This is a genomic window from Micromonospora sp. NPDC050784 (genome assembly GCF_044456765.1).
Taxonomy (GTDB): domain Bacteria; phylum Actinomycetota; class Actinomycetes; order Mycobacteriales; family Micromonosporaceae; genus Micromonospora; species Micromonospora foliorum.
Genome location: NZ_JBITGG010000001.1, coordinates 58,126 through 114,021, shown reverse-complemented (window position 1 = coordinate 114,021; position 55,896 = coordinate 58,126). Strand labels below are relative to the sequence as shown.

The 55,896-nt window shown below is 70.0% G+C and carries 53 protein-coding genes (1 of these 53 only partly in view); 19 read left to right on the top strand and 34 right to left on the bottom strand.

What is annotated here, in order from left to right; translation table 11 throughout:
- From ACIBD9_RS00535 to ACIBD9_RS00525, 3 genes are all read right to left on the bottom strand, one after another.
- On the bottom strand, positions 1-2,466 hold the 5' portion of the coding sequence (locus tag ACIBD9_RS00535; protein WP_396713257.1) for a lamin tail domain-containing protein. It extends 813 nt beyond the left edge of the window; the window shows 2,466 of its 3,279 coding nt (coding positions 1-2,466); the start codon lies at positions 2,464-2,466; the stop codon falls past the left edge of the window.
- A gap of 92 nt (positions 2,467-2,558) precedes the next feature.
- A complete protein-coding gene (locus ACIBD9_RS00530; RefSeq protein ID WP_387174445.1) occupies positions 2,559-3,575 on the bottom strand; it encodes a GNAT family N-acetyltransferase in 1,017 nt (338 codons plus the stop codon).
- A 72-nt stretch (positions 3,576-3,647) separates the two neighbouring features.
- Entirely contained in the window at positions 3,648-5,288 is a 1,641-nt protein-coding gene (locus tag ACIBD9_RS00525) for a lytic murein transglycosylase (RefSeq protein ID WP_396713800.1), read from the bottom strand.
- 55 nt (positions 5,289-5,343) lie between these two features.
- Between ACIBD9_RS00525 and ACIBD9_RS00520 the strand changes: the two genes are divergently transcribed.
- Positions 5,344-5,559, top strand: a complete 216-nt coding sequence (locus tag ACIBD9_RS00520; protein ID WP_396713255.1) for a zinc ribbon domain-containing protein — start codon at positions 5,344-5,346, stop codon at positions 5,557-5,559.
- Between the two features lie 152 nt (positions 5,560-5,711).
- Positions 5,712-8,552, top strand: coding sequence for an ATP-binding protein (locus tag ACIBD9_RS00515; protein ID WP_396713253.1), 2,841 nt, complete (start codon positions 5,712-5,714; stop codon positions 8,550-8,552).
- A 130-nt stretch (positions 8,553-8,682) separates the two neighbouring features.
- Here ACIBD9_RS00515 and ACIBD9_RS00510 read toward each other — a convergent pair whose 3' ends face one another.
- Positions 8,683-9,219: a phospholipase gene (locus ACIBD9_RS00510; RefSeq protein ID WP_396713251.1), complete on the bottom strand. Its 537-nt coding sequence runs from the start codon at positions 9,217-9,219 to the stop codon at positions 8,683-8,685.
- Positions 9,220-9,398: 179 nt separating this feature from the next.
- A complete protein-coding gene (locus tag ACIBD9_RS00505) occupies positions 9,399-11,060 on the bottom strand; it encodes a family 10 glycosylhydrolase (protein ID WP_396713249.1) in 1,662 nt (553 codons plus the stop codon).
- A gap of 202 nt (positions 11,061-11,262) precedes the next feature.
- On the opposite strand from ACIBD9_RS00505, the gene ACIBD9_RS00500 reads away from it, so the two are divergent.
- The gene (locus ACIBD9_RS00500; protein WP_396713247.1) at positions 11,263-12,759 is read left to right on the top strand and encodes an amino acid permease; all 1,497 of its coding nucleotides are present in this window, start codon (positions 11,263-11,265) and stop codon (positions 12,757-12,759) included.
- A gap of 51 nt (positions 12,760-12,810) precedes the next feature.
- On the opposite strand, the gene ACIBD9_RS00495 is transcribed toward ACIBD9_RS00500, so the two are convergent.
- From ACIBD9_RS00495 to ACIBD9_RS00475, 5 genes are read right to left on the bottom strand one after another with little or no spacing between them, the layout of a single operon-like run.
- Positions 12,811-13,839: a glycoside hydrolase family 43 protein gene (locus tag ACIBD9_RS00495; RefSeq protein ID WP_396713245.1), complete on the bottom strand. Its 1,029-nt coding sequence runs from the start codon at positions 13,837-13,839 to the stop codon at positions 12,811-12,813.
- Positions 13,836-14,693, bottom strand: a complete 858-nt coding sequence (locus ACIBD9_RS00490) for a carbohydrate ABC transporter permease (RefSeq protein WP_396713243.1) — start codon at positions 14,691-14,693, stop codon at positions 13,836-13,838. The genes ACIBD9_RS00495 and ACIBD9_RS00490 overlap by 4 nt, the downstream gene beginning before the upstream one ends.
- Before the next feature lie 10 nt (positions 14,694-14,703).
- Positions 14,704-15,666 carry a carbohydrate ABC transporter permease gene (locus tag ACIBD9_RS00485; RefSeq protein ID WP_396713241.1) on the bottom strand — a complete coding sequence of 321 codons (963 nt, stop codon included), beginning with the start codon at positions 15,664-15,666 and terminating at the stop codon, positions 14,704-14,706.
- 6 nt (positions 15,667-15,672) lie between these two features.
- Positions 15,673-17,004, bottom strand: coding sequence for an ABC transporter substrate-binding protein (locus ACIBD9_RS00480; RefSeq protein ID WP_396713239.1), 1,332 nt, complete (start codon positions 17,002-17,004; stop codon positions 15,673-15,675).
- A 60-nt stretch (positions 17,005-17,064) separates the two neighbouring features.
- Entirely contained in the window at positions 17,065-18,579 is a 1,515-nt protein-coding gene (locus ACIBD9_RS00475; RefSeq protein ID WP_396713237.1) for an alpha-N-arabinofuranosidase, read from the bottom strand.
- A gap of 146 nt (positions 18,580-18,725) precedes the next feature.
- Here ACIBD9_RS00475 and ACIBD9_RS00470 point away from each other — a divergent pair, with 146 nt between their 5' ends.
- Positions 18,726-19,757: a LacI family DNA-binding transcriptional regulator gene (locus ACIBD9_RS00470; protein ID WP_396713235.1), complete on the top strand. Its 1,032-nt coding sequence runs from the start codon at positions 18,726-18,728 to the stop codon at positions 19,755-19,757.
- 14 nt (positions 19,758-19,771) lie between these two features.
- Here the strand turns inward: ACIBD9_RS00470 and ACIBD9_RS00465 are convergent, their stop codons facing one another.
- The 3 genes from ACIBD9_RS00465 to ACIBD9_RS00455 all read right to left on the bottom strand — a co-directional run bounded on the left by ACIBD9_RS00465 (position 19,772) and on the right by ACIBD9_RS00455 (position 22,693).
- The gene (locus ACIBD9_RS00465) at positions 19,772-20,497 is read right to left on the bottom strand and encodes a methyltransferase domain-containing protein (RefSeq protein ID WP_396713233.1); all 726 of its coding nucleotides are present in this window, start codon (positions 20,495-20,497) and stop codon (positions 19,772-19,774) included.
- A 211-nt stretch (positions 20,498-20,708) separates the two neighbouring features.
- Positions 20,709-21,017, bottom strand: a complete 309-nt coding sequence (locus ACIBD9_RS00460; protein ID WP_124822832.1) for a hypothetical protein — start codon at positions 21,015-21,017, stop codon at positions 20,709-20,711.
- A gap of 38 nt (positions 21,018-21,055) precedes the next feature.
- Positions 21,056-22,693, bottom strand: a complete 1,638-nt coding sequence (locus ACIBD9_RS00455) for an ABC-F family ATP-binding cassette domain-containing protein (protein ID WP_238657212.1) — start codon at positions 22,691-22,693, stop codon at positions 21,056-21,058.
- A 62-nt stretch (positions 22,694-22,755) separates the two neighbouring features.
- On the opposite strand from ACIBD9_RS00455, the gene ACIBD9_RS00450 reads away from it, so the two are divergent.
- From ACIBD9_RS00450 to ACIBD9_RS00440, 3 genes are all read left to right on the top strand, one after another.
- A complete protein-coding gene (locus tag ACIBD9_RS00450) occupies positions 22,756-23,526 on the top strand; it encodes an ROK family protein (protein WP_396713230.1) in 771 nt (256 codons plus the stop codon).
- A 119-nt stretch (positions 23,527-23,645) separates the two neighbouring features.
- On the top strand, positions 23,646-24,014 hold the full coding sequence (locus ACIBD9_RS00445; protein ID WP_396713228.1) for a tetratricopeptide repeat protein: 369 nt from the start codon (positions 23,646-23,648) through the stop codon (positions 24,012-24,014).
- Positions 24,015-24,135: 121 nt separating this feature from the next.
- Positions 24,136-24,390: a Smr/MutS family protein gene (locus tag ACIBD9_RS00440; RefSeq protein WP_007465523.1), complete on the top strand. Its 255-nt coding sequence runs from the start codon at positions 24,136-24,138 to the stop codon at positions 24,388-24,390.
- Positions 24,391-24,447: 57 nt separating this feature from the next.
- Here ACIBD9_RS00440 and ACIBD9_RS00435 read toward each other — a convergent pair whose 3' ends face one another.
- The 16 genes from ACIBD9_RS00435 to ACIBD9_RS00360 form a co-directional block, all read right to left on the bottom strand.
- On the bottom strand, positions 24,448-25,689 hold the full coding sequence (locus ACIBD9_RS00435; protein WP_396713226.1) for a tyrosine-type recombinase/integrase: 1,242 nt from the start codon (positions 25,687-25,689) through the stop codon (positions 24,448-24,450).
- Position 25,690: 1 nt separating this feature from the next.
- Positions 25,691-25,885 carry a helix-turn-helix domain-containing protein gene (locus ACIBD9_RS00430; protein WP_396713224.1) on the bottom strand — a complete coding sequence of 65 codons (195 nt, stop codon included), beginning with the start codon at positions 25,883-25,885 and terminating at the stop codon, positions 25,691-25,693.
- Positions 25,882-26,085: a hypothetical protein gene (locus tag ACIBD9_RS00425; protein ID WP_396713222.1), complete on the bottom strand. Its 204-nt coding sequence runs from the start codon at positions 26,083-26,085 to the stop codon at positions 25,882-25,884. Before ACIBD9_RS00425 ends, ACIBD9_RS00430 begins: the two co-directional genes overlap by 4 nt.
- A gap of 89 nt (positions 26,086-26,174) precedes the next feature.
- Positions 26,175-27,764 (bottom strand): replication initiator, encoded by a 1,590-nt coding sequence (locus ACIBD9_RS00420; RefSeq protein WP_396713220.1) that lies wholly within the window; start codon positions 27,762-27,764, stop codon positions 26,175-26,177.
- Positions 27,761-28,702: a DUF2637 domain-containing protein gene (locus ACIBD9_RS00415; protein ID WP_396713218.1), complete on the bottom strand. Its 942-nt coding sequence runs from the start codon at positions 28,700-28,702 to the stop codon at positions 27,761-27,763. Before ACIBD9_RS00415 ends, ACIBD9_RS00420 begins: the two co-directional genes overlap by 4 nt.
- Positions 28,702-29,046 carry an RRQRL motif-containing zinc-binding protein gene (locus ACIBD9_RS00410; protein ID WP_396713798.1) on the bottom strand — a complete coding sequence of 115 codons (345 nt, stop codon included), beginning with the start codon at positions 29,044-29,046 and terminating at the stop codon, positions 28,702-28,704. Before ACIBD9_RS00410 ends, ACIBD9_RS00415 begins: the two co-directional genes overlap by 1 nt.
- Positions 29,047-29,816: 770 nt before the next feature.
- On the bottom strand, positions 29,817-30,542 hold the full coding sequence (locus tag ACIBD9_RS00405; protein ID WP_396713216.1) for a GGDEF domain-containing protein: 726 nt from the start codon (positions 30,540-30,542) through the stop codon (positions 29,817-29,819).
- Complete coding sequence (locus tag ACIBD9_RS00400) at positions 30,539-30,811, bottom strand: hypothetical protein (RefSeq protein ID WP_396713214.1); 273 nt, start codon at positions 30,809-30,811, stop codon at positions 30,539-30,541. The genes ACIBD9_RS00405 and ACIBD9_RS00400 overlap by 4 nt, the downstream gene beginning before the upstream one ends.
- A gap of 23 nt (positions 30,812-30,834) precedes the next feature.
- A complete protein-coding gene (locus tag ACIBD9_RS00395) occupies positions 30,835-31,371 on the bottom strand; it encodes a hypothetical protein (protein WP_396713212.1) in 537 nt (178 codons plus the stop codon).
- 84 nt (positions 31,372-31,455) lie between these two features.
- Complete coding sequence (locus ACIBD9_RS00390; protein WP_396713210.1) at positions 31,456-31,641, bottom strand: hypothetical protein; 186 nt, start codon at positions 31,639-31,641, stop codon at positions 31,456-31,458.
- Positions 31,638-32,522 carry an FtsK/SpoIIIE domain-containing protein gene (locus ACIBD9_RS00385; protein ID WP_396713208.1) on the bottom strand — a complete coding sequence of 295 codons (885 nt, stop codon included), beginning with the start codon at positions 32,520-32,522 and terminating at the stop codon, positions 31,638-31,640. The genes ACIBD9_RS00390 and ACIBD9_RS00385 overlap by 4 nt, the downstream gene beginning before the upstream one ends.
- 109 nt (positions 32,523-32,631) lie before the next feature.
- Positions 32,632-33,567 carry a hypothetical protein gene (locus ACIBD9_RS00380; protein WP_396713206.1) on the bottom strand — a complete coding sequence of 312 codons (936 nt, stop codon included), beginning with the start codon at positions 33,565-33,567 and terminating at the stop codon, positions 32,632-32,634.
- A 120-nt stretch (positions 33,568-33,687) separates the two neighbouring features.
- On the bottom strand, positions 33,688-34,020 hold the full coding sequence (locus tag ACIBD9_RS00375) for a hypothetical protein (RefSeq protein ID WP_130406273.1): 333 nt from the start codon (positions 34,018-34,020) through the stop codon (positions 33,688-33,690).
- 186 nt (positions 34,021-34,206) lie between these two features.
- Positions 34,207-35,403 carry a helix-turn-helix domain-containing protein gene (locus ACIBD9_RS00370; RefSeq protein ID WP_396713204.1) on the bottom strand — a complete coding sequence of 399 codons (1,197 nt, stop codon included), beginning with the start codon at positions 35,401-35,403 and terminating at the stop codon, positions 34,207-34,209.
- Complete coding sequence (locus ACIBD9_RS00365; protein ID WP_396713203.1) at positions 35,396-35,713, bottom strand: putative quinol monooxygenase; 318 nt, start codon at positions 35,711-35,713, stop codon at positions 35,396-35,398. The genes ACIBD9_RS00370 and ACIBD9_RS00365 overlap by 8 nt, the downstream gene beginning before the upstream one ends.
- 660 nt (positions 35,714-36,373) lie before the next feature.
- Positions 36,374-37,234, bottom strand: coding sequence for a hypothetical protein (locus tag ACIBD9_RS00360; protein ID WP_396713201.1), 861 nt, complete (start codon positions 37,232-37,234; stop codon positions 36,374-36,376).
- A 99-nt stretch (positions 37,235-37,333) separates the two neighbouring features.
- On the opposite strand from ACIBD9_RS00360, the gene ACIBD9_RS00355 reads away from it, so the two are divergent.
- Positions 37,334-37,729 (top strand): hypothetical protein, encoded by a 396-nt coding sequence (locus ACIBD9_RS00355; protein WP_396688820.1) that lies wholly within the window; start codon positions 37,334-37,336, stop codon positions 37,727-37,729.
- A gap of 494 nt (positions 37,730-38,223) precedes the next feature.
- Positions 38,224-38,829 (top strand): uridine kinase, encoded by a 606-nt coding sequence (locus ACIBD9_RS00350; RefSeq protein WP_396713200.1) that lies wholly within the window; start codon positions 38,224-38,226, stop codon positions 38,827-38,829.
- 9 nt (positions 38,830-38,838) lie between these two features.
- On the opposite strand, the gene ACIBD9_RS00345 is transcribed toward ACIBD9_RS00350, so the two are convergent.
- Entirely contained in the window at positions 38,839-39,420 is a 582-nt protein-coding gene (locus ACIBD9_RS00345; protein ID WP_396713198.1) for a DinB family protein, read from the bottom strand.
- A gap of 110 nt (positions 39,421-39,530) precedes the next feature.
- Here ACIBD9_RS00345 and ACIBD9_RS00340 point away from each other — a divergent pair, with 110 nt between their 5' ends.
- Positions 39,531-40,028 (top strand): NUDIX hydrolase, encoded by a 498-nt coding sequence (locus ACIBD9_RS00340; protein ID WP_396713196.1) that lies wholly within the window; start codon positions 39,531-39,533, stop codon positions 40,026-40,028.
- Between the two features lie 200 nt (positions 40,029-40,228).
- On the opposite strand, the gene ACIBD9_RS00335 is transcribed toward ACIBD9_RS00340, so the two are convergent.
- The gene (locus ACIBD9_RS00335; protein ID WP_396713194.1) at positions 40,229-40,744 is read right to left on the bottom strand and encodes a hypothetical protein; all 516 of its coding nucleotides are present in this window, start codon (positions 40,742-40,744) and stop codon (positions 40,229-40,231) included.
- A gap of 251 nt (positions 40,745-40,995) precedes the next feature.
- The gene (locus ACIBD9_RS00330) at positions 40,996-41,244 is read right to left on the bottom strand and encodes a hypothetical protein (protein WP_396713192.1); all 249 of its coding nucleotides are present in this window, start codon (positions 41,242-41,244) and stop codon (positions 40,996-40,998) included.
- A 194-nt stretch (positions 41,245-41,438) separates the two neighbouring features.
- Between ACIBD9_RS00330 and ACIBD9_RS00325 the strand changes: the two genes are divergently transcribed.
- Positions 41,439-42,239, top strand: a complete 801-nt coding sequence (locus tag ACIBD9_RS00325; protein WP_396713191.1) for a proline hydroxylase — start codon at positions 41,439-41,441, stop codon at positions 42,237-42,239.
- Between the two features lie 16 nt (positions 42,240-42,255).
- Positions 42,256-43,197, top strand: a complete 942-nt coding sequence (locus ACIBD9_RS00320) for a threonine/serine dehydratase (protein ID WP_396713189.1) — start codon at positions 42,256-42,258, stop codon at positions 43,195-43,197.
- 4 nt (positions 43,198-43,201) lie between these two features.
- Here the strand turns inward: ACIBD9_RS00320 and ACIBD9_RS00315 are convergent, their stop codons facing one another.
- Positions 43,202-45,352: a tetratricopeptide repeat protein gene (locus ACIBD9_RS00315; protein WP_396713187.1), complete on the bottom strand. Its 2,151-nt coding sequence runs from the start codon at positions 45,350-45,352 to the stop codon at positions 43,202-43,204.
- Positions 45,353-45,633: 281 nt separating this feature from the next.
- Between ACIBD9_RS00315 and ACIBD9_RS00310 the strand changes: the two genes are divergently transcribed.
- A complete protein-coding gene (locus ACIBD9_RS00310; protein WP_396713185.1) occupies positions 45,634-46,122 on the top strand; it encodes a hypothetical protein in 489 nt (162 codons plus the stop codon).
- Between the two features lie 62 nt (positions 46,123-46,184).
- Here the strand turns inward: ACIBD9_RS00310 and ACIBD9_RS00305 are convergent, their stop codons facing one another.
- Complete coding sequence (locus tag ACIBD9_RS00305; RefSeq protein ID WP_396713183.1) at positions 46,185-48,605, bottom strand: M28 family peptidase; 2,421 nt, start codon at positions 48,603-48,605, stop codon at positions 46,185-46,187.
- A gap of 290 nt (positions 48,606-48,895) precedes the next feature.
- On the opposite strand from ACIBD9_RS00305, the gene ACIBD9_RS00300 reads away from it, so the two are divergent.
- From ACIBD9_RS00300 to ACIBD9_RS00275, 6 genes are all read left to right on the top strand, one after another.
- Positions 48,896-50,095, top strand: a complete 1,200-nt coding sequence (locus tag ACIBD9_RS00300) for a PP2C family protein-serine/threonine phosphatase (protein WP_396713181.1) — start codon at positions 48,896-48,898, stop codon at positions 50,093-50,095.
- Positions 50,092-51,825 carry an ATP-binding protein gene (locus ACIBD9_RS00295; protein ID WP_396713179.1) on the top strand — a complete coding sequence of 578 codons (1,734 nt, stop codon included), beginning with the start codon at positions 50,092-50,094 and terminating at the stop codon, positions 51,823-51,825. Before ACIBD9_RS00300 ends, ACIBD9_RS00295 begins: the two co-directional genes overlap by 4 nt.
- The gene (locus ACIBD9_RS00290) at positions 51,822-52,274 is read left to right on the top strand and encodes a response regulator (protein ID WP_396713177.1); all 453 of its coding nucleotides are present in this window, start codon (positions 51,822-51,824) and stop codon (positions 52,272-52,274) included. Before ACIBD9_RS00295 ends, ACIBD9_RS00290 begins: the two co-directional genes overlap by 4 nt.
- On the top strand, positions 52,267-53,076 hold the full coding sequence (locus ACIBD9_RS00285) for an inositol monophosphatase family protein (protein WP_396713175.1): 810 nt from the start codon (positions 52,267-52,269) through the stop codon (positions 53,074-53,076). Before ACIBD9_RS00290 ends, ACIBD9_RS00285 begins: the two co-directional genes overlap by 8 nt.
- A 182-nt stretch (positions 53,077-53,258) precedes the next feature.
- On the top strand, positions 53,259-54,275 hold the full coding sequence (locus ACIBD9_RS00280) for a coiled-coil domain-containing protein (RefSeq protein ID WP_396713174.1): 1,017 nt from the start codon (positions 53,259-53,261) through the stop codon (positions 54,273-54,275).
- A gap of 36 nt (positions 54,276-54,311) precedes the next feature.
- Entirely contained in the window at positions 54,312-55,874 is a 1,563-nt protein-coding gene (locus ACIBD9_RS00275; RefSeq protein WP_396713172.1) for a fused MFS/spermidine synthase, read from the top strand.
- Positions 55,875-55,896: the final 22 nt, after the last annotated feature.

The following is a 55,896-nucleotide window of genomic DNA, read 5'->3' as shown; positions in this document are numbered from 1 at the left end:
CGAGCCGGGTGCCGCGGCCACGCTGAACTTGCCCAACTGCGGCGCACGGGTGAAGACGTTGTTCCCGTCCCGACCGGTCGAGGTGTCCACATCCGCCGGCAACACCGCGTTGAGGGCCTTCGGGTTCTGCACGTCGGCGTTGGCCGGCAGCCCCGGAGCCCGGTACTCGACAGTCGGTGCCGAGCCCAGCAGGGGGTCGTTCGCCGTCGCGGCGGCCAGCGACACCCGGTCCGTGCGGTACAGGAACGCGGCGGTGATACCGCGGGCGTCCGCGCCGGTCCGGTCATAGGCGGCGGCGTACGCCGGCCCACCGGCCGCCGCCACCGTGAGCGCCAACTCCTGGATGCTGTCCGGAGCGCCATCGGCGTTGTTGGTGTCGCCGCAGCTCAGGGCCGCCCCGGAGACCGTGCAGATGTCCTGGTCCTCGGCCTCCTGCACCAGGATCAGATCCGGTGCGTGCAGGTCCTTGACGATCTGGTCGGCGAGCGCGGCCAGTTGCTCGCGGTATTCCGCCTCGCTGCCCGGAACGTAGTCGAACGGCGGGTCGACGCCCACGCAGCCGGCGTTACCGGCGAAGTCGCAGCCGTCGAACGGGTCGTCGCGGTAGTCGTACAGGTTCTCCACGTTGTAGGTGGCAACGGCCACCTCCTGCGACCGGTCGGCCGGCTTGGGCGGGTTGTTCTTCGACGGGTCGGCCCCGGCGGCGAACTCCGCCCCCTCGACCTGGACGCCGTACTTCTCGAACGAGTAGTAGACCCCGCCCACCGCGTCCGTCCGCAGCGTGTCGAAGGTGTGCGCCGGCGGGAGCAGCGCGGCGCTGTCCCCGGCGGTGGCCTTCACGCCCATGCTGCCGAGCAGCGTCCGCTGGCCGTTGCCGTCGTCGAAGCGGCGGGTCGGGTCGTTGTCCAACGGGTGCGAGTCACGGAAGACCCGCCGGGAGTACGGGTCGGCGCGGTCCAGCAGAGGGTCGTCGCGGTCGACCACCCATAGCTCCGCGTCGGCGGTGGAGGCGAAGACGTCCCGGCCGCTCACCGCGCCGCTTCCCGCGCGTACCCGCATGCGGGCGCCCTCGTTCCGCTCCCAGAAACGCTCCGCGTCGGTCAGCACGGCCGGCGGCACCGCGTCGGTCACCGCCACCGCGGTGTCCACCGCCAGGCCGCCACCGATCCGGCGGACCAGGGACGCGCCGGAGAGCTGGGTGAAGTTGTAGTACTCCGACACCCGGGCCCGCAGCACCACCTCGTCGCCGACCGTCGGCACATAACCGCCGATCAGCGAGGTGAACGTGCCCATGAACACGAAGATGCCGTCGGAGCTGGTCGGGTCGCCGTCGGTGTCACCAACGCGGCTCTGCAGGAAGAACCCGTGCTGCTCCGCCCCGGCCGAGGTGCGGGCCAGGGTCAACTGGGTGATCACGCCGCGTACGTCGTACAGAGTGCTGCTCGTGCCGTTGCCGCTCGCCGGTGCGAGCGGCGACCTGTCGGTCGGACCCGACTCGGCGTCGGTGGTCGGACCCTGCACCTCGCCGACGGTCAGCTCCCGGGTCACCTGCACGACCAGGGCGCAGCTCGCGGTGCCACCGCCGGCGTCGGTCGCGGTGAGGGTGACGGTGTACGCCCCGGCGGCGAGGTCGGCGCTCACGCCGACCGTGGCGCGGGCGGTGCCGCCCACCCCGTCGGCGGGGGTGAAGGCGGTACGGGTGATCGAGCCGGTGGTCGGGCTCGGGCTGATCGCGGTCACCGCCAGGTCGACGATCGTGTCGTCGGGGTCGGCGGCGGTCACCTCGCGGCTCGCGGCCGTGCCCGCGGCGGTGACCAGCGGCCCGCCACAGGTCAACGTGGCCGGTACATCTACCGGGCCACCGCCGTCCACGGTGTGCGTACCCAGCCCGTCGAACGTGTCGACGGGGAAGCCTGCCCACTGCGTGGCGGGGTCGAAGGCGTCCGACGGGTCAGTGTCACCGGCGGCCACGCTCGGCAAGCGGCGCAGGGTGTTGTCAGCGGTGCTGGTGACGCCGGCACCCCACTCGGTGCCCGGGTCGACACCCACCTGGCCGATCGAGTCGAGCACGGTGGTGCCCCGGCGCAGCACGATCGCGTCGTCACCGTTGAAGAGGCTCGCCCCGGTGGTCTGGTCGGCCTGGGCGAGGATGGCGGCCCCGGCCGAGGCGCTGGCGAACACGAACGCGTCGCCGGCGGCGACGCTGCCGGTCAGGGCGATCGTGGTGGCCGTGGTGGAACCGTTGAAGTAGAGCTGCAGCTGGTAGCCACCGGCCGCCAGGTCGACGGCGGCGCCGGTGCCGTTGAACAACTCGATCGCCTTGTTGTTCGACGAACCCTCGACGTACTCCGAGATGAACAGATCGGTGGGCGCGGCGCTGGCCGCGGTGGGTGCGACGCCGAGCGCCGTGATGGTCACGGCGGCGGTGGCGGTCGCGAGCGCGGCGATTGAGCGGCGCGGGCGCATAGGGCCTCCACGATGGGTGGATGGGGGTCAACGCACGTTAAGGTGCGCGACTGTCCACCGTCCATCCCCTAATGGACAGTTTCGTGAATTCCTCAGCGCGGCGGGTCGAGGCGGTGCACCAGCTCAGCGACGTCGACGCTGTATTCGCACCAGTCCCGGTCGGGGCGGTAGCCCAGCTCCGCGTTGACCTTGAGCATCGCCTCGTTGGCCTGCGCGTTCCAGGTCTGCACCTCGATCAGCTCCGGCTCGGCGGAGCGTAGCTCCAGCAGCATCCGGGCCTTGATCGCCCGATCGATGCCGTAGCCCCGGTGATCCTGCGCGACGATCGTGTCGTACTGGTCGGCACGGGTCGGGTGCTGCGCCGGCACCACCACCTCGGTCAGGCCGGCCACCTCGCCGCTCTGCTCGTGCCGGGCGAGCACGATGTACGGCTTCATGCCCCGCCGGTGCAGCGTGTCGAGGCTGTCGCGCAGCCGCTCCGGGTCGTAGGAGCTGGGCCGCAGCTCACCGTCGTCGACGTCGCGCACCTCGGCCTTGGCCCGCGCGTACGCCTCGATCAGGTCGTCCGGCGGCCCGCCCGGGAAGAACTCCAGCTGGTAGCCCGCGCCGATGCCGGTGGCCATCTCGGCCAGCTCGGCCCAGTCCACCGCGGTCAGGTCGAGGACGCTGCGCGTCTCCACGTACTCCCGGGTGAAGCCGAGCGACTCGTAGAACCCGATCGCGGGTGTGTCGCCGACGACCTCGACCCCGATCGACCGGAAGCCCTCCTGGTAGACCCGGCGGGCGGCACGCAACACCAGGTCACGACCGAGGCCGGTGCGCCGCGCGGACGGGTGCACCAGCACCTCGAGCACGCCGATGTCACCCAGAAGGAGTACGTGCACCTGGCCGAGCACCGCGCCCGTGTCGCCCGGGGTGGTCGGCTCGGCCTGGGCGATCCAGGAGATCCGCCGTTCGCCGGGCATCACCTCGGCGAGGTATTCCCGCAGCGAAGTCTCCCGCCAGGGCGGGTCCTGCGGCAGATCGGCCGCCAAGACCGCGTTCAGCGTGGCCAACAGCGACGCGATCTCGGCGGACGACGCGGTCCTGGGGTCCCACTCGCGCACCATCACCCGTCTAGCTTGCCGCTAACAGAGGCCCGGGGGAAGTGTCCAGTTCTCCAACGTATCGAGACGATCACTTCACGACCGACTGGCCCGTCCGTACCGGTTCGCGGTGTCGTAGACGTCCTGGGCGTAGCGCCGTACATCGTTGTAGGAGAGGATCGCGTTCCACCAGTCGCCCGGAATGCTCAGGTTTCGCCCGCCCTTGCAAAGGTAGTTTCCCGCTGCCAGGGCGGCGTCGTCCAGGTCGTGCGGGTCCTTGAGCCCGTCGTTGTCGGCGTCCGCGCCGATCTCCTGCCAGGTGGTCGGGATGAACTGCATCGGTCCGATCGCGCGGTCGAGGGTCGAGTCTCCGTCGAGCGCCCCACGGTCGGTGTCGATGATCCGCATCCGGCCGCCGTTGCCGTCCAACGGCAGCCCAATGATCTTCGGTATTGCCTTGCCGTCCTGCCCCAGTCGCGCGCCGTTGGCCGAGCCGTGCCCCGATTCGACCTGACCGATCGCGGCCAGCGTGGTCCAGCTCAGCGCACAGCTGCGGTTGGTCTGGGCGAGCACCAGCTCGGCGTAGCCGTACGCCTGCATGGCGACCGGGGGGACACCGACCTTGGCGCCGACCTGCTGCGCCCAGCCGGCCAGGGCGTCCGACGGTCGGCCACCGATCACCGACCCGGTCGGCAGCCCGTTGCCGGGCAAACCGCCGCTGGGCAGCGGAAGGGTCGGCAGCGGCCCGGTGGGCAGCGGGCCGGTGGGCAGGCCGGACGGCCCCCCCGGCGGTGCGACCCCGGTCGGCGCGGCCGAGGCGTCGACCGCGACCGGACGCGGTGCGCGGATCGCGGCCGGCACGAGCAGCGCTCCCGCCGCGGCGGTCACCGCCACCAGCGCCAACAGGAAGACGCCAGGCAGGGTCAGCCGACCACTCGGCCGGCGAGCCCAGGCACGCGTCGCCCGAGCCGCGGAGGCCGCTGCCTGGCGTGGCGGCAGCCGTACCGCGTGCGCGAACTGCACCCGCCGCCGACGGGCCGGGTCGGACGCCGGCACGACCGGCATCTCATCCACAGTGGTCTTCGCCGGATCCGCTGCACCGGCGGCGGTCTTCGCGTCGTCTGCCGGCGTGTCGGCGCTCGACCCGCCGGCCGGCTTCGGCGCGGCCGGGTCGCTAGCCTTGCCGTCCGCCTCCGGGCCTTCGCCTTTCGTGACGTCGGTCCTGGGGGTGTCGGCCTGGTCCTCGGTCTTCGGGGCGTCGGTCTTGACGGCCTCGGTCTTCGGGGCGCCGGTCTTGACGGCCTCGGTCTTCGGGGCGTCGGTCTTGACGGCCTCGGTTTTCGGGGCGCCGGTCTTGACGGCCTCGGTCTTCGGGGCGTCGGTCTTGACGGCCTCGGCCGGCGGGGCGGCGGCCGGGGTGGGCTCGGCCGGGGCCTTCGTGCCGGTGGCGCTCGCGTCCGGGTCGGACCCGGCGAGGTCGGTCGCGGTGGGCTCACCCGCTGGCGCGGCCGGCGCGGTGGCCGGTGGTGTGGTCGGCGCGGTGGCCGGTGGTGTGGTCGGCGCGGTGGCCGGTGGTGTGGTCGGTGCGTCCGTCGAACGCCAGCTCAGCCAGGGGCGGCGGGGGCGGGGCACCTTGCCCACCGGATCGGGCGCGGCCCCCGAGCCTGCGAGCGGCCCGTCCAGCGGCGCGGCCGGTCGTAACGGTTGCACACGCGTGTCGTCCTCGCCGTCCACCACCTGTCGAGTATCACCCATGCTTCGCCAAGCGTCAGATCCACGTACCCTGGGTGGCATGCCCCGGTACGAGTTCCGCTGCCGCGCCTGCGGCGACACCTTCGAGGTCAACCGTTCGATGGCGGCGGCCGGTGAGCCGGCCAGCTGCCCACAGGGACACGCCGACACGGTCAAGCTTCTTTCCGCGGTCGCGGTCACCGGCCGGGGTAATGCCGCCGGTGGCGCCCCGGCACCCGCCGCTGGTGGCTGCTGCGGCGGTGCCTGCGGCTGCTGATCGGGCCAATTCGCCGCCGCCTGGTGGGCCAGCCTTGCCGGGAGCGGGTCCGAGTGGCACGTTGAGGCGGCACTTGCCCAACCGTTCTCACGATGTGTGATCGTCCGGACTCAGGCAGCATGAACCCGACGTCACGGGCGGAGGTTCCTCGCATGTCGCCACGGATCCAGCTCCCGAGCGGTTGGGTGACCTTCGTATTCACCGATATCGAGGGCTCAACCCGGCTGTCCCAGCTACTCGGCCCGGACTACCGCCCGGTGCTCGCCGAGCATCGACGGCTGCTGCGTCGCACGCTGGCCAGCACGGGTGGCGCGGAGCTGCTGACTGAGGGCGACTCGTTCTTCCTGGCCTTCGAGGAAGCGACCGCGGCGATGACCGCGTGCCTGACCGCCCAGCGCGCACTGTCCAGCCACGACTGGCCCACCTCCGAAGCCGCGCCCCGCGTGCGAATGGGCCTGCACACCGGCTACGCCGAGCCACGCGACGGCGAGTACGCCAGCCCCGAGGTGCACCGGGCCGCCCGGGTGGCCGCCGCCGCGCACGGCGGGCAGGTGCTCTGCACGGCGTCCACCGCACGTCGGGCCGAGCCGTTGCCGCCGGGTGCGACCCTGCTCGACCTGGGCCTGCACCGACTGCGCGGCTTCGACGACCGGGAACGACTGTTCCAACTGATCGCACCGGGTCTGGAGCGGCAGTTCCCCCGGCCCCGCACCGCCGACGCGGTGGCGCACAACCTGCCCACCCAGGTGACCTCGTTCGTCGGCCGGCAGGCCGAGCGCATCGAGTTGGGCCTACTGGTGCGACAACACCGCCTGGTCACCGTGCTGGGCGCGGGCGGGGCGGGTAAGACGCGGCTCGCGGTGGAGCTGGCCAGCGGAGTCGTCGAGGCGTACCCGGATGGGGTCTGGTTCGTCGACATCGCCTCGGTGACCGACCCGGGGTTGGTGGCGTTCGCCATCGCCGCCGTGCTCGGCCTGCGACCCGAGCCCGGCCGGCCGATGCTGGACACCCTCGTCGAGTACGCGGCCGGCCGCCGGATGCTTGTCGTACTGGACACTTGCGACACCCAACCGGCCGCCTGCGCGGAGGTGATCGCGCGTCTGCTGTCCGGCGGGGCCGGCGTACGGGTGCTGGCCACCAGTCGTGAGTCGTTCAGCCTGCCCGGCGAGGTGGTGTGGCGGATTCCGCCGCTCTCGGTCGACCCGCGCGCGGACGGTGCGGAGAGCGACGCGGTGGCGCTGCTGCTGGACCGTACGGCTGCGGCGCGTGGTGGTCGACAGCCGGACCCGGCCGAGTCCGCCGACCTGCGCCGGGTCGTGCAACGGCTGGACGGTCTGCCGCTCGCCATCGAGTTGGCCGCCGCCCGGCTGCGGGTGCTCTCCGTCGGCCAGCTCGCCGAGCGGCTGGACGATGTCCTCGGCACCCTGGACGCCGGCCGGGAGGACCCGGATCCGCCGCCGGTGGAGCGGGGCTGGTCCGGCAACCAGCAGGACACCGTGGACCTGGTCGCGGCGGCGGCCGGTGCGTCGCCGCCCACCCCGGCGAGCCGGGCGGTGCAGCGCTCGGCCACCGAACGCCACCTGACCATGCAGGCCACCGTCACGTGGTCGTACCGGACGCTTGGGCCCCGGGCCGCCCGCCTGCTGCGGTGGCTGGCGGTCTTCGCCGGCCCGGTGGATCTGGCGACGGTGGAGTGGCTGCTGGGTGACGATCCGCTGGACCCGCTCTCGGTCCTGGTGGACAAGTCGATGGTGTTGGCCGAGCCGCGCGCCGCCGGCAGCACCTACCGGATGCTCGACCCCATCCGGGCGTACGCGGCGCGGCGGCTGGCCGAGGCGGGTGAGGAGCAGGCCGCTCGGGACCGGCACGTGGCCTGGTCGGCGCACGCGTTGGACCGGGCCCACCTGGGCCAGGACGGCCGGCCGGTGACGCTGTCGTTGTATGCCCTCGATCCACTGGCCGGGGAGTTGCGCGCCGCGCTGCGGTGGTGCGCCACCGGCGGCAGCGCCCGCGCCGGTCTCGGTCTGGCGGGCGGGCTGGACCAGTGGTGGCTGGAGCGGGGCCTGGCGCGCGAGGGGCGGCTGTGGCTGTTCCGGCTGTACGGGCGGATCGCCGAGACGGGGGAGCGGATCCCGGAGGCGGAGCTGGCGGCGGCGTACCACATGCACTCGCTGCATGCCGGCGCCGACGGCGAGTTCGCCGAGGAGCTGCGCTACTCCCAGCGGGCCGAGGCAGCGGCCCGGCAGGCCGGCGACGCCGGCCTGCTGGCCCGGGTGCTCGCCGGCCGGGCCGCGCCGCTGGTGGACATGGGGCAGTTCGTCGAGGCCGAGCGGGTGTGCCGGGAGGTCATCGACTGGGCGCACGGGCAGGACGTGGTCGGCGAGGCGCTGTTCGCGGTGTTCAGCCTGGCCGAGCTGCTCTGGCGGCGGGGCGCCCTGGAGGAGGCCGCGGAGCTGCTGGGCGCGGTGCGTCCGGTGGAGGCGGCCCGACCCGTGGAGCGGGGCCGGCGTTCGGTGGACATGCTGCTCGGCATGGTCGCGCTGGCCCGCGGCGACGTGATCGCCGCCCACGAGCATCTGCTGGTGGCGCTGCGCTCCCGGATGGGGCACGGCTACCACGGCCGGGCGTGCGACACCTTGAACGCGGTCGCGGTGCGTTGCGCGATCGGCGGGCAGCGGTTGACCGCAGCCCGCCTGTTCGGGGCCGCGCAGGCCACCCGGGCGAGCATGCGTGCCACCCCCGGCATCTACGGCGGTTACTGGGCCGAACAGCAGGCGGAGTTGCGCGCGGTGTTGGGCGACGCGGCCTTCGACGACGCGTACGGCGAGGGTGCCGAGTTGGGGTTGGACGAGGCCGCGGCGCTGGCACTCGACGTGGAACACCCGGACCTGGCGGCGGACTCGACCCGCTTCAGCACCGGCCTGTCCCAACCGATACCCCGCCGTCCCACCGACTCCGACCGCCACCCAGCCACCCGAACCGAACGCGCCTAACCCCCTACCCCACCCCCCACCCACCCCGCTCCGCCCTTGTTGATCAAGAGATTTGCGTCAGGAAACGCGCTTCCGATGACCGAAACCTCTTGATCAACGCGGCGAAGGGGGGCGGGTTGGGGGCGCGGGGTTAGTGGGTGGCGGCGTTGGCTTCGGCTTGGGCCTTCATTCGGGCGGCGCGGTCGATGTCGGCCTGCTGGACGGCCGCTACCGAACCGAAGATGCTGACCGCCTGGTAGTACGTCCAGGTCAGGCTGTAGCAGGCCGGCCGGACGACCGAGTTGTACGTGGCGCAGACGCGCTTGAGGTCCTCGTAGAAGGCGCTGTCGAGGCGGGACTTGTTGGCGGAGAACTGGCCGACCGCCTTGTAGTTGCGGTAGCCGAAGTCGTGCCGGTAGCAGCCCAGGTTGAAGGTGAAGCCGAGCGGGTTGTCCGGGCTGGACGAGCAGTAGTCGGTGGACCAGTTGAAGTTGTACTCGGCCCAGGGGGCCCGGTTGACCCGGGCGCTGTTCCACGAGTTGTAGCTGGACGCGCTGGTCTGGGTCCAGCTGGACAGCACCGAGAGCCGTTGGGCGGGGGTGACGGCGGCGGCGGGGGAGGCGATGGTGAGGGTGGCGAGCAGCGCTAACGCGCCCGAGGCGAGCAGGGTGGCGAGACGTCGGGGCACGGGTTACCTCCGCGGGGTGAGCGGGTGGGACGGAAGTTACCGGCGGGTTACCGGATGTCGATGAGTGTCGATCAGCTGATCAACTAGGCGGTATGCGCGTCGCCAACTATTGGTGACATACGTTGAAACAGACGAATGCCCCGGACGCGCGAGGCGTCCGGGGCATTCAGAGAAGTGGGTCAGTGCCTGACGAATGCCGGCGGGCTCGCGGGGCTCTCGTTGGCCGACCGGTCCAGCGCGGTCAGCTGGTAGGTGTAGCGCTGACCGGGCTCGGCCGAGGTGTCCACCCAGGACTGGGTGCCGCCGGGCGTGGCCCGGACGGTGTCGACCAGGTGCGCGGCGTCGGCCGTGGCGCACCGGCCGGGCAGCGTGGTGCCGTCGAAGCGGTAGATCGCGTACGAGGTGGCGGTGCCGAGCGGGCCGACGCCGTCGGCGGGCTGCCGCCAGGTGAGTCGGACCCCGTCGGCCTGCCGGGTCGCCTTGGTGACCACCGGGAAGAGCAGCGGCCGGGCCGGCAGGTGGGGCATGGCCGGCACCAGCGCCGGGCGGGAGTAGTGCTCGCCCGCGTAGATGTCGGTGGCGCCGAGCCGGTTGGCCCGCACCTGCACCGCGGAGAAGTGCACGTTGCCCTGCACCTCCGGGTACGACCGATTGAGCGTCAGGTGGTCGGACAGCTCACGCGGGTTCTGCCAGTACGGCCCGTACGCCGGGTCGCCGCTCTTGTAGTCGGCCTGGCCGATGTAGAGCTGCACGCGGGTGCCGCGCACCGTCTCGGCCCACCACGGCACGAGGCGCGCGTAGTCGGCGGCCGGGTACTGGCCGATGTACCAGTAGAGCTGCGGCACCACGTAGTCGATCCACTCCTGCTTGATCCACTTGCGGGTGTCGGCGGAGATGATGTCGTACGACTGGCTGCCGGTGGTGTCGGAGCCGAGCGGGTCGGCGGTCTTGTTGCGCCAGATGCCGAACGGGCTGACGCCGAACTTCACCCACGGCTTCGCCGCCTTGATCTTGCCGTTCATCTCCTGGACCAGCAGGTTGATGTTGTCCCGCCGCCAGTCGGCCCGGTCGGTGAAGCCCCGGTTGTGGGCCGCGAAGGTCGCGTCGTCCGGCACCTGGTAGGTGCCACTGGGGTAGGGGTAGAAGTAGTCGTCGAAGTGGACGCCGTCGATGTCGTACCGCTTGACGGCGTCCATCATTGCGGTCTGGACGAACTCGCGGACCTCGGGTATCCCGGGGTTGTAGTAGAGCCGGCTGCCGGCCACGCCGGCCGGTGGGTAGGCGAAGGTCCAGTCGGGGTGCTGCTGGGCCGGGTGGCCGGGGGCGAGTTGGGCGAGGTCGGCGCCGGCGCCACCGGGGGCCGGCATGGACACGCGGTACGGGTTGAACCAGGCGTGGAACTCCAGGTTCCGCTTGTGCGACTCGTCGACCAGGAAGGCCAGGGGGTCCCAGCCCGGGTCCTGGCCGCGTACCCCGGTCAGGTACTCCGACCAGGGCTCGTACGGCGAGGGCCAGAGCGCGTCGGCGGTGGGTCGGACCTGCACCACGACGGCGTTGTGGTGCAGTCGCCCGGCCAGGTCGAGCAGCTCGCGGTACTCGGCCTGTTGGGCCGCGATCCGGTCCGGGTTGGTCTGGGACGCCTTGCTGGGCCAGTCGATGTTTACCACCGACGAGATCCACATGGCCCGGAACTGCCGCTTCGGGGTGGCCGGGTCGGTGGCGCAGGTAGCGGTGCTGGTGGTGTCGGCCGCGCCGGGTGCGGCGGTCCCGGGGGTGGCGGTGACGAACGTGCCGAGCAGGGCTGCGACCAGCCCGGCGACTCCGAGTCGGGTGGCTTTCATGCGGTGTGTCCCTTCGTTGGGGCTCCCGGATGTTTCGCGCGGTGCGCGGCAAGATTCGCCGCTGATGTCCGCGTTGCTGGTAGGAAATTTTCACAGTCTGGCCATCGCCGCAAGAGTTCGTGGTTGACCAATCGCGCCGCTGGGTAGCAACGGCGGTCACCGGCCGCCGCGGAGGTGGTCGCACGGTGGGAGGGGTGACCGGGTGTCCGTGCTGCGCACAAAACCAATCAAGGACGTGATAGCCCAAGGTGAGGCCGACGGCAGCGACGGCCAGCTGGGGCTGAAGAGGCGGCTCGGCGCGATCGACCTCACCGGCTTCGGCATCGGCATCGTGATCGGCACCGGCATCTTCACGCTCACCGGGATCGAGGCCCGGGACAGCGCCGGGCCGGGCGTGGTGATCTCCTTCGCCATCGCCGGCGTGGTGGCCCTGCTCGCCGCCCTCTGCTACGCCGAGCTGGCCTCCAGCGTGCCGACCGCCGGCAGCGCCTACACCTACGCGTACGCCACGATGGGCGAGATCGTGGCCTGGATCATCGGCTGGGACCTGCTGCTGGAGTTCGCCCTCGGCGCCGCCGTGGTGGCCCGAGGTTGGTCCGGCTACCTCGCCGAGCTGCTCGACCTGCCGACCCGGTGGTTCGGCGAGGAGGGCAGCACGGTCAACGTGGGCGCCATCGCCATCGTGTTGATCCTCGGCATCGTGGCGATCGTCGGCATCCGGGAGTCCGCCCGGATCACCAACCTGCTGGTGCTGGTCAAGGTGGCCATCTGCGTCTTCGTGGTGGTCGCCGGGCTGTTCTTCGTCAAGGCCGCCAACCTCACCCCGTTCATCCCGCCGGCCGAGCCCGCCGGGAGCGGCGACGACGGCATCAAGCAACCGGTCACGCAGGCGCTCTTCGGGCTGGAGCCCTCGGTCTTCGGCTTCGTCGGGGTGCTCAGCGCCGCCGCCGTGGTCTTCTTCGCGTACACCGGCTTCGAGGCCGTGGCCAACCTGGGCGAGGAGACGAGGAAGCCCAAGCGGGACCTCACCCTGGGTCTGCTCGGCACGCTGCTGATCTCCACGGTGCTCTACATCGGCGTCTCGCTGGTGGTGGTCGGGATGGTGCCGTACACCGAGATCGACCGGGGCGCCCCGATCGCGTCGGCCTTCGAGTCGGTCGGCGCGGGCTGGGCGGCCGTGCTGGTCTCCATCGCCGCCGTCGCGGGCCTGACCAGCGTCATCCTGGTCGATCTGGTGGCAATGGGCCGGATCGGCTTCGCCATCGCCCGGGATGGGTTGATCCCGCCCTCGATCGCGAAGGTGCACCCGCGCTGGGGCACCCCGTACCGGATCTCGGCGATCATGACGGTCGCGGTCGCGCTGCTGGCCGGCTTCCTGCCGCTCTCGGCGCTGGCCGACCTGGTCAGCATCGGCGCGCTCTGCGCGTTCGTCCTCGTGTCGATCGCGGTGCCGATCCTGCGCCGCAAGCGTCCGGACCTGGAGCGGCCGTTCCGAGTGCCGTTCTCGCCGGTGCTGCCGATCGTCTCGGCGCTGGCCTGCTTCTACCTGATGCTCAACCTGTCGGTGGAGACCTGGCTGCGGTTCCTGGCCTGGATGCTGCTCGGCGCGCTGATCTACTTCGGCTACGGCTACCGCCGCAACCGGCTGGCCCGACACGAACCGGCGGTCGCCCCGGCCCCGCGCGAGGCGACCGACTGACCTGCCAGGTGCGGGAGGGCCCCGTTTCCGGGGCCCTCCCGCACGATCAGCTCAGGGGCGCGGCTGGGGCCCGGGCGTGGGCCCCTTGACGACCGGTTTGCCGTCGACCCAGGTGACCTCGTCCAGCCAGGTCTGACGACCCGGGTCGGTGCTGCCCTCCTGGCCGGGCGGCCAGGCGTGGTACAGCAGCCAGGTCCGGCCGTCCTTGACCACCATCGACGCGTGGCCGGGGCCCGAGGCGGCCTCGTTGCTCTTCAGGATCGGGTTCTCGGCGGCCTTCACACACGGGCCGGTCGGGCTCTCGCAGACCGCGTAGCCCTCGGCGTACTCCGCACGGTCATAGGCGTTGGCGGCGAAGAAGAGCAGCAGCCGACCGTCCTGGCGGTGGAAGAACGGCCCCTCGATCAGAGTGCCCTCCCACGGCTCGGTCTGCTTGAGCAGCTTCGTCGGCTCGCCGACGAGGGTCAGGCCGTCGTCGGCGAGGCGCTGCGACCAGAGCCAGGTGTCCACTCCTATCGCGTTGCCGTCGTTCTTCCACAGCAGCCAGAGGCTGCCGTCGGCGTCCCGGAACGGGCTGGCGTCGATCGCCCCGCCCAGGTCGGCCTGGCAGATCAGCGGACCGGCAGCGTCGTCCCGGTACGGCCCCTGCGGGGCGCTCGCCACCGCCCGCCCGACGCACTGCCGCCCCGACTCCCGGCCGGCGACGGTGTAGTAGAGCAGGAAGCGGTCCGGCGCGAGCTGGATCGCCTCCGGCGCCCAGGTCTTACCAGCGTCCGCCCAGTCCGGCAGCGCCGGCAGGGCGTCCCCGGCCTCGGTCCAGTCGACCAGATCCGTCGAGGTGAGCACGGGGACGTTGCGGCCCCCGGAGTTGGTGTGGAACAGGTACCAGGTGTCGCCCACCTGGATCGCCTGCGGGTCCGGGGCGTCGCTTCTGACCACGGGGTTGGTGAACATGCTGGGGTCCCTCCCGTTGCTCGTGGTGGGCGTGGGCTCGGTGTCGTCGGCGCAGCCCGGAACGAGCAACGCGGCGGCGAGAACGATCGCCGCCGCGCCGCGTCGCCGGGCGGTGACGCGCGTCATCCCTTCAGACCGCTGCGGGAGACGCCCTGGATGATGTGCCGCTGGGCCAGGACGAAGAGGATCAGCACCGGCAGGCTGGCCAGTACCGCGCCCGCCATGATCACCGGGTAGTCGGTGACGTACGAGCCCTGGAGCAGGCCCAGGCCCGGTGGCAGGGTGAGCTGCTCCGGACTGAACAGCACGAAGATCGGCCAGAGGAAGTCGTTCCAGTTGGTGAGGAACGACAGCACGGCCAGGGTTGCCAGCGCAGGCTTGGACAGCGGCAGCACGACCCTGAAGAAGATCTGCCACTGGTTGGCGCCGTCGAGCGTGGCGGCCTCCTCCAGCTCGTTCGGCAGGGAGAGGAAGAACTGCCGCAGGAAGAACACCCCGAACGCGCTGGCCGCGCCGGGCACCACCACCACGGCGAGGGTGTCGATCCAGTTGAGCTGGTCGACGATCAGGAAGTTCGGGATGATCAGCGAGGTCGGCGGAATGAACAGCGTCCCGACGATCAGGGCGAAGGTCACCCGGCGCCCGCGGAACCGCAGCCGGGCCAGGGAGTACGCAGCCATCGAGGCGGTCACCAGCACCAGCAGCGAGTGCAGCGTGGCGGCCACCATGCTGTTGAGGAACCAGCGCAGCACCGGGTTGGCCGAGTTGTTGAGGATCTGTTCGTAGCCGTACCCGGCGATCGGGTTCGGCAGCCAGCTCGGCGGAATCTCCTGGGCGGCCGTGTAGGTCTTCAGTGAGGTGATGACCATCCACACCAGCGGGGTCAGGAAGATCAGGGTGAGCGCGACCAGGGTGGCGTAGAACATGACCCGGCGTGGCCCCGAGGCGGTGCCGTTGGTGGTCGGCGTGGGCGTCGTCATGGCGGTCCCCTCAGTCTTCCCGGTAGCGGAAGAGGCGGAAGTTGGCGATGCTCACGACCGCCAGCATCAGGGCGAACACGATGCTCATCGCGGCGGCCTTACCGGCGTTGTTGTTTCGCAGGCCCTCCTCGACGATGAACCACACCACCGTGCGAGTCTCCGTGCCGGGCGCACCCTGGGTGATCAGGAACGACTGGCCGAACATGTTCGCCGAGGCGAGCACGGTCGTGGTGATCACGAAGAGCAGCACCGGGCGCAATCCGGGCAGGGTGACGTTGCGGAACCGCTGCCACGTGTTCGCGCCGTCCATGCGGGCCGCCTCGTACAGCTCCGGCGAGATGTCCTGAAGGCCGGCCAGGTAGATCACCGCGTTGAAGCCCGACGTCCACCAGACGGTGACGCCGACCAGAGAGATCCACGCCCACGGCATGTTGGTCACCCAGGGCGTGTCCGACGGCAGCCCGACCACACCGAGGAGTCGGTTGACAAGGCCGAGGTTGGCGTCGAGCAGGAACCGCCAGAGCAGGCCGATCACCGCGACACCCAGCACGTACGGTGCGAAATAGACCGCCCGGAAGAAGGTCCGGCCCGGGAAGGAGCGGTTGAGAAGCAGCGCCAGCCCCAGCGGAACGACCACCAGCAGCGGCACCGACAGCACCGTGAAGATGGCGGTGGCCCGGACGCTCTGCCACCAGTCGCCGTAGACGGCGGAGTCGCTGGAGAACAGCTCCTTGTAGTTGTCCAACCCGACGAACGGCCGGTTCGGCAGCTGGAAGTCCCACTGGTGCACGCTCAGCCAGAGCCCGACGACGATCGGCAACAGGCCGAAGACCCCGAACAGCACCAGGTAGGGGGCGAGGAACAGGTATGGCGTCGCCCGTCCGGTCCGGCCCTCCGAGGCCCGGCGGGCAGCGTTGGCCGCCGGGGGCGGCGCGTCACCGCGCGCCGCCCCGACCTCGATCACGTCCGCCACTGGTTATCAGCTCCCGTACTTCTTGCGGTTGTCCTCGAGCTGCTTGTTGGCCTTGGCCACGCCCTCGTCGAGCGCCTGCTTCGGCGACTTCTTGCCCAGCGCGGCCACGTTGAACGTGTCGTAGAAGGTCTTGATGACCTCGCCGAGGCCCGGGGTCGCCGGCGGGAAGGCCGCGTACTCCAGCTCGGGGGCGAGCGCCGAGATCTCCGGCAGCGCCTTGAACTCGGCGCTCTCGCGGACCGCCTTGCGAGCCGGGATCTGGCCGCCCTTGGCCCAGTCCAGCGAGTGCTGGCTCAACCAGTTGATGAAGACCTTCGCGCCGGCGATCTTGTTGGCGTTGTTGGCCCGCTGCTTCACGATGGTGAAGTTGTGCGAGTTGGCCCAGGCCGCCGGCTTGCTGCCGATCTGGGGGAGCGGCGCGACTCCCCACTGCACCTCGGGGCTCTTCTTCAGGTCGTTGATCTGCCAGATGCCGTTGAAGGTGAAGGCGTTCTTGCCGCTCTTGAACGCCAGGTACTCGGCGTCCTGGCCGACGTTGGCCGGCGAGTGACCCTGCTTGATCATGTCGACCAGCCAGGTGCACGCCTCGACCGCCGGGTCGGAGTTGAACGTCGCCTTGGCCACCTCGGCGTCGAAGAGGGTGCCGCCCCACTGGTTGAGCAGGGAGTAGAACGTCATGCCACCGGTGAACTGGAACGGGCTGACCCAGAAGCCCTGCACGCCGGCCTTCTTGAACTCGCCCAACGCCGCCGTGAAATCGTCCTTGGTGGTCGGCGGCTTGTTCGGATCCAGGCCGGCCTTCTGCATCACGGTCTTGTTGTAGTAGAAGCCGAGCGGGTGCATGTCCAGCGGAATGCCGTACCGCTTATTGTTGTAGAGGCCGCCCTTCCAGACCGTGGGGGCGAAGTCCGCCTCGGAGAGCTCCAGGTTCTTGGCCACGTCGTCCAACTCGGTGATGACGCCACGGGCGGCGAAGGTGGCGAGCTGGTCCATGTGCATGACCGCGATGTCCGGGCCGTTGCCGCTGGAGGCCGCGCCGGGGAGCTTGTTGTAGTAGTCCTCCCACTGGTACGTGGCCACCGACACGGCGATGTTCTGGTGCTCGGTGTTGAACTGGTTCACCAGCGCCTTGAAGATGTCGCCGTCACCGCCGGTGAAGCCGTTCCACAGCTTCAGGTCCACCTTGGGGCCGGTGTACTCTTTGCCCCCATTTCCGGCGGCCGGCCCGGAGGTGCTGTCATCGCCGCCGCCGCAGCCCGCGAGGGTCAGCGAGGCCGCGGCGCCGAGTCCGAGACCGAGGCCGAGCAGGCGACGCCGGCTCATATCGTTCTGGATCATGCTTTATCTCTCCTTGAGGGGGAACGGAATGAATTGTGCCTGCTCAGGACCGGTGCGACATCAGGCGCTGGTCGGGCCGAAGCGCAGCACGCTCCAGGACACGGCAGGCAGGCGCACGGTGCACCGGCCGCCGTCGGGGGTGGGTGTGGGCAGTTCCCGCGGCGTCACCCGGTCGGGCTCGGCCTCGGTATTGGTCGCCGACGGGTCAGACCCGGCAGCGATGCTCTGGAAGGAATAACCGGATAGTCCTGGCAGAGCGCGCAGATCGATGTCCAATGCGAGGTCCGTCTGGTCACGGTTCACCGCGAAGACGGTCAGTGCGCCGGTCTCCTCGTCATGCACGGCGACGGTGTCGAGCACCGGCACGTCCCCGTACTTCTTGGTGTCGTAGCGCGGCGACACCGGGTCGGTGCGCAGCACGGTGCCCCGGGCGTAGCGCGCGGTCAGCGCGAACGGGTGGAAGATGCTCTGCCGCCAGGCGGGGCCGCCGTTGCGGGTGCGGATCGGCGCGATCACGTTGGCCAGTTGCGCCTGAGCGGCCACGCCGACCCGGTCGGCGTGGCGCAGCAGGGTGATCAGCAGGTCGCCGACGACCACCGCGTCGACGGCGGTGAAGTCATCCTCGATCAGCGCCGGAGCCTCGACCCAGCCACGCCGGTCCAGGTCGGCCTGGAGGCGGGACTCGTACCAGACGTTCCACTCGTCGAAGGAGATCTTCAGCTTGCGCTTGTGTCGCTGCTTGGCGGCCACGTGGTCGGCGGTCGCGACGACCTCGGTGATGAAGTTGTCCATGTCGACGGCCGACGCCAGGACGCTGGCCTGGTCGCCGTCGGACGGGTCGTAGTAGGTGTGCGCCGAGATGTAGTCGACGTGCTCGTAGGTGTGCTCCAGGACCGTCGCCTCCCACGAGGCGAAGGTGGGCATCCGCCGGTTGGAGCTGCCGCAGGCGATCAGGCTGATCGACGGGTCGATCATCTTCATCGCGCGAGCGGCCTCGGCGGCGAGGCGGCCGTACTCGTCGGCGGTCTTGTGGCCGACCTGCCACGGCCCGTCCATCTCGTTGCCCAGGCACCACAGCCGCACGCCGTACGGGTCCTCGGCGCCGTGCTTGCGCCGCAGGTCGGAGAGCTCGGTGCCGCCCGGGTGGTTGGCGTACTCCAGCAGGTCCAGTGCCTCCTGGACGCCCCGGGTGCCGAGGTTGACCGCCATCATCGGCTCGACGTCGGCCTCGGCGGCCCACGTCATGAACTCGTCCAGCCCGAAGGCGTTGGTCTCGATCGTCTTCCAGGCCAGGTCGAGCCGGCGCGGCCGGTCACCGACCGGCCCAACCCCGTCCTCCCAGCGGTAGCCGGAGACGAAGTTGCCACCCGGGTAGCGGACAACCGAGACGCCCAGTTCGCGGGTGAGGTCCAGCACGTCGCGGCGCAGGCCGCGGGAGTCGGCGGTGGGGTGGCCGGGCTCGTAGATGCCGCCGTAGACGCACCGCCCCATGTGCTCGACGAAGGAGCCGAAGAGGCGTCGGTCGGCCGGGCCGATGGAGAAGGCCGGGTCGATCGTCAGCTGCGCGGTCCGCAAGGGGGTGCCACCTTTCCTATGCCGTTGCCCGGGTGAGCGCAGTCACCGTTCACCCGGTGTCCACCGTTTCTACAACGTTGTAGGCAACGTTGTAAAGAGCGGTAGACAAGGTAAGGTGCGCTGGGTTACATCGGGGAGGTTGCGCAGTGCGGCACAGGCTCAAAGACGTGGCCGAACGGGCCGGCGTGTCCGTCAAGACCGTTTCGAACGTGGTGAACGGCTACGTACACGTGCGGCCGGACACCCGCGCTCGGGTCGAGGAGGCCATCGCCGAGCTCAACTACCGGCCCAACCTCTCCGCCCGTCACCTCCGTAAGGGCCGCACGGGCGTGATCGCGCTGGCCGTTCCGGAACTGGACATCCCGTACTTCGCCGAGCTGGCCCGCCACGTGGTCACCGCCGCCGCCCAGTACGGCTGGACGGTTCTGATCGACCAGACCGGCGGTCGGCGTGAGCAGGAGCGGGTGGTCGCCTCCGGCATCACCGACCACCTGATCGACGGGCTCATCTTCAGCCCTTTGGCGCTCACCGCGGAGGATCTGGCCGGCCTGGACGGCACGCCCATGGTGCTGCTCGGGGAGCGGGTCGAGCATGGCCCGGCGGATCGAGTGGTGATCGACAACGTGACAGCGGCCCGGGAGGTCACCAGTCAACTGATTCAGCTCGGCCACCGCCGGATCGCGGCCATCGGCTCGCAGCGCACCGACGAGGGTGCCAGCGCCCGGCTGCGCCTGGCCGGCTACCGCGACGCGCTGCTCGCCGCCGGGCTCGGCTACGACGAGACCCTGGTGGCGCCCGCGCCGGCCTGGCACCGCGCCGACGGCGCGGCCGCGATGCGCGGCCTGCTCAGCTCCGGCGTACGCCTCGACGCCGTCTTCTGCTTCAACGACACGCTCGCCCTCGGTGCCCTGCGCGCTCTGCACGAGGCCGGCCTGCGGGTGCCGGAGGATGTGGCGGTGGTCGGCTTCGACGACATCGAGGACGGCCGCTTCTCCACTCCGACGCTGACCACCGTGGCCCCGGACAAGGAGCAGATCGCCCGCCTGGCCGTCGAACTCCTGGCCAACCGCCTGGACGGCGATCGTGCCGCCCCTGCGAAGGAACTCAAAGCCCCGTACCACCTGGAACTTCGCGAATCAACCCAACCCCGGTCCCTCCCGCCCGCGCTTCAGCAGTAGGGGTGGTTCGGCGGTCAGTCGAAGAAGCGGGCCAGGTGGGACTGGGGTGCCGGATCGGCGTCCGGGGGGAGGGGGGTCAGGTCGGCGAAGATCGACGCGCCGTCGCAGCCGGCGTGCAGTGGGTACCACCGGGGCGTGCCCGGTGGCCGGAGCTGGCAGATCCCCTTGAACGTCTGCACGTCCATCAGCCGGACGTGGGTCGGGTCGGCCACCGCGTTCACGTGCCCCCACCAGGGGCTCATCACGTGCAGCACGCCACCGGGGCGCAGCACCCGATGACACTCGTCGACCAGCGGTAGGAAGTCGATCAGGTGCTCCAGGATGTGCACCGCGAAGAGGACGTCCACCGAGTTGTCGGCGAGCGGCAGTGAGCCGGACAGGTCCGCGACGGCGTCCACGCCGGGTGCCGGATAGATGTCCAGCCCCAGGTTGCTCGACCACTGCTTGGTCGGCCCACAACCGAGGTCCACGATCACCGGCTCCCGCCCACCGATGCCCACCCGGCACCAGACGCCGTAGACACCGGCCAGCCGCCCCACCATCTCCCGCACCAGCCGTAGCTGAGCGGGCTCGGCCACGTCGCCGGTCAGATGGGCCACGCCCCGGTCGAACCGCACCTCGACCGCCAGGTCCCGCAACCGATCGTCGTGGCGGACCTGGTCCGCCCATGCCTGACCGAGGAATTCGTCGATCGCCCGCAGCCGGTCGGCCGAGGGCGGAGTTTGCGCCAAAGCGACCATTCGGGCCACCTCCCGCCGCGCGTTACCCGCAATCGCGCCCGGTATGCCCCGCTAGTCCACCTCGTTGCCTGCTCGGGTGCAGCTAGCTGCTGGGCGTGTCGCAGGATGCGAGGCAGGTCCACAGTCAGTGATGCCACACCGGCATCATGATGCTCACTGGCATCAGGCTCAACGCGGACACCGGCCCACGCCAACGTGGCCGCGCCACGGGTCAGCCGGAGAGGGTCCGGCGGCCGCCGCGCATCCGCTGGCGAGGTGGCGGGTCGGCGGGCTTCGGCCGCTTGAGGTGGTAGCGGTGCAGTTCGTGGTTGCCGGGCAGGGACGGGTCCTCGCTCATCGCGACCAACTCCCAGCCCTGGTCACCGGCCCGGTTCAGGTGGGCCAGCGAGGTGTCGCCGTACGGCGTCACGTCGACCATCGAGCCGTCCGGGCCGTACCAGACGAAGACGACCTCCCAGCCGAGGTCGTTGGTCGCGGCCTGGCGGCGGCGGACCAGCAGGGCGTACTCCCACTTGAGCATGGCGTCATTCTCACCCCGCGCCGGCCCGCGGGCACGGATCAATCCTCGGCGATCCGCCCGCCATCGACGCGGAGTCGCCTGTTGGTCTCGATGGCGGCCAGCATCCGCCGGTCGTGGGTGACCAGCAGCAGCGTTCCGGGGTAGCTGGCCAGAGCCGATTCGAGCTGCTCGATGGCAGGCAGGTCCAGGTGGTTGGTGGGTTCGTCCAGCACCAGCAGGTTGACCCCACGGCCCTGGAGCAGGGCCAGCGCGGCCCGGGTCCGCTCACCCGGGGAGAGGGTGGCCGCCGGTCGGGGCACGTGCGCCGCACGCAGGCCGAACTTGGCCAGCAGGGTCCGCGCGTCCGCCGGCGACAGATGGGGTACGGCAGCCTCGAACGCGTCGATCAGCGGCACGTCGCCGAGGAACAGCCCGCGGGCCTGGTCCACCTCGCCGACCACCACGCCGGGCCCGAGCGACGCGGTGCCGGCGTCCAGCGGCAGCCGGCCCAGCAGCGCGGCCAACAGGGTGGACTTGCCCGAGCCGTTCGCCCCGGTCACCGCGACCCGGTCCGCCCAGTCGATCTGCAGGTCGACCGGGCCGAGAGTGAAGCCACCCCGGCGTACCACCGCTCCGCGCAGCGTGGCCACGACGGCGCCGGCGCGGGGCGCGGCGGCGATCTCCATCCGCAGCTCCCACTCCTTGCGGGGCTCCTCGACCACGTCGAGCCGTTCAATCAGCCGTTCGGTCTGCTTGGCCTTGGCGGCCTGCTTCTCGCTCGACTCACTGCGGAACTTGCGGCCGATCTTGTCGTTGTCGGTGGCCTTGCGGCGGGCGTTCCGCACGCCCTTCTCCATCCAGCCACGCTGGGTGCGGGCCCGTGCCTCCAGCCCGGCCTTGGTGTCGGCGTACTCCTCGAAGTCCGCGCGGGCGTGCCGGCGGGCCACCTCGCGCTCCTCCAGGTAGGCCGCGTACCCGCCGCCGTAGTGGTTGACCTGCTGCTGCGCCAGGTCCAGCTCCAGCACCCGGGTCACCGTGCGGGTGAGGAACTCCCGGTCGTGGCTGACCAGCACCGTGCCGGCCCGCAGCCCGGTGACGAACTCCTCCAGCCGTTCCAACCCGGCCAGGTCCAGGTCGTTCGTCGGCTCGTCGAGCAGGAACACGTCATACCGGCTCAGCAGCAGCGACGCGAGCCCGGCCCGGGCCGCCTGACCGCCGGAGAGCCCGGTCGTCGGGTGGTCCAGGTCGACCGCGAGCCCCAGGTCGGCGCTCACCTGCTCGGCGCGTTCGTCCAGGTCCGCGCCGCCGAGGGCGAGCCAGCGCTCCAGCGCGTCGCCGTACGCGTCGTCGGCGCCCGCCGCCCCGGCGGTCAGCGCCTCGGTCGCCGCGTCCAACGCCGCCTGCGCGGCGGTCACCCCGGTCCGGCGGGCCAGGAAGTCCCGTACCGTCTCGCCCGGTCGCCGTTCCGGCTCCTGTGGCAGGTGTCCGACGCTCGCGGTGGGCGGGCTGAGCCGCACGCTGCCGGCCTCGACCGGCAACAACCCGGCGAGGGTACGCAGCAGCGTCGACTTCCCGGCCCCGTTCGGCCCGACCAGCCCGACCACGTCGCCGGGGGCGACCACCAGGTCCAATCCGGCGAAGAGCGGGCGGTCGCCGTGCCCGGCGGCCAGGTCCTTGACGATCATCGTGGCGCTCATCAGGACGGCAGCCTATCCGGCCCCCCGCATACGACCGGCCGGCAGCGGGCAGACTCAACGACGTGGTGACCACACTGGCGATCGACTGTGGCGGCGGAGGCATCAAGGCGTCCGTGCTCGACGAGGCGGGAACGATGCGGGCCCGGCCGTTGCGGGTGCCCACCCCGTACCCGTTGCCGCCTGCGCTGTTCGTCCGGACCCTGCTGGATCTGGGCGGGCGCCTGCCAACGGCGGACCGGCTCACGGTCGGCGTACCCGGGATGATCCGGCACGGAGTGGTCGTGAGCACGCCGCACTACGTGACCCGCAACGGCCCCCGCACGCGGGTCGACCCGGACCTGCTCGCCGAGTGGTCCGGCTGGGACGCGCGGGGCGCGTTGGCCGACGCCTTCGGGGTGCCGGCTCTGGTGCTCAACGACGCCGAGGTGCACGGCGCTGGAGTGGTCGCCGGCACCGGCTGCGAGCTGGTGCTGACCCTGGGGACGGGGCTGGGCAGCGCGCTCTTCGACGGTGGGGTGCTCGCACCGCACCTGGAGCTGTCGCACGCGCCGGTGCGCTGGGGCACCACCTACGACACGTACGTCGGCGAGCCGGAACGGCGGCGGCTCGGCGACGCCTTCTGGTCCCGACGGATCCGGCAGGTGGTGGACGGGCTCCGCCCGGTGTTCCGCTGGGACCGGCTCTACCTGGGCGGAGGCAACTCCCGACTGATCCGCCCCGAGCAGCTGACCCGGATGGGCGACGACGTGGTGGTGGTGCCGAACACGGCCGGAATTGTCGGCGGTGTCCGCGCCTGGGAGCTGCACGCCGGCCGCCGGGACGCCCGCACCTGACCCTTCGGCGCCCGTCGGCGGCCCGAACTGACCCGATCTCGACCCCGGGAACAGTCGCCAAACTCCCGGTGTTGTGCCAGCGTCGGAACAGGTGACGGTGCGACCCGAGGAGGTGGCAGATGGATCTTCTGGCGGACTACCGGCGGGCGACCATGTTCTTCGAAACCGGTGACCCCAGTGGGGCAGCCCGACTGCTGGAGCCGATCATCGACGCCGAACCCGGCAACGCGGCGGTCCGGCAGCTCCTGGCCCGGGCGTACTTCCAGTCGGCCCAGCTCAACCGGGCCGAGGAGCACCTGCGCGAGTTGATCGAGCGGGACCCGAGCGACCACTACGCCCACCATGTGCTCGGTCGGACGCTGGAGCGACTGAACCGACACACCGACGCGCTGCGGCACCTCCGGATCGCCGCCGCGATGTACGCGGCCAACGACGACTACCGGACCGCGCTGGAGCGGGTGGAGACCCGAGTGGGCGGCCGGCGCTGAGCCTGACCCGGTGATGTGTGCGGGGCGGCCCTTCGGGGCCGCCCCTTCGTCGTCTGGCGGGCGACCTGCCGGACGTGCCTAGGATGGCGGACATGGGACCTGACCGGCCGGGGGCTGCGGCATGAAGCTCAAGCTGGACCTGCACGAGATCTTCAACAAGGGCCAGGACATCGACCGCGCGTTGCGCGGGATCATGGACGAGGCGGTGGCGAAGAAGGCCACCCTCGTCGAGATCATCCCCGGCAAGGGGTCCGGCCAGCTCAAGAAGCGGGTGCTGCGGTTCCTCGACCAGAAGGACGTCAAGCAGCTCTACCACCGCGTGGAGAAGGACTCGAAGAACTTCGGCCGCCTCTTCGTCCACTTCCGCTGGAAGTAAGAACCACACAGCCTCTGACCTGCGTATCCGGCCGCTGGCAGGGCCGATTAACCATGATCATGCCGTGTCCAGGCCGTCAAGGGCTTGCGGAGCGTCGTTGCCGGCCTGGTCCTCACCGAGTGCCTTGTCGATGGCCCGGCGGGTGCGATCCTCGCTGGCCGGCAGTAGGTGGGTGTAGGTCCGAAGGGTGAAGCCCGGGTCCGCGTGGCCCAGGTAGGCCGACAGCGCCTTGACGCTCTCCCCAGCGTCCAGGAGGACCGAGGCGTAGGTGTGGCGCAGGACGTGCATCCCGTTGTGTCGGTCGTCGGGGATCCCGGTCGCGCGGATCGCGGGCTTCCAGACACCGGAGTTGAACATCGAGCGGGACAGCGCCAGACCGGCAGGTGTCGTCAGGTACAGCTCGACGGTTCGCGGCTCGCCGGTCAGCGTCTCCCACGGCAGGGTCACCGGGACCGGCGGGCAATCCCGCGCGTGTTGCTTGAGTCTGCCGGCTACCGAGTCGGGCAACGGGACCTCGCGGGACTTGCCGCCCTTCGGCGGGGCGAAGATCAGCGAACCCCGAACCAACTTGATCTGCCGAGTGATTTGCAGGACCGGGCGGGTCGGGTCGAGGTCCCCGGGGCTGACCGCGAATATCTCCCCTTGCCGTAGACCGCATCCTGCGCCCAGGTCCACCGCGATCCGGTACCGGGGACGCACGTTCTTCCGAAACGCAGTCAACCGGGTGACCGGCCATGGCACCACCTTGGTCGCAGCGGGTTTCGGCCGGCGAATGCTCTTGACCGCGAACGGGTTACTGACGATCTTCTTGTCGTCCACCGCCGCGTTGAGAATCATCGACACGTCAGTGAAGAGGACCCGGCGGTAACCCACCGACAGCCCTTTCTCTTGAATCTTCCGCGCCCACTCCCGGATCGTCGTCGGCTGGATGGACGCGATCGGCTTGTGCCCGATGACCGGGTACACGTGCAGGCGGAGTTCGTACTCGATGCGGTCGCGGGTGAGCACGTCGGTGGTCGCGGCAGCGAGCCATTCGTCGGCGTACTGCTTGAAGGTCGTGCGGCCGGCGTCGGGGTCGACGTAGGTGCCCTTGAGGATGTCGGCCTGGACGTTGGCAAGAAATGCCTGTGCGTCGCGCTTCTTCTTGTCGGGGAACGACTGCGATTTCTCTTTGCCGTCAGGGGCGAGGTACCGAACGCGGTAGCGCATTCCCTGCCCGCACTCTGGCTTTGGTTCCTGCCGGGACTTCCCATCCGGACCGACAACCGTCTTGTACCAGCGGTCAACGATGTGAGCCATGTCAGGCCACCTTGGACTGGTCGGTGAACCAGGCGCGCACCGAAGCCGGGTCATAGCGCAGATGCCGGCCGACCCGGGCGGCGGGTGGGCCGTACTTGCGTTTGCGCCACTGGTAGAGCGTCTGCACTGGCACCCGCAGGTAGGCGGAGACATCTTCGATTTCCCAGAGCGGTTCGGGCTTAGGCGGTGCGGTCATCGTGGCTCCTTCCGGGTGATGGTGATGTAGGTGCGGCTTTCGCCGCTGTAGCCGGCGGGTCGGGTGCTGGTGCGGCAGGTGACCCGCTCGCGGCCGTAGTAGGCGGTGAGTTGGGCCGCGATGGTGGCGGCATGGGTGGTGACGGTGGCGGTCGGACCGATGAGGCGGACCGCGACCAGGGGGCGGGGACATGTGGGCATGGCGCTCCTTCCGGGTGTCGGGTGGGTGGGGTGTTGCGTGCGCTGTGGAGTTGTCAAGGAACGGCTTCACGGGCGTTGACACGTACGTGTCAAGTGGCCAGGGGTTGGACCGCGCGAGCGGCGGTGAGTTCGTCGGCCAGGGCGTCGATGCCGGCGAGGTGTTGTGCGCGGGCCATGGCGGCGGCGGTGTTGGCGAGTAGGGCGTCGCCGGTGGTGATCCAGCCGGTGGCTTGGTAGCCGAGTTCGTAGATGACGCGTTCGGTTTGCTCGTCGTCCCAGGTGTGGGGGTGGCCCTCGGTGCGTCGCCAGATGGTGCGCTGCAAGCGGAGGAAGCCGAGGGTGACGGAGAAGGCGCGGCTCTTGGTGGCGATGTGTCCGCCGTAGCCGAACTGGTGCGCCCACCGCCGAAGCCGTGCGTAGTCGGGGTGCTCGCCGATGTCCCAGCACGCCCGGATCAGCCGGCCGAGGTGCGTGCCCGGGTCGCCGTGGACTTCGACGGAGAGGTCGTCGACGCGGCGCAGGCTCAGGCCGGTTACCTCGGTGCTCTTGGTGACGTACTTGGCGATGTACCCGGTGATCTGGGCAAGGTTGACCTCGCGCCCGGGGGCGTTGACGTGCTTGAGGTCCAAGCCCTTGTCACCCCAGGCGATGTGCCAGCCCTGCCGCCCGTTGGCGGGGTGCGGCGCGGAGGTGTAGGAGGTCTTCACGAACGCGGCCCGGACGGCAGCCTCGAACAGGTCTCGGGTGATGACGCGGGGCGGGGGCACGATCGCCTCAGGGCAGTCGGGGTTATAGCCGTCGAGGCGGATCAGGGCGTGGTAATGGACGACGCCGCGTACCTGGAATTCGTAGACCTTGATGTAGCGGCGACGCAGGTCCACGCCGTGTGCCCGGCCGAGACGGCGTAGTTCCCGGTCGGCTTGCTGGATGGTGCGGCGCCACAGCTCGGGTGCTTCGTGGTTCCACACGACCTGGCCGACGTGGTCGTAGCAGTCCAAGCACAACGGCTGCCCGAGCTGGGTGTCTGCGGCCTTGTGGCGCTGCCCGCACCGCAACTCCACACCGTGCGGGCAGGTGCGGCCGAAGCGGTGGCACACCGAGGGCCGGCAGGTGCAGCCGTCCTTCTTCCGGCAGTCCGCGGAGTGCACCTCCACCACCCGGTGGTGCACCGGGCCGAACGATGGGGCGGTGGCGGTCAGGAAGATGGCGATGTGCTCGTCGAGCGGCGGCAGTCCCCACCGGTCGCCCTGGAGCCCAGCTTTGATGAGGTGGTAGGTGTCCCGCCGGTACAGATCCGCGCAGGACGGGCAGACCGAGGCGCGGCGATTGCCGCAGGGGGTGTAGATCGCCCCGTCGGGCATGTCCTCGGTGTCGACCGTCGCCATGCGGTTGCCGTCGGCGTCGTTGACGTGGATCTGCCCGGCCAGCCGGATCGGGTGCTTGCACGCCGACGCGGCGCGGACGTGGCCGAGCCATTCGGAGTAGTCGGGGTCTTGGGCACGGGCACGACCGGATGCGACGGTGCGGGGGTCGTGGCCGCGTACCCACCCGGCGGCGGCGGGGTTGCGGGTGCCGGTGGTGGGGGTAGCCCAGGGCCAGTAGCTGGCGGACTCAGCGGAGGCTCCCGTGCCCGAAACCTTGGTGGTTTCGGGCGCGAGAGGCAACGTCGAGGACGTCACGCGATGGCTCCCACGGTGGTGCCGTTGTGGGGTCGGTCGTTGATGGTGGTCGGGTTGGTCAGGGCCGTGAGGATGTCAGCGGCCGTCTGGGTGGGCACGCGCAGCCGGACGGCGAGTTGGCCGGGGGTGATGGGCTCACCGTGGGCCTTCTCGTGGGCGTTGGCGATGATGCGTGCGTTGGGCAGCAGTGCAGCCGGTGGGCCGGTGGTGACCGGCGTAGCGGGCGCGGGTGCCGGGACGGGCTTGTTGTCGGTGGTGGGTTTGACCGTGGTGACGGTCGGGGTGTCCTCGCTGGAGGTCAGGTTGACGGGTGCGGTGTCGGTGTCGGGCGTGGGGTTGGTGGTCGGGGTCGCGGCGGCCGGGCGGACCAGCGTCGAGGCGGGGATGTCGGATGACGGGGCCTCGGCGGTGGTGGCCGGCTCAGGTGCCGGGACAGGTGTCGTAGACCGGTTGGCGATGGTGTTGGCGGCGGCGAGGAGCGCGGCGGCTTCGGCTTCGATGGCGGCGAAGTCGGGTCGGATGCGTCCGGCGACGAGTTCGACGCCGATCACGAGGACGACGACGAGCGCGAAGACCAGTCGGAGGCCGAGACTGCCGGGCGAGGCGAAGTTGATCGTTGCCGACAGCAGTGCTGCGCAGGCGAACACGACCAGGGCTCCGCGTTTGGCATCTTTGGCGATACCGGAGGTGCGGACGACGGTCAGCATGGAGACCATGGCGGCGTCGAAGATCAGCGGAACCAGATAGGCGAAGTAGCCGGCGTTCTGGGTCCACAGGTAGTGCGCTTGGTGCAGGTAGCTGGTCAGCAGCGCGCCGAGCAGGACGAAGCGGTTGTACCGCTTGATCGAGTTGATCGCCTTGAGCATGTTGGGCACAGCGTTGCGTGCGTACTCGGTGGCGAACTGCTCCGTGACTGTGCTGGCGTTGGCATTGGGCATCAGTGGTCACCTCCTATGCAGTCGAAGCAGGAGCCGGTACGGCGGGGGATGTAGTAGGGCTTGACCTGCTGACATTCGGGGCAGGTACGCCGGGCGGTGAGCGCCTTGTCGATGGCCGCCAGTTGGGCGGGGGTTGCGGTGCGCTTGGGCATCGCGAGGTCGAGGCGGAACAGGTAGGCGACGCGCTTGCCGCGACGCCACATGATTTGTGCGGCGGGGTCTTGGCCGCCGGGGCGCAGGTTGCGAGTGCGTAGTTGCCGACGGGTCAGCAGCCCGTCGGGGGCGAACTTGAAGGGGTAGGTCGGCAGGCCGTAGCGCTCGCCGGTCGGGTCGTAAAAGACCATCGGGTCCTCCGAGTCGGCGTCGTCCTGGTCGTGGTCGTCGCCGGCAGGAGCGCTGCCGGTGGCGAAGGTGGGGTGTTCGTAGGTGTCGCGGTCGATGTCCTCGGGCAGGAACGCCGCCGAGCAGACCGCGCAGACGATCGGGCCTTCCTCGAAGGCGGCGGTGGAGATGCGCAGCTTGCGGGGGCACTCGCATTCGCACGAGACGCCGTTGTTGTTGTTCGTGCGGGTCTTGCCTTCCCCGGTCGGTTCCGGGTGGCGGTAGAAGCGCAGCGCGACGGAGAGGCCGGTGATGGTGGCCTTGTAGCGGGCGCGGGTGAGGTCGGTCAGGGTGCAGGGCGAGTAGCCGAGCTTGTCGTCCTTAGTCGTGGACAGGCCGAGTTCGGCGGCGAGGGTGGCGAACTTCTTGTTGTGCCAGCGACCCTGCCGGGAGGTGTCCTGGACGCCTCGCACGTCGGCGAGGGCGTGGGTTGCTTCGTGCAGGAGCGTGGTGAACACGGCTTCCGGTTCGCGGGACAGTCCCTCACCGGAGATCAGGATTTCGGGCAACTGCTGTTCGCCGGCTTGCCAACGAAGGGCAGCGAAGTGACCCCACTTCATGCCCTGACTCGGCTTGGTGGGAGAGCCAGAGCCGACCACCAGAACAGCGGCCGGAACTTCGGAGTGCTGGTCGCGGATCGCGGACCAGGCGGCTTCCAGTGCGCCGACGAGAGCGGCGGTGGAGATGTCGTTTTGACACGTACGTGTCATGTCGGTGATCTCGACAGCGGTGGTCATGCGGCCCTCCAGGTGGTTGGGGCGGCGGCGAGGGGGCTGGTCGGACGAGCCAGGTCACGGGGCCGAGCGGTCGGCCGCAGGTCGGCGGCGGTGGTGTCGGTGGTGTCCGTGAAGACGGCGGTGGTCCGCCGGTTCGCGCGGGCGGTGTACATGGCGAGGTCGGCGTGGTGCAGCCAGACCGTGGCGGGGTGGGCCGGGTGGGCCAGGACCGCGCCGAGGGTCGCGCCGACGGCCAGGGTTCGGCGGTCGTAGGTGACCGGGGTGGTCAGCCGGGTGTGGATGTGGGTGAGCCAGTCGGCAAGCCAGGTGTCGGCGTCGTCGCGCCGGGTGGCGGGGCCGGTGGTGATGAGGGCGAATTCGTCGCCGCCGAGGCGGGCGCAGATGCCGGCGGGTCCGGCGATGCCGGTCAACCGTTGGGCGACGGTGGTGAGGATGTGGTCCCCGGCGTCGTGGCCGTGGGTGTCGTTGACCTTCTTGAAGCCGACCAAGTCGACCAGGACGACCGCGACGGGTCGGCCGCTGTTGTGGGCGGTGGTGATGAACGAGTCGGTGGCAGCGGTGAGGCCGGCGCGGTTGTGGATGCCGGTCAGCGGGTCGTGACAGGCGGCGTGCCGGACGGTGGCGAGTTCAGCCCGCAGGCTGTGCCGGGCGGTGAGGTAGCCGGCGGTGGCGGCGGCGCTGATGGCGCTGGCGGTGGCCAGGGCGCGCAGTCGGGGAGTCATCGGGTCACCTCCGGGAGGGCGGTCGACAGGCGCTTGCCGGTCAGGTCCATGAGCTGGTTGGGGGTGAGCGCGTCGATCGCGCCGGGGATCTCGTGGCGGCGGCGACGCAGCAGAGGCCGCACGACGGCGGCGCTCGGGCACAGCGGTGCCTTCTCGCTGTAGGGGTGACCGCAGGTAGGGCAGGTCAGCGGAACCGGCAGAGTGGCCGGGGTGTGTGCGGCCCAGATGGTGACGAGCTGGGCGACGGTGACGCCCATGCCAGCGGTCACAAGCCGGCGATCCAGACGGGCGCTCACTGCGCTGCCCGCCAGACGAGGAACCCGGCGCGGGTCGGCAGCCGTTCCTGGCTGTACTCGTGTTCGGCGTAGGTTTCGAGCTGGTCTTCGGTGGCGTGGGTCCAGTCGTAGTCATCGGCGCAGGCGCGCAGGATGTCCAGGACATCGGCAAGGGTTTGGGAGGCGTCGTCGTTCCAGTCCGCGACGATCACGGTGTAGGAGTCCGACACCGGGCTGTCGAAGTGGGGCTCGGTCGAGTGCCCGCCCTGGCGGAGGAAGTCGGCCAGGCAGATGGCGGTGGTGTCCCAGAGGTTGACGGCGGCACCGTCGCCGCAGTACCGGTCCTCGATCGCGACGGGACGGCCGTAGACGGCCATGGCGATGGCACCGAGGGTGCAGGCCGGTGGGAACGCAGGGTTCTCGGCCAGTTCGTAGGGGTCGCCCTGGGTCCAGCCTCGGATCTCCAGGTAGCGGGCGGCGCAGCGCAGGATGTCGGCCGGGGTCAGGTCGGCCAGCGCGCCGGGGGTGGTGGGCTGTTTTTGGGTAGGGTTCATGGCGGCCACGTCCTTTCGTGGGCGGTGGTTGGGTCGACAGACCGGGCAGCTTTCTCAGGGCCTTGGCCGGTCTGTCGGCCGCTTCTATCGGTGGTGCAGGTGGAGCCGAAGAGTCACCCGTTGCCGGCCGTCGGTGGCGGCGGTGGGTGCGGAGCGGAAGACGAGCGCGCCCGACTGGCGGGCGACGGCGGTGAGTGCGGCGATGTCTTCGCCGTCACCGATGAGCACGAGGTCCAGGACCCGGGCCGGGACAGCGGTCCGGGTCTTCATGCCGCGATCTTCGCGGCGGACTCGGCGGGGGCGACGAGGCCGCTACGGCGGCGGGTCCAGGTGGCGTAGTCGGCGACGCGGATGATGTCGGCGTCGGTCATGTAGGCGGCCTTCACGCGGTTGGGGATGCCGCCTTCGGCGATGAGGTAGCCCTCGCCCTGGTTGTTCGGGTCGATGCTGTTGGACGAGAAGCCGCGGGCGTACCAGCCGTGTCCGAGGACGATGTCGGAGGACACGTCGTTGGTGCAGCGGCCGGCGAACCGCCACGCGAACAGGTCCCGCAGTGACGGCGGGATGATGTCCGAGGACGGGCGCTGGGTGGCGGCGGCGACGATGATGCCGACGGCGCGGCCACGGGCGACGATGTCGCGCAGCAGCGCGGCGAACAGGTCCTGGTCTTTCTTGTCTCCGGCGGTGGCGGAGAAGTAGGCGATTTCGTCGCAGGCCACGAGGATCTGACCGAACAGGTCGTTCGGGCCGATCTTCCGGCGGCGGTGCGACAGCAGGAACGAGTACCGGTTGTCCATCACGGTCTGGACGCGGCGAAGGGTGCGGATGGCGTGGTCGATGTCGGGGCCGACGAACACGTCGGCGGCGTCCTTCCACAGACCGAGTTCGACCTGCTTGCCGTCGAGCAGGCACAACCTGACGTCCGGGCACAGCGCGGCGTGTCCGACGATGGTGTTGAGCAGCGAAGATTTGCCCGCGCCGGGTTCACCGCCGATGAGGATGTTGCGGTAGATCATCGGCAGGTAGGCCGGGTGGCCGAACTCGTCGATGCCGAGGAAGACCGGGTCGAAGATAGACAGGCCCGCGCCGACCGGCACGGTCTGCGGCGCGTCTGGCTGCGGGGGCAGTTCGATGGTGTCCGTGAGGTCCATGGATGGCTCCCGGGGTCGGTTGACACCTACGTGTCAAAAGCGGGTGGGGGATGGGTGAGGCGCGGACACTTGACCCGTCAGGGGTGCCTGGTCCGCGCCGTCCCGGTGGTTAGGCGTAGTCGGAGGGGTCGAACCCGTTCGGGCTCGCGGTAGTGGTGGTGGGGTTGCGCGGCTTGCGCTGGCGGGGGGTGTCGGTCGATGCGATGACCGGCACGTCGGGCACGTCGGGCAGGTCCAGGCCGACAGGCGGCATGCCCGGTGAGGTGGGGGCGTTGGCCGGGATGTCCGTGGGGACGTAGTCCGGCAGCGGCGACACAACGGTGTGCGCCAAGGGTTCGCGACGGGTGATGTCCAGCCGGATGAACGCGGCGTACTTGCGGCCGGCGCGCATGACGCGGACCTCGTTGGCCCAGCACGCCACCGCGAGCTTTTGCACCTGCCCGTCCTGCTCCAGATCCCGCAGAGACAGCCCCGGGCGCAGCCACACCCAGACCCGTTCACCGGCCGGGGTCGGCTTGGCGAGCAGGATCAGCGGGAGTGAGCCGTGCCGGTTGGTGGCGATGAACGCCGCGAAGCACAGCCGCAGCCGGTGCCGCACGATCAGGCACCACATCCAGGCCATGACCCGACGGCGCACAGGTGCGATCGCGGCGGGGACGCCGACGACCAGGGCGACGATGAGCAGCGAGCCCCACAGCGGGGTCGACTGCATCAGCGTGGTCCAGCCGTAGACGACGGCCAGGCCGAGCAGGATCTCTGGCAGCCAGTGCCAGAAGACCCGCAGGACCGGCCACGCCACGATCAGCGCGAACAGCACCGCGCCGAGGACAGCGCCGAGGACGACGCCGAGCAGGCCACCCAGGATCGGGTGCATGTACTCAGAGGCCACCGTGGCGGCCAGCAGGCCCACCACGCCGAGGGTGACCCAGAACGCGATGGTGGCCCGACGACGGTACGAGCGGGCAACCGGCGCTTCGATGACAGTGACGTTGTTGCCCCCACGGTTCGACCAGCCGAACGGGGACCTCTGGCTAGACTTGGACACGACAAGTCCTCCCTAGTAGGGACCTTGTTGGACAGGACGCGGGGTCGCAGACGACGCCAATCAACGGCGACCCCGTGTCCACCTCTTCGCTTGCGTGGAGCCGAACAGGAACACCGGCCGCTAGACGGCGGCGGTCTCCATCGCGGTCAGCGCCGAAGCCCGGAACGCCACACCGGAGCGGACCTTGCCGTCACGGTCGTTGACCCAGGGCAGCGCCTCCAGGTCCATCGGCACCACCGGCTGACGAACAGCCACCGCCGGCATCACCGGGCTGACCACCGTCACGTTGATGACCTCCGCGCTTCCCTCCGACAAGGCGTAGAGCTGCACCGCCCACATCGGCTGCTTCGTCTCCCGGTCGAACTTCTGCTGACCCGTCTGGTCCAGCTTCGGAACCGGGTTCACCGCGACCTCGTACGACACCCGCGAGGTGTCCAGCAGCAGACGTCCCATGACTGACTCCCTTCAACTAGGGCTCGCTCACCTTGAGCGATCGCCCGTGTTCGATGGGATCAGCGTAGCCCGTACAAAAGTACGTGTCTAGTACTTCAGTACGGGTCATCGATTAGAATCTTGGTACGAAGAAGGGCGCCCCGCTGTGGGACGCCCTTCGGTGCAGCTCGGAACGTGTGACGGTAGCTAGGCCACTCCTACGCGGCGAGCCAAGGCTGCCAGTCGGTCGGAGGGGGTGGGTTCCATCCGTACAAGGTCGGAAACCATCGTTTCGACCACCGGGTGTCCCTTAACCTGCTCCGGGGTCAGTGCCTCGGCTTGCTCAAGTGCATCGACCGCCTCAGAGACCCTGCGACGCTGAGTCCAGGCGCGTGCCACGTACATGAGGAGCCGAGCCTGCCGCTCGGACGATAGGCCGGACGAGTCGATCCGCTCCGCCGTCCGGAGCGCAGAACCGGCGTCGCCGAGTTCGACTGCCACTGCGACCTCGTGTAGCTGGACATTCGTGGGGCCAAACTCGGTCTCGTAATCGTTGCGGTCGACCCCTAGGAGCTGAGCTGCCTCTCGCGCTACTCCAAGATACTCGTGAGCCCGCTGGTCATCTCCCATCCGCGCAGAGGCCACAGCCAGTTGCAGATTCAGCGCGCCGAACAGCGACACGGCCGCCGGCTTGTCCGCCGATACCTCGGACTCAAGCGCTGCCGCAGACGACGATGCAGCGCTTATGACCTGCTCAAATTGCCGCCCGCCCTGAAACACCAGCGCAAGGCGGAACGTTCCAGCGGCGACCAGCAGCGGGTCTCCGACCTGCTCCGCAACGAGCAACGCCCGATCGATTGCGACCCAGGCCGCCTCATGCTGACCAAGCTTCGACAGTGCAGCTGAGAGGGCGTGATATACCGACGCTAGCTCGGTGAGGTACGTCTTTCGCGCCTCGCCTTTGGCGGATCGTGTTGCTCTCTCCAGATCCGGCAGTAGGCCCCGCAGCAACTCGGCCAGGTCCTCGTAACGGGCGGCATGCGCGTATGTCCAGCACAGATCGGCTCGCTCGGCTGTCTGCGGCAGGGGAAGCTCCCGGTCCTTGCCTAGGATCGCGGCCATGAGGTAGCTGGTACTTAGCACCGAGCGTAGGGCGGCAGCCGCCGAGGGAACCTCAGCGCTCTCCGGATCCGCAGTGCCCGGGGCCAGTTCGGCCATCGGGATCCCGAGGGCACCCGCAATCCGCTCCAAGATGGAAACCCGGTCAATCGAACGCACCCCGCGCTCGACCTGGGAAAGCCAAGCCTCAGACCGGCCGATCATCTCGGCAAACTCACGCTGAGAGAGTCCACGCTTTTGCCGCCGCGTAGCTATAAGTCGACCTTGCTCGTTGCTGTCAGGCATTCAGTGAACCGATACCCTTGCTGGGTCCGACCGTTAGAAACTCAACCCGCGTGTCCTGCGTGTACGGTTCGCGCTCCTTGTGGAAGCGGATCACGTGAGGTTGCACTTCGTGCGCCTCGAATGCTTCTCGGTCCGCGTAGCACTCGTAGAAGACTCGGGCAAGAGGTTCCCCCTCGACAGAGTGCGTCGCGTAAATCAGCGTTCCTGGTTCGCGGGCACGGATTTCAATCCCTGTCTCTGCGACAAGCGCGTCAAACGCCTTCACGCTCTCTTCGTCTTTCAGATTGAAGCGCACTACCAATGCGAACATGCAGCCACCCTTCCTGCTCAACCGAGAGTTACGGCTTGCGTACGCAACTCTAGCCGTACTCTTGTTCGGCCACCCGTATTCTATTACGGATCTGTCCGGCAGGGTAGCCGGTGGTCAGTTGAGCGCTCTGAGGCGAGTAGCACCTGTGTGAGAACTTTCTGTACGGGATCAAGGCGGCCCGCTTCGCAGGCCGCTCGCGCCGCCGACCAGGGGCCGACCGACACCGGTCGCCGATCGGGGACCCCGCGCCCTTAGCGCAAGCGCACGGGCGCACCCCGAACGGTTGCAGCCCCGCCGGCGGCGCGACATACGAAGAAGCCCCGGGCCGCCATGAGGTGATGGCAGATCCGGGGCTTCGGTACTGAAGGCGACGACCAGGGCGTGCCTCCGGCGGGGCGCTCGGGCGCTCTGGGATGGTTGGCGCCATCCCAACAACCTCCGTCCGGGCGGAGCCGAGCAGGTGTGGCCTGCCCGGTCAAGGTCGTTCAGACAGTGGGGTGCTCCACCTTGACCGGGCAGGCCACACCCACTCCACAATGTGCGGACGAAGGCCGACGGGATGACTTGAGGGCGCAGACTAAAGGGGTCGGGCGGAGCGAATCGGATCGGCCTAGTCCTAGAACGTCTGAGTTGATCCTATTCCGAGGATTCGAGTATGCGTCAATCGTCGTAACCATACCCTCGGTTGCCTAGAGTAGTGGGGTTTCGCTCTCCAAAGCGTCGCATCACCCGTAATGCCTCCCGCTGATTTTGTGCGCCGTCAGTCAGCACGTATGCCTGAAGGACGGCGATAGCGCTACGGCGGTATGACTTGTGCTTTGAAGCGATCCTTTCAACGGATATGATGCCGGCTGTTTGCACTACCCGAGAATCATCTGACATCTTGTCCGCTGCTGAGTCGAACTGAGAATTTAGGCGATCTGTTTCAGAATTAAAATGGCTTCGAAAGGATAGAAGAAGTGCGCCCGCGCCGGCTGTGCCGGCGAACAACGTGATACCGGTTTTGACGGCATCGAACCTCAATTGGGCTGCCGCATCCTTCGGCGCGTTAGATGCCTCTCTGAACATCAACCATGTAGCCAACAACGTGAATCCGAGTGCAACGCAGACAGTCAGTGAGATTAGCAGCCATGGCACCGGCTTGATGCCCCTATGGATTTGCACCCGCCGCCAGATGTAGTACACGAGCAGCAATCCGACGGTCGCTATCATGGCCAGTTGCTGGCGGGTGGTAAGCAGGCTGTCGATGGATTCCTTGCCTTCCACATACCATTTCTCGCCCGTAGCTACGGCTGAATTCCAATTGTTGTACCCACAGCAAAGGATGACGATTGCGATCACCCAGAAGGCTAGCCCGTAGCGTGCGCCCTGGCTCCGGTCGTCGCTCAGCCAGTCGAGAAACCCAAAGATTCGCGACTCCCAAGGAGAGTCGTCATCGGTCTCCTCATCAGGCCCGTCGCCATCATCGTCTGCGCGATCCGTCGGGTCCCCGTGGTCCTGGTCTTCGGCTTCGCTCGTCACGTGGTCAGTGGCAGTGATTCCCACCCGTGCCGTCAAGACCTTTGGCGGAAATATTACTTAGCACGGAGTGGTACGACTGCATCGGTACTCTTCGCACTCATGGCATCCCGCAGCAAGCCGAGCCTCTGGCGGTATTGGGGGTACGGCGTCCTGGCTGTGCTCCTCCTATCCCTTGGTAGCAACGCGATCGGTCCTGGCATCTACGCGGTTCTCGTCGGCCTCTTGATCCTCTTCGTGCTGTTCCAGGCACCGGTGTACTGCGGCGCGATCAACCGGAAGCGCGGCGGCGCTGTTGAGTTCTGCCGCAACAACTCAACTGGCCTGGTCATGGGCTGTCACCTTAGACAGCACAAGTGGCAGAAGTTCGGGCGTGACTGGTGGTCTCTCGGCTGGCGCGAGAAGTCGAAGGGCATCTGGACCGGGGCCTCCGCGAAGCTGGCGACGGTCAGTGGCCTCGTCGGCACGGTCACCGGGATCATTGGGGTTTTCAAGTAGGTGCGGCCTGCCGGGCGGGCCGGAGGCAGCGGTATGGTCGGCAAGATCGTCGGGCACAGATCCGGCACAACTGAGGCCGAGAAGAGCTGTAAACGGCTGTCAGACAACGGAAGACTTCGCCCAGTTCGGCGCGTCGATCCGGCCGGCTCGTCATGATCCATCTGGCACGAGAGGGATTCAGGGTTCGAGTCCCCGAAGGCTTCGTTCGGAGTTCAAGATCATGCCGTGTCCGGGCCGTCCAACGAGAGCCAACGACGACCATCGTTGACCATCCACACCAGGCGTAGCAGCAGCTCAAAGCCGCAGTCGTCCGGTTTGATCGAATACGCCCCCGGACGAGATCAATACCGCTGGAAGTAGCAGCGCCCTGTCGATGGGCGTAGGTGTGGGCGGATGGTGACAGACCATGGTGCGGCATCATCGGCAGGCGTTGGGGGTAAAAGCCGTCGATGCGCTTACATCCCGGTGAGCCCGAAGCCGTTGGCTGGCGGCTGGTGACCCTGTCCGACGCCGTCCGGCAGTTACGCGACGCATCACCAGATGTCGCCGGACGCCCGCGGGTGATCGCGATCGACGGCCGAGGTGGTGCGGGTAAGACGACCCTGGCTGAGAAGCTGCGCACGGTGGAGTCCAACTCCGCCATCGTGCACACCGACGACGTCGCCTGGAACCACGCCTATTTCGACTGGGGCGCCGTACTCGCCGAGAACATCCTGCAACCCCTGCACCGAGGGGAGCCGGTGAACTTCCGTCCCGATGCCTGGAACAGCCACGATCGCGCTGGATCGATCACCATCCCTGCCGGCGCTGACGTCGTCTGGGTCGAAGGCACCGGCATCATCCGCGAGGAACTTGGCCCGTGGTTGGACGCCTCGGTGTACATACAGGGCGATCTTGATGAACAAAAGCGCTTGCTGGTCGCTCGCGACGGCGACTCTGCCGAACAGCAGGAGCACGTGACGAACTGGCTGCGGGAGGAACTGCCTTTCATGCTGCGAGAACGACCGTGGTCCCGAGCCACCCTGATCGTCGCCGGCACTTCGGCTCTTGACCACAACCCGGACACCGAACTGGTCGTAGCCGCACCGATCAGCCTTTAGCACGCTTACTCAAGATCGGATGGTGGCATCCAGCGAGGCGGGGTGCGGCTCGTCCTGCCAGCGGTAGAGGTCGCGCAGCAGGGAGATCTCGGCGCCGTGATGGATCAGCTCCCTGTTGACGTGCAGGACGATGCCCTCCATGGGAAACCGCTCGGGACCCACCGTGGGCGGATTCTCCAGGTCGGCGTCCGAGAGCTCGCGGACCCCCGCGTTCCATCTCCCGTACATCTCGTCGAGCTGTCTCAGCGCCTCGTCAGCGGTCCCCGCGTAGGCGAACGTTAGGGAGTCGACGTCCTGGCCGCCGAAGTGCCATCCGACCCGATAGCCCAGGCAGGAGACGATGATGTGCGCCAGCCGCCAGGCAATCGTGGTCACCGGTGCCGGCACCGGGTCAGGGGACGCGGAGTCCATCGTCCATTCCCCCGAACCTGCCGACATCGGTGCGGCCGACGTGCCACGTGGGCGGATGCTCCAGCAGCCACGCACCGGCTCCCAGAAGTACTCCTCGTCGGCAAGACCGTGCAGCCGCGGCCGCAGGTTCTTGTGCCAGTGCCGGTCCAACTGGTCCGCGATCCGCTCGCTCCTAGCCATTGCCGCAGATTACATACAGGCGGCGATTGGTCGGTTCCTGGACGCAGGCGCATCAGGCCGCCATGCCGTCACGGGCGTCGACGGTGATCGTTGGCCCGTAGGGTGTCCTGATGTCGACGGTGAACCTGCGGCGATCGGCGCGTGCGGTCGTCGTCGATGAGGACGACCAGGTTCTGCTGCTCCGACTCGCCATCCCCGATCCGGCTGGCACGATCGCCGTTTGGATCACTCCCGGGGGTGGCGTCGAAGACGGCGAGACGCCGCTGGCCGCCCTGCGGCGAGAGCTGCGCGAAGAGGTCGGTCTTGCTCTCGATGTCGACCCGCCTCAGGTCTGGCGCCAAGAGATAGTCGCCGCCGGGTTCGCACCCGGCCACGATGGCGTCGTGAACGACTACTTCCTCGTTCGGACCGCGTCGTTCACGCCGCGCGGTGCGATGAGCGACGAAGAACTCGCCGCCGAGCACGTCATCGGCTGGCGTTGGTGGTCGCTGTCAGAGATCAGGGAGTACGCCGGCCCGGAACTGTTCTCGCCCCGCGATCTCGCCACGCCGTTGACCGAATTGATCAATGGCGGAGTACCAACCCAGCCCGTCGCGCTCGGCCTGTGAACCACACCCCTGCCGGACCGGTTGTGGCGCACACCCGTAGTCACCTACGACTTTAGGTAGATCGCTCCGAAGTAAGATTGGATCTAGCTTCGGGAGGTCGATGTTCGTCGGTCGGCGCACGGAACTCGACCTGCTCGACGAACTGCGGCGTCACGCCCCGCTGATCCCGGGTTTTCGCCGCCCGGAGTTCTGTGGGTGGGTCAGGCGGGTGGCGTCTGCTGGCGGCGCCGGCGATCGATGTCCTGCTGGATCTCGGGGTCCCACAGGGACGCGTTCCAGTCCTCCGGCTGCGTCTCGATGTCCAGCGGCGGCCGGGCGGGCTGGCTCCTCACCTGTTGGGGCACCTGTCCCGGCCGAGCTTCGTCCATGTCTCGTGGCGGGATGTCCCCCGCAGAGGTGGCCGGGTCAGCGAGCCGGCGCGTGGCTCTGCGGTGGGTGATCACAGCGCCGACGCCGAGCAGGATCGCGGCCGCCGCCCGCACGACGTGAAAGGCGGTCGGGGTCTTCACCGGCAGGAGGTACGACAGGAAGAGGAGCAGAGCACCCGCTCCGATCGCCCAGTGCCGGACCGTCGCCGCAGCGATCGAATGTGCTTCGATGACGCGCTTGGTGACATTCGACCAGGTGAGGAAGGCCGCGAAGAGGGCCAGCGGCCCGGCGATCGACAGGGCGGAGATGACCTTCCCGCTCGGCGGCGTCATCAAGTCGGCGGTCATCGCAGCTCGGACCAACGAGAGCCCGGCGAAGAGCGCTGCCAGCGTCACCAGCGCCCACTGAGCGGCTTGCCAATGCGCGGGTGGCTGGGGTGGTTGCGCGGTTTCGCCGAGGCAGGTGTGCCCCTGCCCAGGATGGTCGAGTTGGCTCCCGCAGATCGAACAATTCATGCTGCACCGTCCCCCGTGCTAGCTGTAGCGACGCGCCAGGCTAGCAGCGCTGTTCGGGGCGCCGGGGGTAGCTGTGTGGAGGGTCAGCCCGTGAGGGCGTCGGCGCGGGTGCCGTGGCGGGCGGGGCGTCGGGACCAGCACTGGGGGCGCTGCCGGACGGCGAGCTCCAGAGCCTGATGGTCGGACTCGATCATTTCCCGGGCTATTCGACGCGCCGTTTCCAGGCGGTCGACGTGCAAATCAAGATCCGTCGGGCCGGCGCCTGCCATCTCGAACTCCTTGTCAGCGTTCGAACTAGTCGCATCATGCTTCACGCCGAGAATCGTCACCATTCCCCGATCGGTGGAAAGCTTCCGCCGTACGGTTCGGTGTCGCGTACCCCGCTTGCGCCGATGGTAGCGGTGGCCGTGCCAACTCGCCCGGAACTGTGAATACCTCGCCTTGCCTGTGGTTTGTACATTGCACGGTGCGCGGATCGGGGGGCGCGACAAGTCCGGTGAGGGATCTTCGTTACGGGAGGACCGCCGTGCAGCATTCGAGCAGGACCGACCCCTTGTTCGTCGCCGTCGAATCAGAGTCGATCACCCGTGCGGATGTCGCCGGGCTCATCGCGGGGAGGCTGGCCGCCGTTCGGGTGCCGGGAATGCTCTCCGCAGCCCGGTGTCAGGCGATCACGGCCGCCCTCGCCGACGCGCCGATGGACCGCTACGACGAGAGCCGGGTCTTTCCCGTCGTCGCCAAGTTCGGCCCGGCCATCAACGATCACCGGTCCACCGGTGAACTCCGCGAGGACTATTGGGACGCGGCCCGGGCGGCCGAGAAGAGCTGGTCGACGCTGGGGCTGGCGGACTCGCCCCGGGACCTCTGCCTGGCCGCGTTCCGAGGGGCCTGGCCGGACGTCGCGGCCGGGCGGCGGCAGGGCCGGGAGATGCACGTCGGCATCGTCCGTGAGATCAACGCGGGGCTCCAGGTGCACTTCGACGACGCGGTCCGGGAGTACGCGGGTCGGCTGCTCGACAGCGAGGTGGTGGCGCAATTGGCGTTCAACATTTACATCCGGGTGCCACCGGCCGGAGGGGAGACCGTGCTGTGGCGGCGGCGCTGGCAGCCGGACGACGAGCCGCTGCGGGTTCCCGGCGGGTACGGCTTCCAGGAGGCGGTGGCCGCCGACACGCAGTCGTTGACGTTGCGCCCCACGCTCGGCGAGGGGTTTCTGTTTGATCCGCGGCAGTACCACACGGTGCGTCCCGCGTCGGATGGCCGACGCATCTCCATAGGATGTTTCGTCGGGCTCACCGACGATGGTCGACTGGCCCTCTGGTCGTAGTGAAGGGCGTTTCCCCATGGTGGACAGAAGCGACGTCGAGGCGGCCGCGGCCCTTGTCGAGGGGCGGGTCCGGGAAACCCCGGTCATCGCTGTCGACGGTGCCGATCTGGGTGTGCCCGGGCAGCTCACCCTCAAGCTGGAGCTGCACCAGCACACCGGCTCGTTCAAGCCGCGTGGCGCGTTCAACCGGATGCTCCAGGGGGCGTTGCCCTCGGCCGGGGTGATCGCCGCGTCGGGTGGCAACCACGGCCTCGCCGTCGCGTACGCGGCCCGGTCGCTGGGCGTGCCGGCGGAGGTCTTCGTGCCGGTCACCGCCTCGCCGGTGAAGGTGCAGCGGTTGGCCGGGTTGGGCGCCCAGGTGCGCCAGGTGGGCCAGCACTACGCCGAGGCGTTGGCGGCGAGCACCCAGCGGGCCGGGGAGACGGGCGCGCTGGTCGTGCACGCGTACGACCAGCCGGAGGTGGTGGCTGGTCAGGGCACCGTCGGCCGGGAGCTGGAGCGGCAGGTGGACGGAATCGACACCGTGCTGGTGGCGGTCGGTGGCGGCGGGTTGGTGTCCGGTATCGCCAGTTGGTTCGGTGGGTCGGTACGCGTCGTCGCGGTCGAGCCCGAGCAGATCCCCACGCTGCACTCGGCTCTCAAGGCGGGTCGGCCGGTCGACATCGAGGTGGGTGGCATCGCCACCGATTCACTGGGTGCTCGGCGGATCGGTGAGATCGCCTTCGACACCGCCCGCCGGACCGAGGTGGTGTCCGTCCTGGTCCGCGACGAGGATCTGGTGCGGGCGCGTCGGCTGCTCTGGTCGGAGCTGCGGGTCGCGGCCGAGTTGGGTGGTGCCGCGGCGCTGGCCGCGCTGGTCGGCGGCGCGTACGTGCCGCAGCCGGGGGAGCGGGTGGCCGTGATCATCTGTGGCGGCAACACCGACCCGAGTGACCTGGGCCCGGTCGCGCCGCACTGATCTTTCAGTCGCCGTCGCGCAGCCGGCGCAGCGCGTGCTCCACCTGGAGGGTGTCCAGGTGGGTGTCGCCGAGGAGCCGCCGGCGGTCGGTCAGCAACTGCTCGTACACCTCGATCGCCGCGTCGACCTGCTCGTCCAGCAGCAGCACCAGGCCCAGGGTGAATCGGATGGCGAGCACCTCGCTGCGGTCGGCGTGCCGGGGTTCGACGGTGGCCAGGGTGGCCCGCAGTTCGGCCTCCGCCTCGGCGAGTCGGCCCTGCGCCTGCATGCACCGGGCCAGCGTGTGCCGCGCCTGCCAGGTCTCCGGTTGGTTGAGCGGCCACAGTCGGTAGCGGACCTCCAGGATGGCGTGCAGCATCTCCTCGGCCTCGGGCGCCCGTTGCTGGGCGAGCACCGCCAGCGCCAGGCTGTGCCGCACGATCATGGTGTCCCAGTGTTCCGGGCCGCGTACCTGGTCCTCGGCGGCGACGATCTGCCGCAGCTCCAACTCGGCCTCCGGCCACTGACGCTGCGCCATGATCGCCTTGGTGAGCTTGTGCCGGCTGGCGAGGGTGTCGGCGTTGTCGCTGCCCAACACCCGGGTACGGTCCGCGATCACCTCGCGGAGCACCCGGTCGGCCATCTCCGGCTGGTTGCGCTCCAACCAGGTGCGGCCCAGCTCGTGGCGCAGCGCCAGCAGCTGCGGCCGGTCCAGGTCGTGGTCGTACGCGGCACAACCGCGCACGATCGGGTCGAGGATGTCGAAGGCCGAGCCCGGTAGGCCGACCGCGATGAGGTAGCGCGCGGTGAGTCGGGTCAGCTCCAGCGCGCGGCGTACCGTCTCGGGGTCGTGCTTGTGTTTCTGCGGCACGAGGTATCCCCGTACGGCCTCGACCAGGTGCGGCACCAGCACGTCCCAGTTGGTCCAGGCCGCCGAGTCGTCCGGGTTCTGCCCCTCGGTGGCGGCGAGCAGCAGCTTCATGACCAGCCCGTGGTAGTCGGCGATCTGCTCCCGGACCTCGTCCCGGTCACGGAACATCGCGTGCACCAGTGGGTGCAGCGAGAGTACGTGTGCGAACGCCGGGTCGGTGACCTCCTCCTGGACGTCGAAGTCGACCAGGGCCAGGTCGCCGATGCCCTCCAGCACCTTCACCCGCTGCCGGCCGGTGAGCCCCTTGAAGAGTGGCGACTCGGCCAGGATGGCCGGCTTGAGCACCACCTCGTAGGGCACCGGGGAGGTGCTCAGGCAGGCCAGCACGTTGAGCAGTGGTCGGCTCTGTTGGAGCTGGCGGCGGGCCAGCAGGTCCAGTGAGATGTCGTCGACCTCGCGGACGATCTCCAGGCCGAGGGACTCGTCGAGGTCGACGTCGGTGGCGTCGCGCGGCGAGCGGAACCGACGCTGCACCGCCGTTCGGTAGTCGGCGAAGGTGGTGATGGTGGACGAGCCGCGCCAGACCGGGCTGGCGTTGACCGACCGCAGGTAGTTGCCGGCGGCGCGCAGGGCGAGGGGCAGCCCGCCCAGCTCCCGGGCGAGTTCCCGGGCGTCGGCCAGGCCGCCGGCCTGGGCGCCGGCCCGGTCGATCAGCACCTGCGCGCCGGCGTCGGCGTCGAGCGGGCGCACCTGATGCAGCATCGACCAGGTGCCCCAGGTCGCCCGGTTGCCATCCCGGCTGGTCACGATGACCATGCCGTCGTCGGCCTCCGGGCTGCGCAGCCAGCCGGTGCCGTCGGCGAGCACTCCGTCGGTGGGGCCCAGGCTGGCGGGCTCGTCCGCGCTGTCGAAGATCAACAGCCAGGGCTGCGCGGCCTGGTTGAGGTAGCGCCACACCAGGTCGGTGGCGCTGATCATTCCGGTCCAGGCCTGGTCGACCTGGGTCTCCGACGCGCCGAGTTGGCTGACCACCTCCCGCATCCCGGAGTTGAGCCGCCCCGCCTGCACCCACCAGACCGTCCGGCCGTCAGCCCGCGCCCGACGGGCGATCTCCAGCGCGACGTGGCTCTTGCCGGACCCGCCCATGCCACACAGGATGTGCACCGAGGGTTGCCCCCCGGCGCCTTCCCCCGGCTGCACGATCTTGTCGATCAGGTCGTCGCGCCCGTGCAGGGGGCTGTCCAGTCGTCCGAGCGGTGGATCGACGGAGACCCGACTCGGCCGGTCGTACGCAGGCCGAGGCACGCCGGCATCCTCGGGTGGAACGTCCGCAGTCAATGCGGTCCCCCTTCGGTGGCGAATTCGCAATGGGCCGGCGACGAAAGATCCTGTCCATCTGGTGGACAGTCGGAGGGATAGCCACCCGCACCATGTCGACCGCAAGCGTATCCACCGCCGTACTGGGTTGCACACTCTCCGTTTAGGCCGCCCGACCGACCGGAATCGGTGCCGGAATTCCCAATCCGCGGTTGATTCCGGCCGATCCGCCGGGCGTGACACTCGACAGGTACATCCACGATGGACTTATGAACTGGTCGCCAATCCAGGACGTCGTCGACTGGGGAACCGTGCCGGACTGGTTCGGCGCGGTCGGCTCCATCGCCAGCGTGCTCTTCGTCTATCTCGGATTGCGGCGCGAAATTCGCGCCCGGCGCAACGACGATCTACGAAGCCGGGCCACCCAGGCGCGTTTGGTGTCGGCGGTGGCCGAGATCCGCGGCACCTCGGTGCTGCGGGTCGCCGTGGCCAACGAGAGTGACGCCCCCGTGCTGGACGTGGTGGTCCTGGCTCGGCTCGTCCCGCCCGACGACCCGGACGCCCCGCCGGTCGGGCTGGCCCCGGCGAAACAGGTCCGTCGGATACCCGGCCGCGACGTGCACGACCTCTTCGTCACCGTCGCGGCGGAGCACCGGCTCCGCCCGGCCGACACCGTTCTGGTCGACCTCACCTTCACCGATCACGACGGCAATCGCTGGCACCGGATCGGTGCCGGTCAACCCGAGCCGGTGGGCTGACCGGAGGAAACGAAACGGTGGTCCGGCGGAAAGACGCTCCGCCGGACCACCGTTTCGGTCGGTCAGATGGGATAGGTGCGGGCGACCGCCAGCATCTCCGAGCTGTGCGACCCGACGACGCCGACGGCCGGCGGCCGGGGGCGGAAGCCGGGCAGCGCCTCCAACCCGTCACTGGCGTCCATCACCCGCAGCGCCACCTGCCCGGCGATCGGCCGCAGCGTCAACGTGACCTCGACACCCTCCGTCGGCGGGGCGTGGAACACCAGCCCGAAACCCCACTTGCCCGCGCGGGGCTCCACCGGCACCGACCGCCCCGCCACCTCGGCGCGCAGCACGGTGGCGGTCGACGTGTCGACGTGCAGGGTGGCGAGCCGGGCCGCCCGCTGCGAGGTGAGCCGCAGCCGCAGCGTGCGTTCCCCACCGGAGGTGGCGTCGGCCACCACCTCCAGCTTCGGCGCCGGCAGGTTCGCCGACTGCGCCGGGCCGGCCCGTAGCTCACCGTCGCCGAGCCCGGGGAAGTCGTCGCCGACGTCGGTCACCCCGTCCACGTAGCCGTCCGTCCACGGCTGGGGATCGGTCTCGTGGCTGAGCCAGCGGGCCTGGCCGGTGTCGGCGTCCATGGCGTACATCAGGTGGGTTGGCGCCGGGTGGGCGGCGTCGAAGCGGTCCACGGCCAGCCCGACCCCGGCGAGCACCACCGCCGCCACGGCGGCGGCGCCGGCCGGTAGCACCGCGAGCCGCCGGGCCCGCAGCGCGAGCAGGCCACGCTGGCCGCCGGCCTGCGGGTGCAGCAGGTCGACCACCGGCAGGGCGACGAGGCCGAGCAGCACCGCGACCAGCGCGGCCACCCCGCCCATGGCCATTCCCAACGCGGGGAAGAGCAGCACCACGGTGGGCAGCAGGATGACCACACCGACGGCCGCGGCGGCCGTCACCGCCACCACCGGCCACGGTCCGGTCTGCCGGGTACGCAGCGCGACCAGCCCGCCGAGGGCGCCGACCAGCGCCGGCAGGGTGGTGAGGTACGCCCCGCCCGGAACCGCCACGGCGAGCAGCACCCCGAGCAGGGCCAGCCAGGCCAGCCCGCCGACCGCGAGCGCTGCCGGGCCGATCCGACGGCGGGTCAGCGCGTACCAGGTGAACAGGATGGCGGCGGCGAGCGCCACGACGGCCAGGCGGTACCAGATCGGCCGGTACGGGTCGAGCAGCTCCGCGTACCCCGGTCGGATCGTGGTGATCGCGAGCCAGAGCAGTTGGGCGGCGATCGGCGCGGCGACGATCGGCACCAGGGTCAGCGCGAAGGCGGCGGCCAGCCGGCCGGTGCTGGCCCGGCCGCTGCGGCGGGTCAGCCAGCCCAGGGCGGCAACCAGGGCCACCGCGAGCAGGGCCAACGGCAGGGTGAGCCAGCCCGGGTACCGGACCAGACCGCCGGGGACGGGGAAGTAGGTGGCGTCGTGCCCGGAGCGCAGGTCGGTCAGGTCGGTACGGCCGAACTCCCGGGCCAGGCCCAACGCGTTGTCCCCGTGCTGCTGGAGGCTGCTCCGGTCCATGGCGGCCGGAGTGTCCAACGGCGTGTGGTAGATCGCCCCGCCGTCGATGTACGCCGAGTTCAGCCCGACGAACTTCTGATCGAGGAAGGCGGTGAAGTCGGTGTCGTTGGGCAGCGCGCGGTAGATCTCCACCGCGAACGAGGTGCCGACCGGGTGTGGGGCGGCCCGGCCGAAGATGTCCACCAGCTTCGCGTTGTTCCGGGACGTCTCGAACATGATCACCGGCCCGGTGGAGCCCCGCGCCTCCAGGTTGAGCACCACCCCACCGTCGGCGGCCAGCGGGTGACTGGCGGCGAACGCGGACGCGCCGCACAGGCACGCCTCCTCGGCGTCGGTCAGCACGAAGACGATGTCGTTACGGGGCCGGGGGCCGGTGGTCAGCGCGCGGGCCACCTCCAGGATGGTCGACGTGCCGGCCGCGTCGTCGTTGCCGCCCGGCCCGGTCTGCACCGAGTCGTAGTGGGCGACCAGGAAGACCCGGCCCGTCGAGTCGGTGCCGGGCAGCCGGGCCACCACGTTGCGGACCCGGGCCAGTGTCGCCCCGCCCGCCGCCCCGCTGAGCTGGCCAGCCTCCGGTGCCACGGTGTCCTGCACCTCGGTCTCCAGGCCCAGCCCCCGCAACTGCTGCTCGAGGTGCGCGCGGACCTGCTCGTTGGCCGGGCTGCCGGCGACGTGCGACCGGGCGGCGATCACCTGGACGTCCTCGTACGCCCGGCCCGCGCTGAAGGCGCCCGCCGGCGCGTCGGCCGGCTTCGGGGCCGGGGTGCGCAGGTCGAGCAGACTGCCGGCGCCGACCGCGGCCAGCGCGACCAGAGCCGCCGCGGCGGCCACGAGCCGCCGACGCGGCCGGGTCAGTGCCCGGTTGGCAGAGAGTACGCCCGGAGTCGGACGGGGCGGCGTGCCCGCCGTGGCCGGGGTGGTGGGTGCGCCCACGTGAGCTCCTCGGGGGGTGGTGGGGCCTGGGGTGGGATCATCCTGCCCGTCAGTGGCTGCGGATGGGATGGCCGGTACGCCAGGCGTCCACCAGCCGTCCGGTTTGTCCTCGGGCGGGCAGTGACGCGGCCCATCCCCGCCCGCGCCGCGGACATCGTGTTGTGTGCGACCGTTGTCTAATACAGGATCAGCAGGGCACTCGGAAGGAGCCCGACATCACCAGCGAACTCCCGCGTCTCGCGGCGGTGACCCGGCCGCACCGGGGGGCCGGCTTGGCCGGTTCCCCAGTTGTGCCGTACCCGCACGGTGGCCTGGCGCGGCACGCCAACCTGCCGCCGGGTGAGCGTCTGCGGGTGCTGCTGGTGGAGGACGACGAGGGTGACGCCTTCCTGGTCGGTGAGCTGCTCGCCGAGACGAACTCGATGATCGACTTGCTGGTCGCCACCAGCCTCCGAGAGGCGCGGCAGAGGATCGGCGGCGTCGACTGCGTCCTGCTCGACCTGGGCCTGCCCGACGCGCAGGGGCTGGACGGGCTGCGCCAGGTGCTGGAGATGTCCAGCGGCGCCGCGGTCTGCGTGCTGACCGGCCGTACGGACGAGCACCTGGGCGTCGTGGCGGTCGCCGAGGGCGCCCAGGACTACCTGGTCAAGGGCCAGGTCGACGGGGTGCTGCTGACCCGGGCGCTGCGCTACGCCGTGGAGCGTAAGCGTGCCGACGAGAACGCCCGCCGGTTGCGCGAGGTCGAGCTGCGTCAGGCCGAGTCGGCTCGACTCGAACGCGGCCTGCTGCCCCAACCGCTGATGACCACCGATCAGGTGGCGGTGCACACCTTCTACCGGCCCGGCCGGCACGCCGCGTTGATCGGCGGGGACTTCTTCGACGTGGTGCAGACCCACCCGGACCGCCTCGACCTGATCGTCGGCGACGTCTGTGGGCACGGGGTGGACGAGGCCGCGCTCGGGGTCGAGCTGCGGGTGGCCTGGCGGGCCCTGGTGCTCGCCCGCGTGCCGGACGACGAGGTGCTGCCCGCCCTGGAGCAGGTGCTGATGAGTGAGCGCCGACTCCAGGAGATCTTCGCAACGGTGGCCACGGTCAGACTCGACCTGGACGCCAACCGGGCCACCGTCCGTCTGGCCGGGCACCCGCCACCGCTGCTGCTCTCCGGCGGCCGGGTCGCCCCGGTGCCCGCGCCCGGCGGCCTGCTGCTGGGCGTACGTCCTCGCCGGCCGATCGCCTACGACCTGGAGTTCGACACCGATGACTGGTCCCTGTTGATGTACACCGACGGCCTGATCGAGGGGCGGGTGGGTGCCGGCAACGAACGGCTCGACGTGCCGGGCCTCAGTGGGTTGCTGGACGAGCCGGCCAACCGTTCGGTGTCGCTGCCCGAGCTGCCGGCCTGGCTGGTCGGGCGGGCCGAGCGGCTCAACGGTGGCCCGCTCGCCGACGACGTGGCCATGCTGCTGGTCAGCCGGGGCGGTGGCCGGTGAAGCCCGTGGTCGGCGGCTGGAGTCTGCGCCGCCGGGTGATCACCCTGCTCACCGTCGTGGGTGTGCTGCTGATCGGCCTGGCCGCCGCCGAGGCGGCGATGGCCGCCCGCAACCGCACCCAGATCGACGCCGTGCTGAACGAGACCGGTCCGTTGCGGGTGCAGTCCCAGGAACTGCTCAACGCGCTGCTCGACCAGGAGACGGCGATCCGCGGGTACGCGGTCAGCGGCGACCCGGACGACCTGACCCCCTACCGGGAGGGGCTCGCCCAGGAGAAGAGCGTCACCGCCTCGATGCGGACGCTGCTCGACAACTATCCGCAGATCAGCCAGGAGTTGCAGACCGTCGAGGAACGCGTGACGCGGTGGCGGCAGTCGGTCGCGGAGCCGGTGATCACCACCACCGAGCAGAGCGGCACCCGCGCCGGCCAGGCGTTGGTCACCGAAGCGGCCCGGCAACAGTTCGACGAGGTGCGCTCGGCGGTGAACGACCTCCAGGGGGAGGTCCTGGCCGCCCGGGAGCAGACCGCCCACGATGTGCGTACCAGCAGCAACGTACTGGTCGTCCTGCTGATCGTCGCCGCGCTGGTGGTGGTCGTCGCCGGTGCGGTGCTGCTGCTCTCGCTGGACCGGATGGTCATCCGTCCACTGACCGGCCTTGCCACCCAGGTTCGCGAGGTCGCCGAGGGCGACTACCAGCACGGCATCGCCACCGTCGGCCCGCCGGAGTTCATCCAGCTCGGCGAGGACGTGGACGCGATGCGGCAGAAGATCGCCGCCGACCTGGCCGAGGTCCGCGCCGCCCGCGAGCGCATCGAGTGGGTCAACAACCAACTCCAGAAGCAGGCCGAGGAGCTGACCCGGTCCAACCGTGACCTGGAGCAGTTCGCGTACGTGGCCTCGCACGACCTGCAGGAGCCGCTGCGCAAGGTCGCCAGCTTCTGCCAGCTGCTCCAGCGCCGTTACGCCGGCCAGCTCGACGAGCGGGCCGACCAGTACATCGCCTTCGCGGTGGACGGCGCGCAACGGATGCAGCGCCTGATCAACGACCTGCTCGCGTTCTCCCGGATCGGGCGGCTCACCACCGGCTTCGTCGAGGTCGACCTCAACAAGGTGATGGGCGACGTGGCCGGCCAGACCGAGGCCGCCCGGCAGTACGCGGACGCCGAGCTGACCTGGGCCGACCTGCCGGTGATCTTGGGTGAGGAACCGCTGCTCACCAACCTGCTGGCCAATCTGGTCAGCAACTCGATCAAGTTCCGCCGTCCGGACGTACCGTCGAAGGTGCACGTCTCTGCCCGGTTGGTGGGCGCCGAGTGGGAGATCACCTGCCAGGACAACGGCATCGGGATCGAGCCGGAGTTCGCCGACAAGATCTTCGTGATCTTCCAGCGGCTGCACTCGAAGGACGCGTACCCGGGCACCGGCATCGGGTTGGCGATCGTCAAGAAGATCGTCGAGTACCACGGCGGTCGCGTCTGGGTGGACACCGACGTGCCGGAGGGCACCGCGATCCGGTTCACCCTGCCGGCGCTTCCGGAGGACGTGGAGGCGGCTGCCGCTGCCGATTCCGCAACGGAGCCGAACGCCCTGACCGCAGGCGACACGGCGCCCTCGACCGAGGCTCCGGCAGCGCCGCCGGAGCAGCCCGACGGGCCGGACCAGCCGGACCGGGCCGACGAGACGCTGGAAAGCGGTAGAACGGGTGACATGAGGGAGACGGTGGGATGACCGCGCCGGCGGATGGCAGGAGCCCGATCGAGGTCCTGCTCGTGGAGGACGACCCGGGTGACGTGCTGATGACCCAGGAGGCGTTCGAGGAACACAAGCTGCGCAACCGGCTGACCGTCGTCTCCGACGGGGCCGAGGCGCTCGCCTACCTGCGACGGGAGGGTCAGTACGCCGACGCGGTGGCGCCCGACCTGATCCTGCTCGACCTCAACCTGCCCCGGCGCGACGGCCGGGAGGTGCTGGAAGAGATCAAGAAGGACCAGGAACTGCGCCGGATCCCGGTGGTGGTGCTCACCACCTCGCAGGCCGACGAGGACATTCTGCGCAGCTACCAGCTGCACGCCAACGCCTACGTGACCAAGCCGGTGGACTTCGAGCGCTTCATCTCGGTGGTCCGTCAGATCGACGAGTTCTTCGTCAGCGTGGTCAAGTTGCCGCCGCGTGGCTGACACCCTGCTGGACGACGTTGGCGGCCTGCTCTGGGAGGCCGCCAACCAGGTCGTGCTGCCACTGTTCCGCAAGCTCGACGACGATGACGTCTCGGAGAAGGCGCCCGGCGAGGTGGTCACCGTCGCCGACCGCCGGGCCGAGGAGCTGCTCTCGGCGGGTTTGCGCCGGCTGCGGCCGGGCTCGATGGTGGTCGGCGAGGAGGGTGTCGCCGACGACCCGGGGTTGCTGCGGCACCTACGCGACGGCGGGGACGTCTGGCTGGTCGACCCGGTCGACGGCACCGCCAACTTCGCCGCGGGTCGCCGGCCGTTCGCCCTGATGGTGGCGCTGCTGCGCGAGGGGCGCCCGACCGCCGGCTGGATCCTCGACCCGCTCGCCGACACTCTCGCCGCCGGCTCGGCGGACGAGGGCACCCTGCTCAACGGTCGTCCGGTGGACGGCGCCGGTTCGGTGCCACCGCTCGGCGAGCTGCGCGGCGTGGCGATGACCCGGTTCCTGCCGCCGGAGACCCGCGACCGGGTCCGCGCTGGCGGCCGGCGGCTCGGTGAGCTACTGCCCGGCCAGCACTGCGCCGGTCGGGAGTACCTGGACATCCTCACCGGTGAGCAGCAGTTCGCCCTGTTCTGGCGCACCCTGCCGTGGGACCACGCCCCGGGCACCCTGCTGGTCCGTGCCGCCGGGGGTGTCGCCCGCCGGTTCGACGGCGCCGACTACCACCCCGCCGACGACGGCCGCGGTCTGCTCGTCGCGGCCAACGAGCAGGTCTGGGCCGAGGTGCACGACGCGCTGCTCAGCACCTGATCCGTGCGCTGCGCAACCGCGTTGGGACGCTCCGTCGACATCGAGACAGCCTGGGGGTCAGAGGGCTGGTCACCGGCCCACAGTCCGGTATCGTGACCGGCGGTCTCCCGCCAGCAGGCCGCCGACCGGCGCCGCCGTGCAGTGTTCAATGGGGGGCCGGCGGTCGACGGAAGGACGCTTTCGTGCCCAGGACCAGGCTCAGCCCGCGGCTCGGTCGCCGCGCTCTGTTCGCCCTGCTCGCTGCCGTCGCGCTGGTGCTCGGCGGTGCCGCCGTGCCCGCGTACGCGGAGCCCGGCGAGGGGGGCAGCAAGAAGCTGCAGGACGCGCTGGAGTTGACCGCCAAGGGCCACATCGAGGCCAAGGCGAAACTGGACAACTCCAAGCGTCGGCAGACGGCGCTGACCGGTGAGCTGACGTCACTGGAAGGTCGGCTGGTCGGGCTGACCAGCCAGGTGGGCGAGGTGGCCGCCCAGTCGTACCGCGTGGGGCGACTGAGCGCGGTGTCGATGCTGCTCAACACCGCCACGCCGGAGGCGTTCCTGCAACGCGCGGGCGACCTGGACCTGATGGCCCAGCGGGACAGCAAGCGGCTGCGTGATCTCACCGCAGCCCGGCAGCAGGCGCAGCAGGCCAAGGTCGCCATCGACGCCGAGGTCCGCGAACAGCAGAAGCAACTCGCCGTGATGGCGAAGAAGAAGAAAGAGGCCGAGGAGGCGCTCGCCGAGGTCAGCTCCGGCAGCAGCAACGGTTTCAGCGGTGGCAACTCCGCCTCGGCGAAGCCGGCGCCGCGTAACTCCGACGGGTCCTGGCCGTCGGAATCCTGCTCGGTGAAGGACCCGACCACCTCCGGGTGCATCACTCCGCGCACCCTCAACGCGCTCAAGCAGACCCAGGCGGCCGGCTACAAGCGGCACGTCTCCTGCAAGCGCAGCGGCGGCGGCGGCGAGCACCCGAAGGGACGGGCCTGCGACTTCTCCGCCGCCACGAACGGCTTCGAGGACAAGAACGCGACCGGCGGCGACAAGGCGTACGGGGACAGCCTGGCCGCCTGGCACGTGCGCAACGCCGACCGGCTGGGCGTGCTCTACGTGATCTGGTATCGGCAGATCTGGCATCCCGGCACCGGGTGGCGCTCGTACAGTGGAAGCGGCAGTCCGGCGGCGTCCCACACAAACCATGTTCATCTCTCGATGTACTGACCCGAAGCACCAGCTTCGCTGCGTACCATCGCGACGATGAGTTCCCCACCGTCCGACGTAGCGGCCCCGCTGGCCTCCCCGGCCCCGCCCGTGCCGATCACCGGCCGGGCGCTGCCCAACGGCCTGGCCGCCTTCCTGGTCTTCTTCTCCAGCGGTGCCGTGCTGGTGCTGGAGACCGTCGCGCTGCGCCTGGTCGGCCCGTACGTCGGGGTGACCCTCCAGGTGACCAGTTCGGTGATCGGCATCGCGCTGGCCGCGATCGCGTACGGGGCATGGTCCGGCGGCTGGCTGGCCGACCGGCGCAACCCGCGGGGCCTGCTGGCGCCCGCGCTGGTGCTGGCCGGCATCGCCACCGCGGTCACCCTGCCCGTCGTCCGCTACGCCGGTGAGGTGCTGCGCGGTGGTGCGGCCAGCGGCATCCTGCTGCTGGTGGCGCTGGCGGTGTTCGTGCCGGCCGCGCTGTTGGCCGCGGTCACCCCGTTGGTCGTGAAACTCCAGCTCGCCGACCTGCGCCGCACCGGACAGGTGGTCGGTCGACTCTCCGGGATCGGCACCCTGGGCGGCATCACCGCAACCCTGCTCACCGGGTTCGTGCTGGTCGCCGCCCTGCGCAGCACCGTCATCCTGCTGGCCCTGGCGCTCGCGCTCGGGCTGGTCGGTCTCGGCCTCGGCTGGTACCTGCGCCGGCAGGAACCCACCGAGCTGCCCGGCCCGGCCCGGGCCCGAGCCGCGCTGGCCGTGCTCGGCCTGGTCGGGGCGGGGCTGACCACCGTGGCACCCAACCCGTGCGACATCGAGACGGCGTACCACTGCGCCCGGGTCACCTCGGACCCCTCCCGGCCCAGCGGCCGTACGCTGCTGCTCAACTCCGCCCAGCACTCGTACGTGGACCTCGCCGACCCCAAGCACCTGGAGTACGCGTACACGAAGTGGATCGGCGCGGTCGCCGACGTCGCCGCGCCGGCCGGTCAGCGCCTGGACGCGCTGCACCTGGGCGGCGGCGGGTTCACCGTGCCGCGCTACCTGACCGCCACCCGACCGGGCACCGACAACCTGGTGTTCGAGATCGACGGTGGGCTGGTCGAGCTGGGCGAGCAGGAGCTGGGCGTACGGCCGGGGCCGGAGCTGCGGGCGGTGGTGGGTGACGCCCGGATGCTTGTCGCCGGCGAGCCGACCGACAGCCGTGATCTGGTGGTCGGCGATGCGTTCGGGCATCTGGTGGTGCCCTGGCACCTGGCCACCCGGGAGATGGCCGCCGACGTCCTGCGGGTGACCCGCCCCGGCGGCGTGTACGTGCAGAACGTCATCGACTACCCGCCGTTGCGGTTCATCCGCGCCGAGCTGGCCACGGTGGCCGCCGAGTTCCGGCACGTCGCGTTGATCGCGCCCCCGGAGGCGCTCGCCGAGGAGCAGGGCTCCAACTTCCTCATCGTCGGCTCCGACGCGCCGCTGCCGCTGGAAGCCGTACGCGCCCGGCTGGCCGAGGTGGACCCGAAGGTCAGCCTGATCGCCGGCGCGGCGCTGACGGACTTCGTCGGCGGGGCGATGGTGTTGACCGACGACTACGCCCCGGTGGACCAACTGCTTGCCACTGCCTGATCGGGTGACAATCCTGACCGAT

Excerpts from the sequence above, each read along its gene's own strand:
- ACIBD9_RS00530 (WP_387174445.1), bottom strand. The coding sequence starts at position 3,575 with ATGGTGCGCGAGTGGGACCCCAGGACCGCGTCGTCCGCCGAGATCGCG.
- ACIBD9_RS00520 (WP_396713255.1), top strand. The coding sequence starts at position 5,344 with ATGCCCCGGTACGAGTTCCGCTGCCGCGCCTGCGGCGACACCTTCGAG.
- ACIBD9_RS00515 (WP_396713253.1), top strand. The coding sequence starts at position 5,712 with ATGTCGCCACGGATCCAGCTCCCGAGCGGTTGGGTGACCTTCGTATTC.
- ACIBD9_RS00505 (WP_396713249.1), bottom strand. The coding sequence starts at position 11,060 with ATGAAAGCCACCCGACTCGGAGTCGCCGGGCTGGTCGCAGCCCTGCTC.
- ACIBD9_RS00495 (WP_396713245.1), bottom strand. The coding sequence starts at position 13,839 with ATGACGCGCGTCACCGCCCGGCGACGCGGCGCGGCGGCGATCGTTCTC.
- ACIBD9_RS00490 (WP_396713243.1), bottom strand. The coding sequence starts at position 14,693 with ATGACGACGCCCACGCCGACCACCAACGGCACCGCCTCGGGGCCACGC.
- ACIBD9_RS00480 (WP_396713239.1), bottom strand. The coding sequence starts at position 17,004 with ATGATCCAGAACGATATGAGCCGGCGTCGCCTGCTCGGCCTCGGTCTC.
- ACIBD9_RS00465 (WP_396713233.1), bottom strand. The coding sequence starts at position 20,497 with ATGGTCGCTTTGGCGCAAACTCCGCCCTCGGCCGACCGGCTGCGGGCG.
- ACIBD9_RS00460 (WP_124822832.1), bottom strand. The coding sequence starts at position 21,017 with ATGCTCAAGTGGGAGTACGCCCTGCTGGTCCGCCGCCGCCAGGCCGCG.
- ACIBD9_RS00455 (WP_238657212.1), bottom strand. The coding sequence starts at position 22,693 with ATGAGCGCCACGATGATCGTCAAGGACCTGGCCGCCGGGCACGGCGAC.
- ACIBD9_RS00445 (WP_396713228.1), top strand. The coding sequence starts at position 23,646 with ATGGATCTTCTGGCGGACTACCGGCGGGCGACCATGTTCTTCGAAACC.
- ACIBD9_RS00440 (WP_007465523.1), top strand. The coding sequence starts at position 24,136 with ATGAAGCTCAAGCTGGACCTGCACGAGATCTTCAACAAGGGCCAGGAC.
- ACIBD9_RS00435 (WP_396713226.1), bottom strand. The coding sequence starts at position 25,689 with ATGGCTCACATCGTTGACCGCTGGTACAAGACGGTTGTCGGTCCGGAT.
- ACIBD9_RS00430 (WP_396713224.1), bottom strand. The coding sequence starts at position 25,885 with ATGACCGCACCGCCTAAGCCCGAACCGCTCTGGGAAATCGAAGATGTC.
- ACIBD9_RS00425 (WP_396713222.1), bottom strand. The coding sequence starts at position 26,085 with ATGCCCACATGTCCCCGCCCCCTGGTCGCGGTCCGCCTCATCGGTCCG.
- ACIBD9_RS00415 (WP_396713218.1), bottom strand. The coding sequence starts at position 28,702 with ATGCCCAATGCCAACGCCAGCACAGTCACGGAGCAGTTCGCCACCGAG.
- ACIBD9_RS00410 (WP_396713798.1), bottom strand. The coding sequence starts at position 29,046 with ATGGTCTTTTACGACCCGACCGGCGAGCGCTACGGCCTGCCGACCTAC.
- ACIBD9_RS00405 (WP_396713216.1), bottom strand. The coding sequence starts at position 30,542 with ATGACTCCCCGACTGCGCGCCCTGGCCACCGCCAGCGCCATCAGCGCC.
- ACIBD9_RS00395 (WP_396713212.1), bottom strand. The coding sequence starts at position 31,371 with ATGAACCCTACCCAAAAACAGCCCACCACCCCCGGCGCGCTGGCCGAC.
- ACIBD9_RS00390 (WP_396713210.1), bottom strand. The coding sequence starts at position 31,641 with ATGAAGACCCGGACCGCTGTCCCGGCCCGGGTCCTGGACCTCGTGCTC.
- ACIBD9_RS00385 (WP_396713208.1), bottom strand. The coding sequence starts at position 32,522 with ATGGACCTCACGGACACCATCGAACTGCCCCCGCAGCCAGACGCGCCG.
- ACIBD9_RS00375 (WP_130406273.1), bottom strand. The coding sequence starts at position 34,020 with ATGGGACGTCTGCTGCTGGACACCTCGCGGGTGTCGTACGAGGTCGCG.
- ACIBD9_RS00370 (WP_396713204.1), bottom strand. The coding sequence starts at position 35,403 with ATGCCTGACAGCAACGAGCAAGGTCGACTTATAGCTACGCGGCGGCAA.
- ACIBD9_RS00365 (WP_396713203.1), bottom strand. The coding sequence starts at position 35,713 with ATGTTCGCATTGGTAGTGCGCTTCAATCTGAAAGACGAAGAGAGCGTG.
- ACIBD9_RS00355 (WP_396688820.1), top strand. The coding sequence starts at position 37,334 with ATGGCATCCCGCAGCAAGCCGAGCCTCTGGCGGTATTGGGGGTACGGC.
- ACIBD9_RS00345 (WP_396713198.1), bottom strand. The coding sequence starts at position 39,420 with ATGGCTAGGAGCGAGCGGATCGCGGACCAGTTGGACCGGCACTGGCAC.
- ACIBD9_RS00340 (WP_396713196.1), top strand. The coding sequence starts at position 39,531 with ATGTCGACGGTGAACCTGCGGCGATCGGCGCGTGCGGTCGTCGTCGAT.
- ACIBD9_RS00335 (WP_396713194.1), bottom strand. The coding sequence starts at position 40,744 with ATGACCGCCGACTTGATGACGCCGCCGAGCGGGAAGGTCATCTCCGCC.
- ACIBD9_RS00330 (WP_396713192.1), bottom strand. The coding sequence starts at position 41,244 with ATGGTGACGATTCTCGGCGTGAAGCATGATGCGACTAGTTCGAACGCT.
- ACIBD9_RS00320 (WP_396713189.1), top strand. The coding sequence starts at position 42,256 with ATGGTGGACAGAAGCGACGTCGAGGCGGCCGCGGCCCTTGTCGAGGGG.
- ACIBD9_RS00310 (WP_396713185.1), top strand. The coding sequence starts at position 45,634 with ATGAACTGGTCGCCAATCCAGGACGTCGTCGACTGGGGAACCGTGCCG.
- ACIBD9_RS00290 (WP_396713177.1), top strand. The coding sequence starts at position 51,822 with ATGACCGCGCCGGCGGATGGCAGGAGCCCGATCGAGGTCCTGCTCGTG.
- ACIBD9_RS00275 (WP_396713172.1), top strand. The coding sequence starts at position 54,312 with ATGAGTTCCCCACCGTCCGACGTAGCGGCCCCGCTGGCCTCCCCGGCC.